This is a genomic window from Streptomyces sp. NPDC007164, assembly GCF_040634135.1.
GTDB lineage: Bacteria > Actinomycetota > Actinomycetes > Streptomycetales > Streptomycetaceae > Streptomyces > Streptomyces sanglieri.
Map to the genome: position 1 here is coordinate 1 of NZ_JBEYFB010000012.1, position 56,552 is coordinate 56,552.

Annotated in this window: 51 protein-coding genes, 1 tRNA gene, 2 pseudogenes and 1 riboswitch (1 of these 55 running past the window's edge); of the genes and pseudogenes, 26 read left to right on the forward strand and 28 right to left on the reverse strand. The window is 67.8% G+C overall.

Translation table 11 applies throughout. The features are described 5' to 3' along the window. Positions 1-363, reverse strand: a 363-nt coding sequence (locus ABZ622_RS17490; RefSeq protein WP_360543982.1) for a hypothetical protein, incomplete at its 3' end; no start/stop codon positions are given. A 244-nt stretch (positions 364-607) separates the two neighbouring features. Between ABZ622_RS17490 and ABZ622_RS17495 the strand changes: the two genes are divergently transcribed. The 5 genes from ABZ622_RS17495 to ABZ622_RS17515 all read left to right on the forward strand — a co-directional run bounded on the left by ABZ622_RS17495 (position 608) and on the right by ABZ622_RS17515 (position 7,563). Next, positions 608-1,102 carry a GNAT family N-acetyltransferase gene (locus tag ABZ622_RS17495; RefSeq protein WP_360543984.1) on the forward strand — a complete coding sequence of 165 codons (495 nt, stop codon included), beginning with the start codon at positions 608-610 and terminating at the stop codon, positions 1,100-1,102. 154 nt (positions 1,103-1,256) lie between these two features. After that, positions 1,257-2,786, forward strand: coding sequence for an ATP-binding protein (locus ABZ622_RS17500; protein WP_360543986.1), 1,530 nt, complete (start codon positions 1,257-1,259; stop codon positions 2,784-2,786). Positions 2,787-2,836: 50 nt separating this feature from the next. After that, positions 2,837-5,746, forward strand: a complete 2,910-nt coding sequence (locus ABZ622_RS17505) for a Z1 domain-containing protein (RefSeq protein WP_360544270.1) — start codon at positions 2,837-2,839, stop codon at positions 5,744-5,746. Positions 5,747-5,760: 14 nt separating this feature from the next. Further along, on the forward strand, positions 5,761-6,213 hold the full coding sequence (locus ABZ622_RS17510) for a very short patch repair endonuclease (RefSeq protein ID WP_360543988.1): 453 nt from the start codon (positions 5,761-5,763) through the stop codon (positions 6,211-6,213). A 162-nt stretch (positions 6,214-6,375) separates the two neighbouring features. Continuing rightward, complete coding sequence (locus ABZ622_RS17515; RefSeq protein ID WP_360543990.1) at positions 6,376-7,563, forward strand: DNA cytosine methyltransferase; 1,188 nt, start codon at positions 6,376-6,378, stop codon at positions 7,561-7,563. Here the strand turns inward: ABZ622_RS17515 and ABZ622_RS17520 are convergent. From ABZ622_RS17520 to ABZ622_RS17535, 4 genes and pseudogenes are all read right to left on the reverse strand, one after another. Beyond that, positions 7,494-8,387, reverse strand: a complete 894-nt coding sequence (locus ABZ622_RS17520; RefSeq protein WP_360543992.1) for a DUF6339 family protein — start codon at positions 8,385-8,387, stop codon at positions 7,494-7,496. The two genes, ABZ622_RS17515 and ABZ622_RS17520, sit on opposite strands and share 70 nt — an antisense overlap. Further along, entirely contained in the window at positions 8,384-9,376 is a 993-nt protein-coding gene (locus ABZ622_RS17525) for a hypothetical protein (protein WP_360543994.1), read from the reverse strand. The genes ABZ622_RS17520 and ABZ622_RS17525 overlap by 4 nt, the downstream gene beginning before the upstream one ends. Beyond that, positions 9,373-11,460 (reverse strand): transcriptional regulator, encoded by a 2,088-nt coding sequence (locus ABZ622_RS17530; protein WP_360544272.1) that lies wholly within the window; start codon positions 11,458-11,460, stop codon positions 9,373-9,375. The genes ABZ622_RS17525 and ABZ622_RS17530 overlap by 4 nt, the downstream gene beginning before the upstream one ends. 246 nt (positions 11,461-11,706) lie before the next feature. Beyond that, positions 11,707-13,065, reverse strand: a pseudogene (locus tag ABZ622_RS17535) (sigma-70 family RNA polymerase sigma factor); the annotation flags it as partial. Between ABZ622_RS17535 and ABZ622_RS17540 the strand changes: the two are divergent. The 4 genes from ABZ622_RS17540 to ABZ622_RS17555 are packed head-to-tail and all read left to right on the forward strand — an operon-like array spanning position 12,953 to position 20,748. Further along, on the forward strand, positions 12,953-14,611 hold the full coding sequence (locus tag ABZ622_RS17540) for an NERD domain-containing protein/DEAD/DEAH box helicase (protein ID WP_360543996.1): 1,659 nt from the start codon (positions 12,953-12,955) through the stop codon (positions 14,609-14,611). The pseudogene ABZ622_RS17535 and the gene ABZ622_RS17540 overlap by 113 nt on opposite strands. Further along, positions 14,608-17,769, forward strand: coding sequence for a helicase-related protein (locus tag ABZ622_RS17545; protein WP_360543998.1), 3,162 nt, complete (start codon positions 14,608-14,610; stop codon positions 17,767-17,769). The genes ABZ622_RS17540 and ABZ622_RS17545 overlap by 4 nt, the downstream gene beginning before the upstream one ends. Positions 17,770-17,773: 4 nt before the next feature. Further along, entirely contained in the window at positions 17,774-19,648 is a 1,875-nt protein-coding gene (locus tag ABZ622_RS17550; RefSeq protein ID WP_360543999.1) for a DUF1998 domain-containing protein, read from the forward strand. Then, entirely contained in the window at positions 19,645-20,748 is a 1,104-nt protein-coding gene (locus ABZ622_RS17555; protein WP_360544001.1) for a hypothetical protein, read from the forward strand. The genes ABZ622_RS17550 and ABZ622_RS17555 overlap by 4 nt, the downstream gene beginning before the upstream one ends. A gap of 236 nt (positions 20,749-20,984) precedes the next feature. Here the strand turns inward: ABZ622_RS17555 and ABZ622_RS17560 are convergent, their stop codons facing one another. Further along, positions 20,985-21,644 carry an ATP-binding protein gene (locus ABZ622_RS17560; RefSeq protein ID WP_360544003.1) on the reverse strand — a complete coding sequence of 220 codons (660 nt, stop codon included), beginning with the start codon at positions 21,642-21,644 and terminating at the stop codon, positions 20,985-20,987. 202 nt (positions 21,645-21,846) lie between these two features. Here ABZ622_RS17560 and ABZ622_RS17565 point away from each other — a divergent pair, with 202 nt between their 5' ends. Together ABZ622_RS17565 and ABZ622_RS17570 are read left to right on the forward strand one after the other, a co-directional pair. After that, positions 21,847-22,695, forward strand: a complete 849-nt coding sequence (locus tag ABZ622_RS17565) for a helix-turn-helix transcriptional regulator (protein WP_360544005.1) — start codon at positions 21,847-21,849, stop codon at positions 22,693-22,695. Next, positions 22,692-22,883, forward strand: coding sequence for a DUF397 domain-containing protein (locus tag ABZ622_RS17570; protein ID WP_360544007.1), 192 nt, complete (start codon positions 22,692-22,694; stop codon positions 22,881-22,883). Before ABZ622_RS17565 ends, ABZ622_RS17570 begins: the two co-directional genes overlap by 4 nt. Before the next feature lie 41 nt (positions 22,884-22,924). On the opposite strand, the gene ABZ622_RS17575 is transcribed toward ABZ622_RS17570, so the two are convergent. The 5 genes and pseudogenes from ABZ622_RS17575 to ABZ622_RS17595 all read right to left on the reverse strand — a co-directional run bounded on the left by ABZ622_RS17575 (position 22,925) and on the right by ABZ622_RS17595 (position 26,674). Continuing rightward, on the reverse strand, positions 22,925-23,479 hold the full coding sequence (locus ABZ622_RS17575) for a DUF5753 domain-containing protein (protein WP_360544273.1): 555 nt from the start codon (positions 23,477-23,479) through the stop codon (positions 22,925-22,927). Positions 23,480-23,578: 99 nt separating this feature from the next. After that, positions 23,579-23,851 (reverse strand): annotated as a pseudogene (locus tag ABZ622_RS17580) (helix-turn-helix transcriptional regulator); the annotation flags it as partial. Then, on the reverse strand, positions 23,794-24,546 hold the full coding sequence (locus ABZ622_RS17585) for a DUF6879 family protein (protein WP_326742160.1): 753 nt from the start codon (positions 24,544-24,546) through the stop codon (positions 23,794-23,796). The pseudogene ABZ622_RS17580 and the gene ABZ622_RS17585, both read right to left, overlap by 58 nt. 609 nt (positions 24,547-25,155) lie before the next feature. Next, positions 25,156-26,136: a hypothetical protein gene (locus tag ABZ622_RS17590; protein ID WP_360544009.1), complete on the reverse strand. Its 981-nt coding sequence runs from the start codon at positions 26,134-26,136 to the stop codon at positions 25,156-25,158. A gap of 190 nt (positions 26,137-26,326) precedes the next feature. Then, positions 26,327-26,674, reverse strand: a complete 348-nt coding sequence (locus ABZ622_RS17595) for a hypothetical protein (protein ID WP_360544013.1) — start codon at positions 26,672-26,674, stop codon at positions 26,327-26,329. A gap of 292 nt (positions 26,675-26,966) precedes the next feature. Between ABZ622_RS17595 and ABZ622_RS17600 the strand changes: the two genes are divergently transcribed. From ABZ622_RS17600 to ABZ622_RS17620, 5 genes are all read left to right on the forward strand, one after another. Next, the gene (locus ABZ622_RS17600) at positions 26,967-27,278 is read left to right on the forward strand and encodes a metalloregulator ArsR/SmtB family transcription factor (protein ID WP_124723327.1); all 312 of its coding nucleotides are present in this window, start codon (positions 26,967-26,969) and stop codon (positions 27,276-27,278) included. A gap of 329 nt (positions 27,279-27,607) precedes the next feature. Further along, on the forward strand, positions 27,608-29,077 hold the full coding sequence (locus tag ABZ622_RS17605) for a DUF4157 domain-containing protein (RefSeq protein WP_360544275.1): 1,470 nt from the start codon (positions 27,608-27,610) through the stop codon (positions 29,075-29,077). A gap of 209 nt (positions 29,078-29,286) precedes the next feature. Next, on the forward strand, positions 29,287-30,513 hold the full coding sequence (locus ABZ622_RS17610; protein ID WP_360544016.1) for an MFS transporter: 1,227 nt from the start codon (positions 29,287-29,289) through the stop codon (positions 30,511-30,513). Positions 30,514-30,891: 378 nt separating this feature from the next. Beyond that, positions 30,892-31,833: a hypothetical protein gene (locus ABZ622_RS17615; protein WP_360544018.1), complete on the forward strand. Its 942-nt coding sequence runs from the start codon at positions 30,892-30,894 to the stop codon at positions 31,831-31,833. A gap of 147 nt (positions 31,834-31,980) precedes the next feature. Continuing rightward, positions 31,981-32,460, forward strand: a complete 480-nt coding sequence (locus tag ABZ622_RS17620) for a GNAT family N-acetyltransferase (RefSeq protein ID WP_360544020.1) — start codon at positions 31,981-31,983, stop codon at positions 32,458-32,460. A 90-nt stretch (positions 32,461-32,550) separates the two neighbouring features. Here ABZ622_RS17620 and cpt read toward each other — a convergent pair whose 3' ends face one another. Then, entirely contained in the window at positions 32,551-33,072 is a 522-nt protein-coding gene (gene cpt, locus ABZ622_RS17625; RefSeq protein WP_360544277.1) for a chloramphenicol phosphotransferase CPT, read from the reverse strand. 213 nt (positions 33,073-33,285) lie between these two features. On the opposite strand from cpt, the gene ABZ622_RS17630 reads away from it, so the two are divergent. Then, on the forward strand, positions 33,286-33,633 hold the full coding sequence (locus tag ABZ622_RS17630; protein WP_360544022.1) for a hypothetical protein: 348 nt from the start codon (positions 33,286-33,288) through the stop codon (positions 33,631-33,633). Positions 33,634-33,804: 171 nt separating this feature from the next. Beyond that, a complete protein-coding gene (locus tag ABZ622_RS17635; protein WP_360544024.1) occupies positions 33,805-34,359 on the forward strand; it encodes an NADPH-dependent FMN reductase in 555 nt (184 codons plus the stop codon). A gap of 157 nt (positions 34,360-34,516) precedes the next feature. Here ABZ622_RS17635 and ABZ622_RS17640 read toward each other — a convergent pair whose 3' ends face one another. Continuing rightward, positions 34,517-35,356, reverse strand: coding sequence for an alpha/beta hydrolase (locus ABZ622_RS17640; protein WP_360544026.1), 840 nt, complete (start codon positions 35,354-35,356; stop codon positions 34,517-34,519). Between the two features lie 148 nt (positions 35,357-35,504). On the opposite strand from ABZ622_RS17640, the gene ABZ622_RS17645 reads away from it, so the two are divergent. After that, entirely contained in the window at positions 35,505-36,113 is a 609-nt protein-coding gene (locus ABZ622_RS17645; protein ID WP_360544028.1) for a MepB family protein, read from the forward strand. Between the two features lie 13 nt (positions 36,114-36,126). On the opposite strand, the gene ABZ622_RS17650 is transcribed toward ABZ622_RS17645, so the two are convergent. From ABZ622_RS17650 to ABZ622_RS17660, 3 genes are all read right to left on the reverse strand, one after another. Beyond that, positions 36,127-36,702, reverse strand: a complete 576-nt coding sequence (locus ABZ622_RS17650) for a hypothetical protein (RefSeq protein ID WP_360544030.1) — start codon at positions 36,700-36,702, stop codon at positions 36,127-36,129. 100 nt (positions 36,703-36,802) lie between these two features. Then, the gene (locus tag ABZ622_RS17655) at positions 36,803-37,480 is read right to left on the reverse strand and encodes a TetR family transcriptional regulator (protein ID WP_360544032.1); all 678 of its coding nucleotides are present in this window, start codon (positions 37,478-37,480) and stop codon (positions 36,803-36,805) included. Further along, positions 37,477-39,054, reverse strand: a complete 1,578-nt coding sequence (locus tag ABZ622_RS17660; protein ID WP_360544034.1) for an MFS transporter — start codon at positions 39,052-39,054, stop codon at positions 37,477-37,479. The genes ABZ622_RS17655 and ABZ622_RS17660 overlap by 4 nt, the downstream gene beginning before the upstream one ends. Positions 39,055-39,290: 236 nt before the next feature. Between ABZ622_RS17660 and ABZ622_RS17665 the strand changes: the two genes are divergently transcribed. After that, the gene (locus ABZ622_RS17665) at positions 39,291-39,593 is read left to right on the forward strand and encodes a hypothetical protein (protein WP_259935065.1); all 303 of its coding nucleotides are present in this window, start codon (positions 39,291-39,293) and stop codon (positions 39,591-39,593) included. A 201-nt stretch (positions 39,594-39,794) separates the two neighbouring features. Here ABZ622_RS17665 and ABZ622_RS17670 read toward each other — a convergent pair whose 3' ends face one another. Beyond that, positions 39,795-41,240, reverse strand: a complete 1,446-nt coding sequence (locus tag ABZ622_RS17670) for a DUF445 domain-containing protein (protein WP_360544036.1) — start codon at positions 41,238-41,240, stop codon at positions 39,795-39,797. A 98-nt stretch (positions 41,241-41,338) separates the two neighbouring features. Here ABZ622_RS17670 and ABZ622_RS17675 point away from each other — a divergent pair, with 98 nt between their 5' ends. Then, on the forward strand, positions 41,339-42,598 hold the full coding sequence (locus ABZ622_RS17675) for an SGNH/GDSL hydrolase family protein (RefSeq protein ID WP_360544038.1): 1,260 nt from the start codon (positions 41,339-41,341) through the stop codon (positions 42,596-42,598). Between the two features lie 48 nt (positions 42,599-42,646). Here the strand turns inward: ABZ622_RS17675 and ABZ622_RS17680 are convergent, their stop codons facing one another. The 4 genes from ABZ622_RS17680 to ABZ622_RS17695 all read right to left on the reverse strand — a co-directional run bounded on the left by ABZ622_RS17680 (position 42,647) and on the right by ABZ622_RS17695 (position 46,190). Next, the gene (locus ABZ622_RS17680) at positions 42,647-43,351 is read right to left on the reverse strand and encodes a DUF1707 domain-containing protein (RefSeq protein ID WP_360544040.1); all 705 of its coding nucleotides are present in this window, start codon (positions 43,349-43,351) and stop codon (positions 42,647-42,649) included. 61 nt (positions 43,352-43,412) lie between these two features. Next, a complete protein-coding gene (locus ABZ622_RS17685; protein WP_360544042.1) occupies positions 43,413-44,453 on the reverse strand; it encodes an ATP-binding cassette domain-containing protein in 1,041 nt (346 codons plus the stop codon). Positions 44,454-44,485: 32 nt separating this feature from the next. Beyond that, entirely contained in the window at positions 44,486-45,310 is an 825-nt protein-coding gene (locus ABZ622_RS17690) for an ABC transporter permease (RefSeq protein WP_360544279.1), read from the reverse strand. 79 nt (positions 45,311-45,389) lie between these two features. Continuing rightward, complete coding sequence (locus ABZ622_RS17695; RefSeq protein WP_360544044.1) at positions 45,390-46,190, reverse strand: ABC-2 family transporter protein; 801 nt, start codon at positions 46,188-46,190, stop codon at positions 45,390-45,392. Between the two features lie 182 nt (positions 46,191-46,372). On the opposite strand from ABZ622_RS17695, the gene ABZ622_RS17700 reads away from it, so the two are divergent. Next, entirely contained in the window at positions 46,373-48,832 is a 2,460-nt protein-coding gene (locus tag ABZ622_RS17700; RefSeq protein WP_360544046.1) for a transglycosylase domain-containing protein, read from the forward strand. Here the strand turns inward: ABZ622_RS17700 and ABZ622_RS17705 are convergent. From ABZ622_RS17705 to ABZ622_RS17715, 3 genes are all read right to left on the reverse strand, one after another. After that, entirely contained in the window at positions 48,826-49,146 is a 321-nt protein-coding gene (locus ABZ622_RS17705) for a multidrug efflux SMR transporter (RefSeq protein ID WP_360544048.1), read from the reverse strand. The two genes, ABZ622_RS17700 and ABZ622_RS17705, sit on opposite strands and share 7 nt — an antisense overlap. 39 nt (positions 49,147-49,185) lie before the next feature. Next, positions 49,186-49,250: riboswitch (guanidine-III (ykkC-III) riboswitch) on the reverse strand. Positions 49,251-49,320: 70 nt separating this feature from the next. Next, on the reverse strand, positions 49,321-49,659 hold the full coding sequence (locus tag ABZ622_RS17710) for a co-chaperone GroES (RefSeq protein WP_030923137.1): 339 nt from the start codon (positions 49,657-49,659) through the stop codon (positions 49,321-49,323). A gap of 60 nt (positions 49,660-49,719) precedes the next feature. Then, positions 49,720-50,040, reverse strand: coding sequence for a DUF3618 domain-containing protein (locus ABZ622_RS17715; RefSeq protein WP_360544051.1), 321 nt, complete (start codon positions 50,038-50,040; stop codon positions 49,720-49,722). A gap of 126 nt (positions 50,041-50,166) precedes the next feature. Here ABZ622_RS17715 and bcp point away from each other — a divergent pair, with 126 nt between their 5' ends. The 3 genes from bcp to ABZ622_RS17730 all read left to right on the forward strand — a co-directional run bounded on the left by bcp (position 50,167) and on the right by ABZ622_RS17730 (position 52,858). Beyond that, the gene (bcp, locus tag ABZ622_RS17720; RefSeq protein ID WP_259935058.1) at positions 50,167-50,634 is read left to right on the forward strand and encodes a thioredoxin-dependent thiol peroxidase; all 468 of its coding nucleotides are present in this window, start codon (positions 50,167-50,169) and stop codon (positions 50,632-50,634) included. 147 nt (positions 50,635-50,781) lie between these two features. Continuing rightward, the gene (gene proP / locus ABZ622_RS17725; protein ID WP_360544053.1) at positions 50,782-52,278 is read left to right on the forward strand and encodes a glycine betaine/L-proline transporter ProP; all 1,497 of its coding nucleotides are present in this window, start codon (positions 50,782-50,784) and stop codon (positions 52,276-52,278) included. A gap of 496 nt (positions 52,279-52,774) precedes the next feature. Further along, positions 52,775-52,858, forward strand: a tRNA-Leu gene (locus ABZ622_RS17730). A 65-nt stretch (positions 52,859-52,923) separates the two neighbouring features. Here ABZ622_RS17730 and rdgB read toward each other — a convergent pair. From rdgB to ABZ622_RS17750, 4 genes are all read right to left on the reverse strand, one after another. Beyond that, positions 52,924-53,526, reverse strand: coding sequence for an RdgB/HAM1 family non-canonical purine NTP pyrophosphatase (gene rdgB, locus ABZ622_RS17735; protein WP_360544055.1), 603 nt, complete (start codon positions 53,524-53,526; stop codon positions 52,924-52,926). Positions 53,527-53,547: 21 nt separating this feature from the next. Next, the gene (locus tag ABZ622_RS17740) at positions 53,548-53,940 is read right to left on the reverse strand and encodes a hypothetical protein (protein ID WP_266915592.1); all 393 of its coding nucleotides are present in this window, start codon (positions 53,938-53,940) and stop codon (positions 53,548-53,550) included. A gap of 190 nt (positions 53,941-54,130) precedes the next feature. Continuing rightward, a complete protein-coding gene (gene rph, locus ABZ622_RS17745) occupies positions 54,131-54,868 on the reverse strand; it encodes a ribonuclease PH (RefSeq protein WP_360544058.1) in 738 nt (245 codons plus the stop codon). Between the two features lie 154 nt (positions 54,869-55,022). Beyond that, positions 55,023-55,256 carry a PTS glucose/sucrose transporter subunit IIB gene (locus ABZ622_RS17750; RefSeq protein ID WP_014156020.1) on the reverse strand — a complete coding sequence of 78 codons (234 nt, stop codon included), beginning with the start codon at positions 55,254-55,256 and terminating at the stop codon, positions 55,023-55,025. A 222-nt stretch (positions 55,257-55,478) separates the two neighbouring features. On the opposite strand from ABZ622_RS17750, the gene ABZ622_RS17755 reads away from it, so the two are divergent. Continuing rightward, a protein-coding gene (locus ABZ622_RS17755) for a PTS transporter subunit EIIC (protein WP_360544060.1) crosses the window boundary here: on the forward strand, positions 55,479-56,552 show its 5' portion. It continues 237 nt past the right edge of the window; only the first 1,074 of its 1,311 coding nucleotides appear in the window; it begins with the start codon at positions 55,479-55,481; its stop codon lies off the right edge, out of view.

Sequence of the window (56,552 nt, forward strand, 5' to 3'; positions counted from 1 at the left end):
CTTGCCCTGGGCCTCCTTGTCGTCGGGGGGTGCGACGGCCGCGTCCTGTGCGGATCTGGACTCGGTGGTGGCGGGGGCGTGGTGGGCCAGGCGGACCTTCTTGGCCGCGACGTCGGACTTGACCTTGCGGAAGCCGGGGGCCTGCGCGGGCGACGGCTTCACCGGGGCCGTGTAGCGCTGCGCGACCAGGCGGGAGACGGCCCTGTTGCCCGCCGCGCGTTGCAGGCGTTGGAGGCTGCGGGGGTCCGGGGCGGGGCGGTCGCCGGGCGGGCGTTCCGGTGCCGGCACCGTTGTGCGGGAGACGTCCGGATTGGCGGGAGAGGGGCGAGCAGCGGTGGCATCCTTCTCCGGAACCGCCTTCATCCGCCCTCCCTCCCGACCGCACACACCCCCGACCGCGCATGGCCATTCCGGCCAACACGCCAACAAGGAACATACGAAGCCGGCAAGGGCCCGAGGAAGAGCAACTCCTCTATCAACTCCGGGATTTACCCCATCGGGCACCATCACTGCACGAACGGGAACACGGCATCAAGCCCCCTTCCCCCCGAGAGCCTCGCCCGCAAAAGAAATCCACCGAGCGCCCCGGAATCCATATGGTTCAGCCATGCCCGAACTCCAGCGCCTCCACCCCGATCACCTCGCCGCCCTGCTCACCTTCGAGCAGGAGAACCGCGCGTACTTCGCCGCATCCGTACCGGACCGGGGCGACGCCTACTTCGCCGACTTCGCCGCCCGCCTCGCCGCCCTGCTCACCGAACAGGCGGAAGGGATCTGCCACTTCCACGTCCTGGTCGACACCAACGGCGAGATCCTGGGCCGCTTCAACCTCATGGACGCCGCGGACGGCTCCGCCGACCTGGGCTTCCGCGTGGCCGAGAAGGCCGCCCGCCGGGGCCTGGCCACGGCCACTGTCCTCCACCTCTGCACCCTGGCGGCCACGGAGTACGGCCTGACCACCCTCCGCGCGGCGGCCGCCCTCGACAACACGGCCTCCCGCACGGTCCTGACCCGCGCGGGTTTCGTCCCGACGGGAGAGGAGGTCCAGCTGAGCGGGCGGCCGGGGCTGTGTTACGTACGCGGCACAGCGCCCCAGGTCTGACGCGGAGCAAGGTCCCCGCCGACCACCGGCAGCTGTTTTGTCAACCGGATTCCCCTCTGTCTCACCTTTGCAATATCATCACATTCCAACTACCCATCTCAGGGCCGCACCTCCCCACGCAGGTTCTCAGCCCCGTGTGCGCGAGGAAGTGTCCATGCCGCCCTACCAGCCCTCGTCCGACTGGCAGTTCGAAGTACCGACCTCCGGCAGCAAGCGGCTCCCACCCGCCGCCCGCTACGTCGAGTCGCTGACGCATCAGGGCTACGGCTTCGAGGCCGCCATCGCGGACCTCGTCGACAACTCCATCGACGCCGGCGCCCGCAACGTCGTGGTCAGCTTCCTCCGGGACGATGACCGGCTCGTCAGCCTCCTCGTCATCGACGACGGCAGCGGCATGGACGACGAGTCCCTGGACACGGCCATGACGGTCGGCGGCCGCGAGGGGTACTCCGAGACGGCTCTCGGTCACTTCGGCGCGGGCCTCAAGGCCGCATCGCTCTCCCACGCCGATTCCCTCACCGTCATCAGCCGGACCAAGCGGAGCCCGTCGGCCGGCCGCCGCTGGCTGACCGCACGCGCCCAGGCCGACTTCACGTGCGACATCGTCGACCCGGGCTACTGCCAGGACCTGGTCGACCGTTACGACGGCCTGATCCAGTGGCACGGCACGATCGTCCGCTGGGACCGGGTCCGCGCCTTCGACACCGTCACCACCGGTCAGGCCGACCGCTTCCTCAACGACGCGATCGAGAAGCTGGAGACCCACCTCGGGCTCCATCTGCACCGCTTCCTGGCCCGTGACGACTTCAACATCGACATCGTCGTCGAGGACGTACGGACCAAGGAGGAGCTGGACCACCGGGGCGTCGAGCCCCTCGACCCCTTCGGCTACCGGGTGCCCGGCCGGTCCGGCTACCCCCGTACGTACACCGCGCCGGTCGAGGGCGCCGGCGAGGTGGCGCTGACCGCCCACATCTGGCCGCCGAAGTCGCCCCTGGTGAGCTTCCGGGGCATCGGTCCGCTCGCCGAGCGCCAGGGCTTCTACATCTACCGCAACGACCGCCTCGTCCAGGCGGGCGGCTGGAACAGCACCCGCAGCGCGGAGGGCCACCTCGCCCTCGCCCGGATCGCCGTCGACCTGCCGAACGAGCCGAACGACGTCTTCAGCCTCACGGTGAAGAAGGACGGCGTGACCGTCACCCCGGCCTTCGCGCGCGGCCTGGAACAGGCCACGGACGGCGCCGGACACACCTTCGCCGCCTACCTCCAGGAGGCGGAGACCACGTACCGGGAGGCCGCCCGGCGCGCCACCGAACCGCAGCGCAAGGCCGTCCTCCCGGCCGGCAAGGGCATCGACCCCAAGCTCAGGCGCACGCTGCGCGACGAGTTGCCGGAGCTCGACGGTGAGGACCCGATCGCCTTCCGCTGGGACACCCTGCCGTCGGACGTGTTCTTCGAACTCGACCGGGAGGAAAGGGAGGTGAAGCTCAACAAGGAGTACCGGCAGGTCTTCAACGGCGGCCGTCGCGGCGGCCTGAACGACGCGCCGGTGGTGAAGAGCCTGCTCTACCTCATGGTCAACGAGATCTTCCAGAAGGAGCGGGTCCGGGCCGTCCACACCGACAACGTCGCGCTGTGGAACAGCGTCCTGGTGACGGCGGCGCGCTGCGAACTCTCGCGCTGACCACCGACCCGCCGCCCTGCGCCCGCCCTCCCGAGGAAGCCACCCCTGCCATGACCGACCACCTGTTCAACCTGCACGGCGACGTCCTGGGCGCGATGCGGCGCGGTCCCAAGCACTTCACCAAGCTGGCCTTCGTCCTCTCCGAGGCCGACGAGCCCGCCGACACGGAGCTGAGCCACTTCCGGGACCGGATCGCCGCCGCCGGTCCCGGCGACGAGCTCACCACACTCTGGCACCGCACCCTGACCTCCTGGGACCTGGCGGAGCAGGCCGACTGGTCCACCGCCCCACCCCGCACGGACGCCCGCCGCACGGACACGTACAACCGCCTCGGCTTCGGCGCCGATCTGCGCAAGGCCCTCGACGGGGCGGTCCCGGTCTTCAAGGAGCCGGGCCCCACCGTCATCAGCAAGAAGTTCACGTCCTGGTACTCGCGTGACACCGCGGCCGCCCGCTCCTTCTACTGGAACTCCTACGAGCAGCTCCTGCGCCGCAAGGGCTGGTCGGACGCCGCGGTCTCCAGCCTCGACGAGGCCAGTCACGCCGTGGTGGAACGCCTCTCCGACCCCACCCGCACCGAGGCGTACGGCGCCCGGGGCCTGGTCGTGGGCTACGTCCAGTCCGGCAAGACCGCCAACTTCACCGGTGTCACGGCGAAGGCCATCGACGCGGGCTACCGCCTGGTCATCGTCCTCGGCGGCACCCTGAACCTGCTGCGGGGCCAGACCCAGCGCCGCCTGGACATGGAGCTGATCGGTCAGGAGAACATCCTGCGTGGAGCCGACCCCTCGGACCCGGACGCCCTGGTCGGCATCGACTACCAGGACGACGAGGACTGGCCGGAGAAGTTCGTCAGCCACGGTCACCGCCCGTTCAACATCGAGCGCCTCACCACCCGGGACAACGACTACCGCCGCCTCTTCCAGGGCATCCGGGCCCTGGAGATCGAAAAGCGCGAACCGCACCTGCCGCTGTACGTCCCCGACAACCTGCACCGCGCGGCCGCCCGCGTCATGGTCGTCAAGAAGAACAAGTCCGTCCTGACGAACCTGGTGAAGGACCTCAGGAAGATCGGCCCGATCCTCCGCGAGATCCCCACCCTGATCATCGACGACGAGTCCGACCAGGCGTCCGTGAACACATCCGACCCGAAGAAATGGGAATCGGGCCAGACCCAGCGCACGGCGATCAACGGTCTGATCTCCGAGCTTCTCGGCCTGCTCCCGCGCGCACAGTACGTCGGCTACACCGCCACCCCGTTCGCGAACGTCTTCGTCGACCCGAGCGACGGCGAGGACATCTTCCCGCGCGACTTCCTCATCTCCCTGCCGCGTCCCGTCGGCTACATGGGCGTGCAGGACTTCCACGACCTGGACGGTACGGGTACGGCCGAGGAGACCCACGTACGCGGCATCCACGACGACACCGGCGACCGCCTCCAGGAGGCGATGGACGCGTTCGTCCTCACCGGCGCCCTGAAGCTGTACCGCGCCGACCGCGGAGTGCCGGCGGGCCCGTTCCGCCACCACACCATGCTGGTGCACGAATCGGTGAGGATGGACGACCACGCGGACCTGGCGCTGCGCATCAACACCCAGTGGCACCAGGCGGGTTACACCTCCCACGAGGGCCACGCCCGCCTGGAGAAGCTGCTCGCCGACGACTTCGCCCACCACGCGGACGCCGGCCTCCCGACCCCGTCCGCCTACGCGGACCTGCGCCCGTACGTCTCCCGCGCCCGTCAGCTCATCAACGCGGGCGGCAACCCGGTCGTGGTCGTCAACGGCGACACGGACCGCTACTTCTCCCAGATCGACTTGGACTTCGACCGCACCCCGAACGTCTGGAAGATCCTGGTCGGCGGCACGAAGCTCTCCCGCGGCTTCACGGTCGAGGGCCTCACCGTCACCTACTACCGCCGCACCACCCGCCAGGCCGACACCCTGATGCAGATGGGCCGCTGGTTCGGCTTCCGCCCCGGCTACCGCGACCTGGTCCGCCTCTACATAGGCCGCGAGGAGCCGCTGACCAAGACACAGACGGTCGACCTGTACGAGGCCTTCGAGGCGATCTGCCGCGACGAGGAGACCTTCCGCTCCCAGCTCTCCCGCTACGCGGAGCTGATCGACGGCGAACCGCAGGTGACTCCTGCCCAGGTCCCGCCCCTGGTCTCCCAGCACCTGCCGTGGATCAAGCCGAGCGGCCGCAACAAGATGTTCAACGCGGAGCTGGTCGAGATCCGGTCACCAGGCCAGTGGGTCGAGCCGACGGCGTACCCGACGGACGGGGCGGACCTGCGGCACAACGCGGGGGTGTGGCTGCCGGTCCTGGACTCGTTGGGCTCCACCCCCGTCACGCTGGCGTGCTCCTCCCTCGATCTCGGTCGCAGCGACAGCTACGAGGCCCTGCTCGGCACGATCAGCCACGACGCACTGCTGAAGATCCTCTGCGACCTCCGCTGGTCCGCTCCCTCACAGTTCTCGCCCCATCTGGAGGCCCTGGTCACAGCCGGCGAGTCCGGCACCGGCATCGACGACTGGTTGGTGATCGCCCCGCAGCAGACCTCCGCCCGCCGCGCGGAGGCGACGATCCTCGGCTCCCGCCCGCTGTCCCTGGCACGCCGCACCCGTCGCCGCGGCGATCTCTTCGGCGCGATCAGCGAGCCGAAGCACCGCGGGGTGGCCCTCCGGGTGGCTGGTGCGCTGAAGGACTCGAGGGATCCGCTGGTCGAGTCCCTCGTGCGCGAGCGACGCGGCGTGCTGGTCCTCTATCCCGTGGTCGAGGCCGACCCCCGGCCGACCGCCGACGGCGCGATCGATCCCCGGCACGTGGTCATGGCCTTCTCCCTGGTCGCTCCGAAGTCGTCGGCGGACCGGGGGACGAGCCTGGTGCGCTTCCGGACCATCGATTCGAGCAAACGGGATTCCGTGATCATCGATCGAACGAGCGGTGGGGCGTAGGAGACTTGGCAGTGATGAGTACTGCGAAACCCTCCTCCCCCGACGTCTCCGCCCGGATGAGCCGACAGGCGAGCCGCGACACCAAGCCGGAGGTCGCCGTCCGGAAGCTGCTGCACGCATCCGGCTACCGCTACCGGCTCAACGAACGGGTGCCGGGAATGCGCCGGCGGACCATCGACATCGCTTTCACCCGGGCAAAGGTCGCGGTGCTGATCGACGGGTGCTTCTGGCACGGCTGCCCTGTTCACGCCACGCAACCCAAGGCCAACGCGGAGTGGTGGCGCGAGAAACTCGAACGGAACATGGCACGGGACCGGGAGACGAACGAGCATCTGGCCGGGGCGGGGTGGACGGTGCTGCGGTTCTGGGAGCACGAGGCCCCCGACGGGGTGGCCGAGCAGGTGGCCGCGGCTGTCGACCGGGCAAGGTTTCGAACAGGGGCACGCCCCGGAAACGAAGTTCGGTGAGCAGAGTCGCACGATGTGGCAACAAGAGCCGACACCGACAGATCGCCCCTACGGCCACTCTCGGCGACAGCACGGTAGCCGAACGAGATCACCTCGGAGGGCTTCGGTCCCCGACAGCGCGCTGATCGGAGGAGCCCTCCTCGCCGGCTACACTTCAACCCCATGACCAACACATCCCAGAAGCCGCTCCGCCCTGCGGATGTGCATGTCATCGATCTTTTCGCGGGGCCGGGTGGACTCGATGTGGCGGCTCACGCACTGGGAGTTGCGTCCCTCGGAATCGAGTGGGACGCGAACGCGTGCCAGACGCGGCAAGCAGCGGGCCTGCCCACCGAGCGGGGGGATGTCCGCGCGTTCGACTCGGCGAAGTTCCCGCAGGCCAACGTCCTGGCGGGCGGTCCGCCGTGCCAGACGTACACGGTGGCCGGAAAGGGTGCTGGTCGGCGGGCACTGGATGAAGTTCTGGCATTCGTCGAACGGCTGGCGGATGGCGAGTCGTGGCCGCGTATAGAAGCGGATCTCGCCGTATTGGAGGACGAGCGCACCGGGCTCGTCCTCCAACCGCTCCACTGGGCCCTGGACGCACTCCAGAACGGTGCGCCGTACCAGGCCATCGTCCTGGAACAGGTTCCCGCAGTCCTTCCTGTGTGGACGGCGTTCCGGGACGTACTCAGGCAGAACGGCTACTCGGCCGAGTGCGGCATCCTCCGGACCGAAGAGTTCGGCGTTCCTCAGACTCGGCGGCGTGCTGTTCTGATCGCTCGATTCGGCGAACAGAGCAGAGTCGCACTGCCGAGTCCAACCCATCAGTCCTACCGCAAAGGCGTGTGGCCGGTGCCCGCACCTGCCCCGGTCGAACCGGCCCTGTGGGCGGAGAACGGCGGCACGGACGACGCACTGTTGCCCTGGATATCGATGGGCGAGGCCCTCGCGAATTACCGCAGCGGGCCGTTCACCGTCATCTCCAATTACGGCACGGGAGGCGACCCCAAGGCGCGCGGTCGCCGGAGCTCCCGCGCGCCCTCCGCGACGGTCACGGGAAAGGTGTCCCGAAACAGAATCGTCGCCGGTGAGAATGGCATCGACCTGCCACGCTTCAGCTTCCGGGAAGCAGGCATGCTCCAGTCCTTCCCGGAGAAGTACCCCTGGTCCGGCAAGGACGTGTCCCAACAGATCGGCAACGCCATTCCCCCACGGCTCGGCTTGCACATCCTAAGTGCGGCCATGGGGCTGGGCAGGCCCTCCGAAGAGGCGATCAAGCGTCTCGAACAGTGGCGGCCTCAGACATCCTCCGACGCTCTTTCCGCACGCCCGCGGACCCTCGCGTCCTCGAATAGTTCCGAGAAATAGTCCACGAGCCGATCCACGGATTCCTCCGGCGCGGGCGCATCGTCCGGGCCCTCCGGAAGAATGTCACGCGTCACGGGGCCGGCCCACTCCGAGGCCTCGATCCACTGTCGCAGCGGCTCACCGTCCCGCTCTGCGTCAGGAGCGATGACGTCATACATCAACGTTGCGGCGGAGGTGTTGACCGCACTTGCCAAGGCGTTGATCTCACGACCAGTCCTGACTGTCCCGCGCTCGATGAGGCGCAGCATCGCCTGAGCCGTCGGCCTGTGGTCGATGGCGTCGAGACGCAGCACGGTGTTGAGCATGTCCTGGTGGGTACAGGCCGTGACCACGGGCCCGTAGTCGGGGCCGTTCCGAAAGAGTTCGGCCGCCCACCACAGCCGGGCGAAGGCCTGGGTGTGGTGGGCGCCTCGAAACCGGTTGGCCGTGACCATCTGAGCCTTCCCGTCCTGCTTGGGCTCAGGCATGTGGCGCCAGGTTACGTAGTCGGGAGCGACTCCGAGGGCAAGGTAGTTCCATCTCCTGCGGTCGGCGGCCTCTCGGCGATCGAGCCGCACGGTGGCATGGAGCCGCGGAGCGAGCCAGGCATCGGCCTTGGTGGGCTTTTCGTCGCGACACCGGTACATCGCCTCCTCAAAGAGGTCGCGTACCGACCCGAGCTCCGCACGCATCTGGTCGCCGGCGAGCGGTTCGGCGACTTTGCTGAGTGCGATGGCCGGTACGTTCTCCTTGCCCGCGAGCAGCCCTTCGGTCAGGTAGGAGGCGGCATTGAGGTCGGAGAGCAGCGCCAGTCGTTCAGGCAGATGAGCAGGCTTGTCGGTCATGCTTCGATCCCCTGGTGAAGTCTGTCCAGGCCACGAATTGCGGTGGCCAGAGCCCTGGGCACCTCGGCCCTGCGGGTGGCGGCGAATTGGATACGTGGCTGGAGGTCGATCCAGCCGAAAGCTCCGGTGCGTCGGCGGTGCACCTCTCGCAGAGCCTCCTCGATCGGGCGCCCGGGGACGACGTCCGGGAGCATCTCGCGGAGCACCTCGCCCCGCCAGTCGTGAGGGAACAGCGGCATGCCGTCGTCCTCGACCTCGAGGTCGCCGATAGCGGTGTGGAACACGGCGGTCCACACATCCGTACACATCTGGGCAAGTAGCAGATCACGAACCAAGCCCTCGGCCGCAGAACCATCGCCGCCCACGAGATCGGTGACGCCCTCGAAGTCGGTGTTCACGTGTACTGCCGGCAGTTCACCGGAGGTGTCGACGATCCAAGGCACGTCCCGGAAGGAGCGCAACCACTCCGGTCCCTCGCGGAAGCCGACCTCTATGACATCGAGTTCACGCTGTCTCAACGGAGCATCGGCGGTCAGATCGACGACCCATCCCGTATCCGACGTGGCGATGACTCGCCCCGGCACCCCGTCAACAGTCGCCACCACATGAACGGACAGAGTGGCACGGTCGAGGTGATCGGCACGCCAGAGCTCGAGGGAGCCGACCCAATCCCGGCCGCTCTCCGACTCGGGCTCCAGATGAACCATGGTCCGCGTGTTGGTCGCCTTCTCGGTCAACACGGCGACAACGGATACCTCGGACCAGTAGCCGTTGGGCTCGGTCGCCTTGGCCGGAACGGTTGCCGACAGCTTGATCCGGGCACTCTCCCAGTCGTCCCGCTCCGCCCGCCCAAGGGCCACCACCTGCTCAACAACGGAGTACGCCTTGGTGTCGAGAGGCTCCCTGCTGTCGCCGGGCCCTTTCAGCCCCACTGCGGTCACGCGCAGCGATACAACCCCGGGGAGTCGCTTGTACGGATAGGCCCTCATCGCTTCACTTCCTTGTCCAAGCGAAGTTCAACGACCAAGCCGGTGAGCGATGCGCGTACCGGGTGTGTGGACGCGTCGGTGACCCCTCGGAAGGTCGCATTCCGCGCTCCGGGCTCAAACCGCAGTACACCGTCCTCCAGTTCACAATTCCGCACAGCAACAAGTTCGGACCAAGCGACCGTCGGCCGGGGGCCGGATCGCACATCCAGTTTGGCCACCGGGATCACGTGCATGACGTCACTGCTGACGGGCACCTTGACCTCTGCAGTGATACACCATGAACCATCCGTGTCGATCCGTGCATCGAGGTCGTCGAGAACCGGCATCGCCGCAGCAGCGGACTTCCGGGTCGCGCCCTTTCCCGATACGGCCAGACGCTTGCGCAAGCGGTCGGTCGCGCCACGCCGCTTCGCCTTCGGTAGCGTGACGAGGTCGCGGACAGCCCTGTTCGTATCGCGAGTCAATGTGGCGATACGCCGGTAGGCGGAGGGCGAGTACCGCATTCGCAGTTCCTCGGTCTGCCCCCACTTGTTGTGCTCCGGTGGCTCCGAGGTACGCAGAAACGCCTCCGCCTCGTCGGCGAAGGGCGCTTCATCACCTGCAGCATGCCCAACGAGAAGCACTGCCTGAAACGGGTTCGTGCCCAGTGCCAGATCAGGGACACGGCTGGTACGAACCGTCATGCGGTTGCCCCGCATCGCCACCACGGTGTTCGGCCGCCCGTCTGCGTCATCGGCCTCGGTCACCAGAAGAACCGCCTTGTGCTCACCGCAGCTTTTCTGCCCCGCAAGGCCCGGCACGCTCAGAGGAACGGTCGACATGGCGACCTGACCTGACTCAGTCAGACGCTCCACGGTCGTACCGTTCAGGAATGCCTGAAGCGCACGGGTACGGGAAGGTTGAGTCACGCGGGGATCGACCCGCTCCTCCTCGATGATCTCGACACCGTTGCGCAGCGTCCGAACAGACGCTTCGAGAAGCGGTTGCCCGCCATCGCCTGCGACCATTGCCGCCCAAAAGTTCCGCCCGAGCGCTTGGCGAAGTCGCTTGTGCATGCGATGCACACTTTCCTCGTCCTCGCCCATGTCGCTCTCGGTCGCAGAATCGGCGTCTGCGAGGCTTGCCACGTCGTGCGCGCCGACAATCAGGAACGAGGTTCCTGATTCGGTGCTCTCCCGTGCGAGATGCAGCCGTTCAACGGTCTCCTCGTCAGCCCACCACGAGCGAGCGACATCCACCCGGTTCGCGTGAGGATCCGGACGACCGAACCAGGCCGGGCCGGCCCAGGGTGTGCCCTCGACCTCGCGCCAAGGTAGATCGAGACGCCCGATCAACCGTCTTTCGGTCTGGCCCTCGTGCGGCTCGGACAACGTGGAATTCATGAGCACCAGGCCCAGACGACTTGTCGCCCAGAGTGTCGCCTTGCCCAACCCGTACGAACCACCGGCGCCGTCAACGGATTTGTGACTGTCCAACTGACGTCGGACAACAGCAGCGAACCGGCCGGTCTCATAGTCATCACCGGTCAGGCCCGAAGCGTTGAAGTCGTCCACACGCAACAGAACAAGCCGGTCACGCTCTCGCATCTCGCGCAGTCCCGCGTCGATGACCCGACCGACCTTCTGGTCCTGGGCAGCCGCAGCCTCGTAGTGCGGCGCGAGCCGGTCCCACTGAATCGCCTCGCGGAATCTGGCCAGAGCATCTCCAGTGAGTTCGTGCAGCGTGTACCGGACGCGGACCGGACGCGCACTGTCGAGGCGCTCGTCGAGGCTGTTCTGCGTGGCTTCACGAGCCAGCACCTCGACATCCGCCTCGAAGGCGAAGGCTGCCGCGTTACCAAAGTCCCGGCCACCGTCGGTGTACGCAGGACGGTGGTACCAAGCGGGGAGACCTGTCAGCTCGGCCAAATCCTCTTCACTCTCTTCAAACACTCCGGGCTCGTGGCGCAGCTCCGGAAGGGATCGGATCTTTTCCCGCATCGCCTCTTCGGGGGTTGATCGACCGTTCACCCACTCCACGACAAGCCCAACCGACACGTCAAGGAGGTCAGCGATTTCGGTATCTTTGATTCCGCTTTCACTCATTCGATCAACCAGCCAGCGACTGAATGAACTCTCGATCGAATTCAACGCTCCCTCTTCCGTTCCCGAACGACTGCCGGCAGCGACGCCGAATTTTCCTGGGGACGGGACCGTCCCAACCGTCGCAACAACTCTCCGGCGAAGCCGGCTCAACTTTTCGCGGCTTCGGGTCAGTCTCTCCGTCACATCTCGCCGCCGTCGCTCGGTCGCAACCACGGGGTCCGATTCCAGATCGAGAGCGATACGGAGATCCTGCATGCCTCGGAGCTCGATCTGACGAATGCGCTCCCGCGTCACCCTGAACCGGTCCCCCAGTGCTTCCAGCGTCCAGGTCTCCCCATCCACGAGCCCATTACGGTACAAGATCACGAGGAGCGTTCGCTCCGGCAGGATGCCCAGCAGCGGGCGGAGTTCCTCCAGAACGAAGTACGATCGCAGGGATTCGTGGGGATCCAGAACACCACTACCCACCCCACTGAACGCTCCCGTCGTTCCGGATGCCTCGAAAAGTCCGTCGAGCGACAGCACTCCGCGCATCAGCTTCAGGTACTCGACGACCTTTCTGTAGTCCATGTCGCACTCTGCCGCGAGGTCAACCTCGTCCGGCACCTGACCCAAGTTCTGGAATTTGCGTTGCGCCTTCCCGATTTTCCTCATTGACTCGCGCACATGGACCGGATACCGAATCACAGACCCACAGTCCGCCACCCCTCGGTCGGCTGATTGCCTGATCCACCACGTGGCATAGGTGGAGAATTTCAGCCCTCTCGTGACATCGAATTTCTCCACCGCACGCATTAGTCCAAATTCTCCGAATTGCACAACTTCCTGACGCTCCAGCCCCTCCGCAGCAAAGAATCCATCTTTTACAATCGAATAAATTAGCCCTTGATTGTGTACCACCAATGCTTCGTAGGCGCGCCGCGCTTCGCTTCTGCCCGGCAAACTGCGCACGTATCCCGCAGGCAGGTCTCCGGTCAGCGGCAGTCCCGACCGCAAGAGCAGGAAGAGGCCCGCCTCCTCGGCGGCGGTCAGGATCCGCTTCTGCGGCCTCCTGTCCCATCTGTCACTGTCCAGGACCCGCCTCGCCGCCGAAATAGCCAAGTCGAGGTCCTTCGACGGTCGATCCTCTTCGGCGGGGTCGGAAACAGTGCCCCGCCCGGCCGACTCGTCGAGAGCCTCCTCCATACCAATGGCTGGGGACTCGGGGTCCTCCCTCGGCGCACCGAGGTCTGCCGGGCCTACCGTCCACCCTTCGGCCTCCATCTCAGAAGTCAGCGCACGTCGGACATCGACACCAAGAAACGCAGCGACAGCCACCTGAGAGACGGCGAGGTCACGATCGACACCCTCGGCCCTGAACCGACGCAGCAGCCGCTCGATCCGATCCAAATCGACCGGATGCATACCCTCAGTGGCTGTAAATCGACGCTCCGCCGCCATAGCTCCTCCCTGCGCACTTGCTCCGTGACTGTTCCCGAGCCATATCGCTATCTTGACCCTGTTGCTGCAACTGCGGGGAGAGTTGATGAGGATCGTTCCGAGCGAAATCTCGAGCAAGACCAGGAGCGCTGCGGAGCGAAGCGTCTTCGCTGCCCTCAAGGCCATCCCCGACAACGAGAGCGTGGCCCTGCACTCCGTTCACCTCCCGGCGCACCGCTACAAGCGTGTCGGCGAGATCGACTTCGTAGTGATCACGCACAAGTTGATCCTGTTCATCGAGGTGAAGGGCGGAGGGGTCGCCTTCCGGGACGGCAAGTGGCACTACGGCGGGGGCGATGGCCACGTGGACACGCGTGATGAAGGCCCATTCGAGCAGGCCAGCAGCGGCATGCACGAATTGGAACGAGAGTTCCGGGGCGCGGTCGACGGCCTCCGCGCTCGCGACGCGGTGGCGGGCTACCTGGTCATCACTCCAGGCGTGGATCTCCCACCGATGACCACGTACGAACCCGAACAGTATCTTGGTCGCACGGCCTACGCCGGTGGACAGGGACTCGAAGCCGCAATTCGACGCGCCGGCCGCTACTGGCCCAGCAAGGGCAAGAACAGGTCTGCCATCTCCCCCATTTCCGCGCAGTTGCGCGGAGACATCGTGAAGGCCGTACGTCCCGACTTCGACCTGGTCCCCAACCTCCAGTCAAGGATCACTGACCTCGAGGCGACCTTCGAGCGTCTGACCAACGAACAGTTGGAGCGCATCGACGAGTTGGAGGAGAACCCCCGGCTCATCTGGACGGGAGGCGCGGGAACTGGCAAGACGTTCCTCGCTGCCGAGGCCGCCCGCCGCAAGTCGGCGACCGGAACCGTCCTCTTCACCTGCGCGAGTCACACTCTGGCAGCACATGTCTCCAACATCTTGTCGGACGAGTCCATCGTCGTGCTCCCCTTCGATCGTCTCGCCGAAACACGAGGGCGCTCCTTCGACCACTTGATCGTGGACGAGGCACAGGACTTGATGAGACTCGAGCACCTGGGAAGGCTCGAGGAACTCGTCGAAGGTGGGCTCGACAGAGGCCGATGGATCTTCATGCTCGACCGGAACAACCAGATCCTCTCTCCCGAGGGCTACGACCCCGAGGCCTGGAAGTACCTGAGCGAACTTGGTGCAACGTCGGCTTCCCTGAAGAGAAACTGTCGCAACACCAAGCAGATCGTGAGACAGGTTCAGCGCTACACGGGTGCCGATCTGGGAACCGCGATGGCGGGACAGGGAGAGCAGGTGACCTTCGCCAAGGTCTCCTCCAGAGAGGACGAAGCGTCAGCTCTGGACAAACATTTGGATCGTCTTCTGGACGACGGCGTTTCCCCCCGGGACATCACTCTCGTGTCGTCATCCGGTGATTGGGCCAGCACTTCTGCCCGGCTCTCCCGACGTTTCTCCAAGATCGATCGCTATGCAGACACGATCGGGTCCGGCCGGTCGAGGAATCGCATCACCTGGTCCTCGGTAGTGGACTTCAAAGGCCTCGAGAACCAGGTCGTATGCCTCATCGACCTCGATGCCGAAGCTCTCGAAGGTCGGCTCGACTCCATCTACGTCGCATGGACCCGGGCTCGAGCACACCTGTGGATCGCCACCCTGCCCGGCGTCAGCCGCGTACTGAGAGACATGGGCACTGCCGCGCTCGAGAGAGAAGGTGCGACGGGATGACTGCCTCGGAACCGGACCTCGCCACGTATCGCGATGAATTCGTCAAGTACCTGCGCAGACAGCTCGTCGGTCCGGAGCCTGATGCGGAGGAAGTGCTCGTCGATCCCCCGGACCGGCGCTACCTCATGGGCACTCTCTATCCACGCGGCACAGAATTCCACGACCGTACGTCGGCCGCCGGCGAACAGGAACTGTCCGAGGATGCCGCAGGTGTCGGTGAGGAGGACGGCTTCGCCGACGATCCCGTGGCCGAGGCGAATGCCTGGATGCCCTCGTCACTCGGGTTCTCGTTCTTCACCAACGCTGCGGCTATCACGGTAACTTGCTCCGCTACACGCTACGAGACGCAGCGCAAGGGGGGACGCAGGATCTGGGTCAGGCTTCCCAGCCGCGCCCAGACGGTCCGGTTCGACCGGGCGTCGATGGGCGGCGAGCGAGTACTGGAAGGCCACGCGCGCCTCTACGTCCGCTGGCGACGCCACGGCTTGGGCCACCTCGTCACCTGCGTACTCACGAACGCCCACCACGAGGACGAGGACCCCCGGAATTCCTGGAACCTCATGCTCTTCCAGGCAGGACTCGAGGTATCGACCGTCGGCGGAAGGGTCCTCGAATACCCGAGTACGCGACTCAACAGTCGGGATCCCGAGGAGGAGGAACTCCGGGTTCAGTACCGACACATCGTGACGCGGGCCATCGGGCACGGCTGTGCCGTCGAGTGGAAGGAGTCGGACGAGGAAGTCACCACTCTCCGCGCGGAAGTCATGCCGCGCCAAGTTGTCGAGCACGTCCGCCCCGACGGCCCGGCAAACCTGCAAGTGCTCAATCTCTCGCACCTGTACCGACGGGACCTTCCTGTCGAGACGTTGCGCGCCGATCTCGAATTGTTCGTCGCGGGCTATCGCGCGTGGTACGAAGCACGCGTGGCCGAGGTGTCGGCGAACCTCCCGCAATGGGCTCAGGAACCCGCTCGGCGCATCCTCACGCGTGTCGAATCCGCAGTGCAGCGTATGGAGTCCGGGGTCGGGGTCCTCACCGGGGCAAACGCTGCCGGAGAGCACGCCCGAGAGGCATTTCGGCTGGCGAACCGAGCCATGGCGCTGCAGATGCTGCACAGCCGAAGTGAGTTGGCGGGCTCACGACGCCGCAGGAACGACAACATCGTCGAAATTTCCGAACCGGATGCCGAAGCTGCTTGGCACCCCTTCCAGCTCGCCTTCTTCCTGCTCGTCGTCGAAGGGCTCGTGAACCCCGGACACGACGACCGCGACACAGTCGACCTCATCTGGTTCCCCACAGGCGGTGGCAAGACCGAGGCGTATCTGCTCACAGCATGCTTCGAGATCGCATGGCGTCGGTTGCACCACGGGCCCGCGGGCGGCGGTACTGCTGTCATCAGCCGATACACGCTCAGCCTCCTCACCACCCAGCAGTTCCAACGGACGGCGACGGCCATCTGCGCGCTGGAGTACATGCGCCTCGGGCACGATGGTCCCGAGGCGTCTGCGCTGGGAGACGAACCGATCACCGTGGGCCTCTGGGTCGGCAGGGATACGACGCCGAACTCTTACGCCGAGGCAGAGACAGCCTTCCGCGAACTCAAGCAGATGAACGAGCCCGACGACAGGTTTCTCCTGGAACGCTGCCCCTGGTGCGGAACCGAGATCGTCCCGCAGCGTCACACCCGCGACCGTGACTTCGGGATCCTGGCAGACTCCGTCAGCTTCGCCTTCCGCTGTCCTCGGGAGACTTGTGTATTCCGCGATCTGCTACCGATCTCCGTGGTCGACCAGCACATCTACGACCAACCTCCCACCTTCCTGCTGGGCACCGTGGACAAGTTCGCGCGACTGGCCTGGGAGCGGGACGCCGGTCACATCTTCGGTGGGCAGGGCAAGCGGAGACCGTCACTGGTCATTCAGGACGAACTCCATCTGTTGGCCGGTCCGCTGGGCACGACGGTCGGTCTTTACGAGGCAGCAGTCCTGGAGCTGTGCGCGTGGGACGGCATCAGGCCGAAAGTAATCGCTTCGACGGCAACGATCCGCCGGTCGCAGGAACAGATCCAAAGCCTCTACGGTCGCCGAACACAGCTCTTCCCACCGGCCGGAACCGATGCCCGCTACTCATATTTTGCCTCCCCCGACCACAAACGCCCAGGGCGGCTCTACGTCGGCGTCATGGCTCAGGGGCACACGGCTTCCACCGGAACAGTCCATGTCGGTGCCGCGGCCCTCCAGGCACCCAACGACATACGCGACACCGACGAGTTGCGCGACTCCTACTGGACTCTGGTCGCCTATCACAACAGTCTTCGCGAACTCGGGCGCACCGTCACGATCGCAAGGGACGACATCCCGGCCAGGCTGGAACATCTGACACGCGACGAATCGACCCGCCGCGAACTCCCTGACCACTCGGTTGTCGAACTCACGAGCAACATCCCCCGTGCGTCGCAGCCCAGACTGCTCGATCGTCTCGGCCGGGCGTTCACGGACAACGACAGCGTCTCCTTTCTCGCGACAACCAACATGCTGTCCGTCGGGGTTGACGTACCACGCTTGGGTCTGATGCTCATGAACGGTCAGCCAAAGACAACCTCCGAATACATTCAGGCAACCAGCCGAGTAGGCCGCCGCAACGTTCCTGGGCTGATCGTCACCCTTTTCCGGTCGAGCAAGCCTCGCGACCGATCTCACTACGAGTCCTTCGGGGTCTATCACTCCTCGCTCTACCGACACGTGGAGCCCACGAGTGTCACACCGTGGTCGCCGCCTTCCCGGCTTCGAGCTCTCCACGCGGCACTTACCATCCTCGTACGTCATGGCATAGGGCTGAGCTCCGAGGACAGTGCGGGAGACGCGCTCGATCACAAGGAAGAGGTGCAGCAGGTGCGGGATCGCATCGTGGCTCACGTGCAGAGCTCCGATCCCGACGAGAGCGAGGCGGCACGGAAGCAATTGGACGAGCTGATCGAGGAGTGGCTGCAGGAGGCTGCCATCGCCCGAGGAGGGGGAAGCCGTCTCTACTACCGGCCGCAGGGACTCGGGCACACGTCGCTGTTGACCGACTTCGGGAAGCAGCAAGGGCTTTGGGAGACCGCCCAGTCCATGAGGAATGTCGACCGGGAATGTCTGGTCGCGGTCAGGGGGGCGTGACGAGATGAAGGACATCAGGCGGAAGGTCCGAAGGACACAGACAATCACTCCGTTCGGTGTCGGTGGGATCATCGACCTGCAGGGAGAGTCATTCGTCGCTGCTGATATACGCAGTTGGGGAAACCAGGGCGATCCGGTGGAATCTCCCCGACTGGCCCGGAAATTGAGAGTGAGAGGTTTTCGCTCGGCAGCAGTAATCCCCTCAGGGAAGGCCCAGTACGTATCTCGCCGCGGCCCAGTTTATGTGCGCTTTCCTCGCTGGCTGTTCTGCCCGAAGTGCAGGGTCATGACCCTGTGGCGACACGAGGCCGAGCAGAGGGATAAGCCGCCCAGATGCGGCCGGTGCCCGAACTCGCCCCAGCAGGCCCCCATGCGTTTCATCCAGGTTTGCAGAGACGGGCACCTGGGCGATATCGATTGGCAACGATGGGCGCATTCGCGCGCCGAAGGCCACGATCAACGGCAATGCCGGGTGAGAAGCCTCAAGTTCGTCGCGACGCCGGATTCCTCCGGCCTCGATGCCCTGAAGGTGATGTGCATCGTTTGTGGCGCGTATCGAACTCTCGAAGGAATCAGCCAGAAGCACGTACTGAAGCAGATCGGCGTGCGCTGCTCGGGGAGTCAGCCCTGGCAAACCTCCGACGACGAGAAAATCGATTGCGAGGAGACGCCCCGTGCGGCCCAGCGCGGCGCTTCCAACGTCTACTTCCCGCTGGTCCATTCCGCCATCGAGATCCCCAACCCATCAGACCTCGATACGGATGACGAGGCGGCCCAGAGGGTCATGACCCACAGCATGTGGGAAGAACTCATCGAGACCGGTGACGCACCCATCACAGATGTAATCGTCAATCACATTGCGAAGAAGTGCGGCGTCTCTGCGGAGTTCGTCGAAAGTTTGCGGCGAGCCCACACAGCCGATACATCAGCGAAACCAGAGGTCAATTCCGCGATTGAGGACCTCAGCATTGCCGAATGGGCAGCATTCACTTCCTCCGAATCCGAGAAGGATTCCACAGACGACTTCGCCGTCAGGCAGGTGGGCCTGGGTACGCACACGGACGATCCTCTCTCCCTCCAATTGCTCCACCACCGCGTCGGGCTGGTTGTGGTGGCCGACCGAATCCGCGAGGTCAGGGCGCTCGAAGGGTTTTCCCGATACGAGTCAGAGGGTCGCGAGCGTCTCGTATCTGTCAATCCCGTGGCCCGCGCCCAGTGGTTGCCCGCCGTGGAGTCGTACGGAGAAGGCATCTTCATCTCGTTCAACGAGGATGCGCTCGAGGAGTGGGAATCCTCACCAGCCGTTCTGCGCTGGGTCGAGGGGATCGAGGGAAACCTTGAGGCCTCCTTCCAGATCGAGAGACTCCGAGAAAAGACAGGCCCCCGGCTGCTGCCAAGATTCGTCATGCTGCACACACTGGCGCACCAGTTCATCCGCCAACTCTCCTACGACAGTGGCTACAACGCGGCATCTCTGCGCGAACGTGTCTACGCCAGAAGCCATCCAGTTGGGAGCCAGGACCCCCAGCAGGCCGGCATTTTCATCTACACTGCGGCCGGAGATTCGGAGGGGACGCTTGGTGGCCTGGTCCGCCAAGGCATGCCCCCTCATCTCATGGACACGATGATTCGCCTCCTTGAGGCGGCCCAGTGGTGCTCTCAGGACCCGCTGTGCGCCGACTCCACAGGGCGTTCTCTGGCGAACCTCAACAGGGCGGCCTGTCATGCGTGCACGCTGCTCCCCGAAACGTGTTGCGAGATCGGAAACACGCTGCTCGACCGCATCCTTCTGATTGGCGATGGCCGGGTGGAAGGCTTCTTTCGGCCGGTCATTCAGGCTGCTTTCGAAGAGTCCGCCGCTGCCGTCGATGCGCCATGAAACTTCCCAGCCTCCTCGATTTGACGCCGGATCAGTATGCGGTAATCGATCTTCCTTTTGGGGGTCGACATCTGATCACAGGACCCCAAGGTTCCGGCAAGACCGTTATGGCCATCTACAGGGCCTGGATGCAGGCCACAGCAGGGCACCCCGTCACCCTGATCACTCGTTCTAATCTCCTCAGCCAATACACCGATCATTCCTCCAACCGCCTATCCGAAGGATTCCGCGTCGCCACATTCCATCGCTGGCTGCGCGAATTCTGGAACAAAAATTTCCAAGACGAACCACCGACAGACGGTACGGACGAATGGAGTTACAACTGGTCCCGGATGCAAATTGAGTGCCTTCGACGCCAGCCAGAACTTCCGGGTGACTTGGTCATCGACGAGGGACAGAACTTGCCACAACAGTTCTACGAACTCTGCAGCATCCTCGAAAATCATGTCACTGTTTTCGCGGACGGATTCCGAAGTCTTGAAGAGGATCAAGCGACACTTGCCGACATCAGCAAGGGACTAGAGGTGGAGGCAGAGGCTATTTCGTTGCGGAATAATCACCGCACTACGCGCGAGATCGCCCTCCTGGCGGACCATTTTCGAGTGGGCGATGACCTCATGGATGTCAGCCTCCCCGAGCGAACCGGCGATATCCCACACTTGATGCACTGTTCCTCGGGACGGCCATTTGTAGTACAGCTCGCCCAATACATTTCCAGTCGCCCCGAGTGCACCGTAGGAATCATCTGCAGGACCGTTGAAATTCAGCGTGAAATTCATCGCCAGCTCGCGGGTCAAGGTCTCCAATCCTCGGTCCAGTCTTACATATCGGGCGATAGAAATCGGTCGATAGTCGATTTCGCCACGCACAGAATCCACATCGTGAACGCCGTGAGCATGAAAGGGCTCGAATTCGATATCGTCTTCGTTCCGGATCTGGACAGCTATGCCGAAGACCCCACCGGCGCAACCGCGCGTGAACGATTCCACGTCCTGTGCATGCGGGCGCGGCAGGAGTTGAACCTCGTGCACTACAGCGCTCGAGAACCTGAGATCGTCGCGAACGTACCTACGTCCCTGCTGGGGCGGCGAACCATCTGAGCTCGCCACCCGCGCGTTGGCCCACGACACCTACCGCACCCTTCACCTTTCTTTCGCCGTCCAGAAGCTGTGAACCGGTTTGATCAATGCGTGCTTCCGCACATAGCACCCTCGACGACACCTCGGAGCAGGCAAACCGTCTTGCGCGAGGAGACACCAGCAGCACAGCCCGCCTCGGCCGACGCACGGTGCGCCTGCCGGGGTCTCCAGGGGGCCCATCCCATCTGGCCGCCCGGTCATCCGCCCGATCCGAGCTCGGCCTCGAAGTGTGTCTGGGCGCGGTCCAGCGCCTCGTCGGGGTCGTGGCCATGCGCGCGTAGCCAGTGGAGGAGGTCGGCGATCAGATCGATCGCCGCCTCCTCCTGGAACACGACGCCCATTCGCCGGGCTCCAGCGTGCTCGCCGTCCCGGCCGCCCGCGTAGAGCGTCAGGCACGCCTCGCTCTTGGCGACCCTCGGATCGTCGATGTGACCGCCGGACGAGACCAAGGGCGTCGCCAGGTCGCACCAGACAAGTTTGGACTCCGCGCCGAGAATCACGCCCCACCGTTCCGACACGGCGTCCAGCATCGCGAGGCCACGCCCCGACTCGTCGTCCGGGCCGGCGGACAGAAGTGTGGGAAGGGCGCGGGTTTCAGGATCGCGGAGCGCGACCCGCAGACGCGTGCCCTTCATCTCGACCACGAGCGTGCTGGGCGTCCCCACACCGACGTGCCTGATCACATTCGCCACCAGTTCACTCATGCAGATCTCGGCAGCATCAGCCACATCCGACAGCCCCCACAGCCGAAAACGCAACCGCATCACGCGCCTCAACGCAGCAACCGCTTCGGGTTCCGCCAGGAAGGACAGCTCCCAGGGCTTCCGCGCCATGCAGCCGTCGAGTCCGTACGCCATGAGCACACGCCTTTCGCTACGACGAGACCTCCACGTCTTCACCCTGCGTGAAGAACGATGACTCGCAGTTGGTCCATGTCAGAGAATGCCAACCTCACATCCCGATATGCAATGTGCACGGCAGGATTCCCTCCTTAGGGTGATTGGCGATCGCCGCCACTTCCGATGAGATGTAACTTCCGCTACTGGAAGAGGTATTGAAGTGGCCGGCTCACCCACTGCTCGCCGTCGACGCCTGGCGATCGAGCTGAAGAAGCTGCGCGAGGAGAGTGGCCTGACCTGCAATCAAGTCGGCAAGGAACTCGACTGGAGCGGCTCCAAGGTCAACAGGCTGGAGACGGGTCAGGGGCGCGTCCAGCCCTCGGACGTGGACGCCCTCTGTCGCTTCTACGGAACGGACGACACGCTGCGCGAACTGCTGAAGTCCCTGGCAAAGGAATCGAAGACCAAGGGCTGGTGGCATGCCCACGGCGACGCGGTGCCGTCGTGGTTCTCGGTATACGTGGGCCTGGAACAGGCAGCCTCCAACCTCCGCAGCTACCAGGGGGAGTTCATCCCGGGCCTGCTCCAGACTGCGGAGTACGCAACCGAACTGAGCCGCGCCTCGGCCGACCTGGCGGACGACGAGATTCAGCGCCTGGTCGACGTACGCATGCGTCGGCAGCAGCTTCTGACCACCGAAACCCCTCCGGATCTCTGGGCCGTGATCCACGAGAGCACCCTCAGACATGTCGTGGGAGATCGATCCGTCATGGCGGGGCAGCTCGGGCGAATCCTGGAGATCACGACGCTCAGGAACGTGACCGTGCAGGTCCTGCCGTACGACGCCGGGGCCTACCCCGTCACCGGCCCGTTCACGGTGCTCGGCTTTCCGGAGCAGGAGGATCCGGACGTCGTGTACCGGGAAGGCCTGACCGACTCGGTCTACCTCGAAGGCGCTGTGGATGTCAGCCTGTACGTGAAGGCATTCGACCACCTCCGGGCACTGGCTCTCAGCCCCGAGCGTTCGAGCTCGCTGATTCGTAGAACCCTGAAGGAGCACTCTCCGTGAACCAACCTGCCATCGCCCCGAAATGGCGGAAGAGCAGCTACAGCAACGGCACGGGCGGCGAGTGTGTCGAGGTCGCCGACCTGCAATCGACAGTCGGCGTAAGGGATTCCAAGCAGCTCTCCGGACCTCACATATCCGTACGTCACAGCGCATGGACACGGTTCGTCGCTTCTCTGCGAACTGCGTAGGCCGGGTCCGATCGAGCTCGGCGCCCGGCCGTCAGCGACCGTCAGCGACCGTCGATGCTCCGGCGGGCCTGAGCGATCGTGTGTTGTGCCTCGGCTCCGAACACCGCGGATTCGCTCAGGGCCTGCCACACCCGCTGGTACGTGGTGATGGTGTCGGTGTCGTCCAGCCACAGTTCGGCGTGCCAGTCCTCGGTGACCACGAGGCGGCCGTCGAAGCACCAGAAGCCATTGGACGGAGGGACCTTCACCGTTGCGTGGAAGGGGACGATTCCGAGGTGGACGGTGTCCATGCCGATGACGCCGACCAGGCGGTCCAGCTGGGCGGCGAGTACGCGGGGAGGGCAGATCAAGGTGTGCAGCGTGGCTTCCCACAGAAGGACGTGGAGCCGCTTGCCCGGGCGGTACAGCCACTCCTGCCGTTTCATTCGGGAGCGGACAGCTTCTTCCGTGTCCCGGACAGAGTTCTGAAGCTCCGCGTACCTGAGGAAGACATGGCGCGCGTAGTCGGCTGTCTGGAGCATGCCCGACACCATGGTCGGTTCCCACTCGTGGATGGTCGTGGCACCGGTGACCAGCTCGTTCCAGGTGTCCTGCACAGGGCGGTGGCCGGAGGCGAGTTGCCGTCGCCATGAGCGTACGTGCGACTCGAAACCGCGTAACCGGGCGTGCAGTTCCTCGTACACGTCTGGGCGGCCGGTGGCGACAGCCCACAGCTGTAGGTCTTCGGGGGATGCGGTTTGCCGGCCGTTCTCAAGCTTGCTGATCTTGGACTGCGCCCATCCGAGGCGTGCGGCCAATTCCGAGCCGGTGAGCGGCCCACCTGGGCACGTGGCACGGAGCTCCCGGAGCCTGGCGCCCAGGGCTGCCCGTGCCTGTTGATAGTCCGTACTCACCGGTTCAGCGCATGCCTTCAGCCGAGCCGGCTGATACCGGCCGCGAACATCTCGTGCGGGAGTGCGTGGTGCCATGCCGCGTCACGGGTCAGGGAGCAGCGCACCACTTCTGCCGGCTCCGTGATGAGTTCGACGTCCACGAGTTGATCGTCGGGGTCGAAGTTCAACCATGCCACGATTCGCGAGTCGAAGATCCAGAAGTCCTCTTCCGGCAGGCCGAGCCGTGCCGCGTCGGCCCTCCGCAGACTTCTGATGTCCTCGCCGATGACGGTGTTCCGCTTCGCGTTGTCGAGGAGGTAAAGCTGGCCGGGGGTCGGCGGGTCGTCGGCGATACGGACTCGTTCGACCCGCTTTCCCTGCTCCGTCTGAGCTCGGATCATGGCGCAGTACGGGTCTTCGAGGTCCCAGTCGACGCTGCCGGTCTCGGCGAACTGGCGGTATGTGTCTGTGATTTCGTCGCTTGCGTAGCGCCGCCGGGTCTCCAGCCGCCATGCCGTGTGCTTGAACGTCCTGAACAGGTTCTCGAACTCGTCCAGGTCGATGATCCTCGCCGCGCGGGTGACGTCCCTGGGCGCATAGTCGACCAGGAGTTCGCGCGGCACAACGACGGCTACTTCGCCTTCCGACAGGTGCTGCAGCTGGGCCACGTCCTCTGGATCGCTGAGCGGCGGCCCGTGAACGATGACTTCGCGGCTTTCGAGATCCTCGTGGAGCGACGGGCATCCCGTGCCGCCGCTCCCCGTGCCGTTGAACCGCAGTCTGCGTGCCATGCCGACCCGCCTCTCGCTCGGAAACACTCCGGGTTGAAGGATCTCCGCCGCCGGCCGGGAATGTCGATGCATGGCTGGAGCCGACGCGGGAATATTCGAGAATACCGCCTCGCCCCTCCGGCTGCGCCTGCATAGCTTTCCCCTCGTGAGCAATCCCAGGACGACGATGGCTGCGCCAGTTCACGTGGTGAACCCCCTCGCGGCACCCGAACCCACCCCCGGATGCGATGTATGCAGAGCGCTCGCGCGGGAACGCCAGGAGGCCGCCGGATCGGGTAACTGGTCAGCGGTCGCCGACTGCAATGTTGAACTTCGGCGACACCACAGGGAGCATCCGTGACAGCACTCCGTCCGCACGCTGCGTACCGCTACGTGCCGCATCGCATCGCCGAGCACCCCGACACTGACACCACATTCGAAGCCGAATGTCTCTGGTGCAACTGGGCCACGGCACCTTCGACGGGAGACTCCGCGAGCGTCGATGTGGAATGCATGCGCCACACCGGGCTCAGCGGACACAAGAGCTTCCGGCGCGTTCGCACGTCGTTCGCTGTGGTTGTGCGCGTGTGAGGTCTCGGTCGGTTCCGGCCCGATGCGGCCAGTGCGCGATCAGCCCACGGCCGGCGCAGCCGCCGGTGTTGTGTTGATCCGCGCGAAGCGTTCTCGCCACGGCAGGGGTTCGGGCTCCGGTGAGGGGGTTTCGGCGTAGCTGGCGTTTGCTGTGGCCAGGCGGCAGGGGGTGCATTCCGTCTCGTCCAGCAGGGGGCGGAAGGTGTGTTGCTCGCCCGGGCCCTGGCATTCGATGAGTTCGCGGGGGCGTGCTGGTTCGCAGGACCGGGAGGCCGTGTGGGGTTCGGGGAGCTTTTGGGCGAGGCGGTAGCGGAGAAAGCCGACCGCCGAGCGCACACCCTCGTTGGGGCGTTCGGCGAGCAGGGCTTGACGCAGGTCGGATTCGCTCAGGCCGCGCTCCAGCCACTTGACCGCCTCGACGGCCAGCTTCGCGGCCTCGCGTACGCCCAGGTGCAGTTCGCGGCGGGAGTGGCGCAGGGAGAGCAGGACCCGTTCGGCTCGGGCCAGCAAGGTCGGGTCCGCCGTCGGAGCCGTTGTCGAGGCCGGGCGCTTCGGTTCGGAGGGTGGGTGGGGAGTGGTTTTATCGCTGTGGTCTTCTACCGGTTCATAGTCACCGGCCGTCCGGGCAGTCGGTACGCCGACCGTCGGAGAGTGCGTACTCGGTGGCGGGGAGAGGGGCGTCGTGGCCGACGAGGCAGTTCGTAAGCGGCCCGCCCGCTCACTCGTCAGGGGGTTGTTCGCGACCAGTTGCTCGGTGAGCCAGCGGCCCCCGTCGCCCTGGCTGCGCCACTCGTGTACGTAACCGTGCTCGACGAGCTGTTGCTTCGCCTTCTGGTACGCGCGGCCTTTGATGCCCAGCTTCTGGGCCAGCTCGCTCAAGGGCTTGAAGGTGGTGTTGTCGGGGAGGCTCTGCACGTACAGCAGCATGATCTTCGCGTCACTGCTCAGACGTGGGTGGCGGATGACATCGTTCGATGCCTTCGTGTAGCGCGCGGACGGCGCGATAGCATGGCGCAGCATTTCCGGTGGTCCTGTTCCACTGGTGGTGTAGGCCCTCGGATTTGGTGTTGGCGCACCGCCGGGGGCCGCTCCATGCGCGCGTGAGCACACGGAGTGTGATGACATCGTCACCGTACAGCACTGATTCCATCTCCCGCCACGGGTGCGGGACTTCACGCCTCTGCCGAGGCCCGGAGGGCAGCGACCCCGGTCAGGCCTGCCAGAGGGCGCCGTGTCGGTGCTTCGGCGGGGGGATGTCGATTGCGTCTGCGGATTCGAGGGCGAGTGCACTGGTGGGAGTGTTCAGCAGGCGTCGGAGGATGCCTGTCTGGGCGCGGAGGCGTTGGCGGGATCGGCGTTCTTCCAGAGTGGAGGCGCGGGAGATGCCTCGGTCGCGGTTGTGGCGGGGGAAGCGGTAGACGTCGACCCGGCGGCGGATGATCTGCGGGACGGGCCTGCGGGCCTGGAACGTTGCCTCGGTGAGGCTTCGGGTGCTGTACCGGAGGTCGCCCAGGGTCACCGAATGCCAGGGGAGGTTCGGGCCGTCGGCGTAGGTCATTGTGGCCCGCGAAGGTGGGACGTGGTGCGCGGTGCGTGTCACGGGGCTCCGTCTGCGGCAGCCGGCGGGGAATTCTGGTCGGCCGTGTGAAGCCCGTGGGGCCTGTCGCGCGGCTGTGTGTCGCCTGAGACCTGAGCAACCCTAGTCGCGGGCCGGCGCCTGGGACAGGGGTTTCTGCCCCAGGGCCTCCGGTCGGCCGGCGCCTCCGTGGCCGACCTGGTGGGGGTCTCTCGACTTGACTTGGCGCTACATATCGCGAAAACTAGATGCATCACTTCGGAGAGGCGAACCAATGGACCCCCTGGCCGTGCACAAGGCGCTCGCCAATCCCGCGCGGCTGCAGTTCATGCAGTGGCTGAGGGAGCCGGAGAAGTTCTTCGACGAGGACTCCTACCGGCAGCAGGGGCTCGGATTCCACATCGGGGTGTGTGTCGGTGACATCCAGAAGCGGGCCGGGCTGGCGCAGTCGGTGGTCTCGGGGTATCTGCAGACGCTGAAGGACGCGGGGCTGCTCGTCTCGGAGCGCATCGGCAAGTGGACGTACTACCGGCGCAACGAGCCGGTGATCGCCGAGTTCGCCGCGTACGTTCGTGACGAGTTGTAGGCCGCGCGATCCCCTTCCGGCTCGGGCCGTGACTGCCCGGTGCGGGAAGGGGGCACGAGGAATGCCCCCAGGTCTTCCCTCCCGGGTCTGTCGGCGCGGCCGGGTGGGCTGACATTCTGGGCGGGCGGTGTTGTGCCGTGTCCCTGCCGATGCGCTCCCCCGCCACCGCCCGCACCTTGTAACGCTGTCGACGAGAACTGCCGGAAGGAGCGAACTTGCGAGCCCGTGTCTCGGCCTCGGACATCGAGAGCCGGAAGAACGAAAGCCGGAAGTCCGAGAGCCGGAAGGACGAGCTGTCCGCTCGGGAAGGCGCATCCGCGGCGCCGTCGATGCGCGTCGACGGTGCGCAGGCTCCGTCGCTCTCCCCTCTGCAGCGGAGCGTCGGCAACGCGGTCGTCCTGCGGATGCTCCGGCAGCGGGAGGGGCAGGGGCAGGAGGGCGAGGCGTCCGTCCAGCGCTCCTCGGTCCATGATGTTCTGCGCAGGCCCGGCAGGCCCTTGGACGGGGCGGTGCGGCAGGAGATGGAGAGCCGGCTCGGGGCCGACTTCGGCGACGTACGTGTGCACACGGACAGCGCCGCCCGCGCGTCCGCCGCGGAGGTGGGCGCCCATGCGTACACCTCGGGCAGTCACATCGTGCTCGGTGCCGGCGGTGGCGATCGGCACACCCTGGCCCACGAGCTGACCCATGTGATCCAGCAGCGCCAGGGGCCGGTCCCGGGCACCGACAACGGGGCCGGGCTCCGGATCTCCGACCCCGGTGATCGCTTCGAGCGCGAGGCCGAAGCGAACGCCTCCCGTGCGCTCGCGGGGCCGGTGCAGTCCGTCGAGCATGCCTCGGAACAGCCGGCGGGCAGGGCACACGTCGGCGGTGACGCCGAGTTGCAGCGTCGCATCGTGAAGATCAAGGAAGGCACTCCGGGCACAGCCGAAACGGCCCTGTTCGAGGGCTTCTTCGGCGCCGTGGACAGGGCGGTGGAGTGGGCCTACAACTACGTCACCACCGCCCCGCAGCTGGGTCCGCTCAGCGACTACGACGGCTACACGAAGCGTTGGGTCGAGGTCTGGCAGGACTTCCATGCCAACGGCCGGAGCGGGGGCATCTCCAAGGAGTTCGGTTACGCGATCGAATCCGTCGCCCAGGCCCGACTGGAAGGCGCCGGACAGCCCACGCTCCCCGCGGGGACGTACTTCGCCACGCAGGTGACGTTCGGCTCCACCCGGCCGGACTACGTCCTGTACTCCCAGGGCAACCCCATCGGGGCCGTGGACATCACCGCCACCGCCAGCGAGGGCCACGTCCTGAACAAGACCAGCTGGGACGCCCTGTTCCCGCAGTTCGGCGAGTCCGTCTACCTGTCGCTCGACCCCACCGTCATCGCCGGAATGAAACTGGCCAACGGCAATGCCGCGCCCCTCACACAGCAGCAGGCCGACCAGCTGAAGCAGCAGGCCGCGGCGAACCGCGCCATGTGGGAGGGGAACTGGCAGCAGATGGGCGTCTCCTTCAAGGAGGACATGCAGCGCGCGGGAATCGTGAACGCTGCGGGCCGGGTGAAGGGCGGCGGCGACGCGGTCGTCCGCGAGGAGCAGCGCCGCAACGCCGTCTTCACCTGGATGATGGAGAAGCTGGGCGTCGACGCGGCCACCGCGCAGAGCAACGCCACGGTCATGCTGCTCAAGTTCAACCCGAGTTGGCCCGACTCGTTCTCCTGCAACTACTCCACCGGGAGTGTGTCCCGGGGCGAGGCGTTCCTGACCTCGGTGTTCCCGAGGTGGCAACAGAGCCAGGGGAATTGACGACGTACGGACTGACCGACCGACCGACCGCCCATTGATCACGGCCTCTGTGTTGCGTCACGTGTCCATCGATACGTGACGCCTGGCCGAGGGCTGGGCCCGGCCGGGTGCCCCATCCCCACGATGCACCCCATCCCCACGATGCACCCCATCCCCACGATGCGATGCATCTACTTTTCTAGATTTATTGAAAGGTTCTGATCGTTCCGATGAGAAAGACCCCCCTCACCGTCCTCGTACTCGCCCTCGGCGTGTTCGGGATCATCACCACCGAGATGGGCATGGTCGGTGTGCTCCCGCAGGTGTCGGCCGAGCTCGGCGTCACCCCGTCCACCGCCGGCTGGCTCGTCGGGGTGTTCGCCCTGGTCATCGCGGTGTCCGGGCCGTTCACCACGCTGCTCGCCTCCGGCATCGACCGCAAGAAGGTGCTCGCCGCCGCGATCGCGGTGTTCGCCGTCTCCAACGCCGTCTACGCGCTCACCACCCAGTACGAGGTGATGCTCGCCTTCCGTATCGTCCCGGCCCTCTTCCATCCCGTGTTCTTCGCGGTCGCGCTCGCCACCTCCGCGCGGCTGGTACCGGAAAAGGACGCGACCCGGGCCACGACGACCGTGTTCGCCGGTGTCACCGTCGGCTTCGCGTTCGGTGTGCCGTTGACCTCGTACCTCGCCGAACATCTGTCCCTGTCGTCGGCCTTCTGGTTCGGAGCGCTCGTCAACCTGATCGCCTTCCTCGGCATTCTGCGGTTCGTGCCGTCGATGCCGGCCGGGCAAGGCGGGCGGACCTCGTACGGTGCGCAGTTGAGCGTTCTCAAGCGGCCCCGGATGTGGCTGACCATCGTGTCGGTCGTGCTCATCTTCGCGGCGATGTTCTCGGTCTACGGCTACTTCGCGGAGTACCTGGGTCAGGTCACGCACATGGGCGGCACGTGGGTCAGCGCCATGCTGATGGCGTTCGGCATCGTGATGATCCTCGGGAACTTCGCCTTCGGCAGCCTGCTGCGACGCAGCGTCATCCGCACCGTGGTCGCCTACCCGGTCCTGTGCCTGCTGGTCTACGTCCTCCTCTACGCGGTCGGCCCGCTGTTCGCCCCGATGGTTCCGGCGGTCCTGGTCTGGGGCGCCGTGCATTCCGGCGGCCTCATCGTGAGCCAGAGCTGGATGGGGCGTGACGCGAGCGATGCGCCCGAGTTCGGCAACAGCCTCTTCATCTCGTTCTCCAACCTCGGCATCACCGTGGGCACCGGAGTCGGAGGGTGGGTCCTGGCAACGCACGGTGCCCGTCAACTGCCTTGGGCCGGAGCCGGGTTCGCGATCGCCGCGTTGCTCGTCATGGGCTTGCGGCTGAGACTGGAGCGCGGCGGGGAGCCGCGTGCGGCGAAGGCCGACCGGTCGGAGCCTGCTGATGCCGCGAGTGCCGGGGAGGTCCGGGCCTGAACGGCCGGGCCGCAGTCGGGCCCGAAGGGACCGACTGGACCGAACTGGCCGAACTGGCCGAACTGGCCGAGCTGACCGAGCTGACCGAACGTCCCCCGACTCCTCGCCCGGAGTCGGGGGACGCGTCCGTTCCCGTTCCTTGTGTGCGGTGAAGTCGGGCGGAGGATGCGATTGCCGCGCGGTGGCGGATGCCGCCAAACGAGTGCCTCCCACGCCATCTGCTGGGCACGGGGCCAGGACTTTCGGGAGACTGACGGCCAGTGCGCTGATGCCCCTTGAACAGTTCGTATCGAGAGGCGATTTCCGGCCACAACACAACACCCCTTACCCTGCGATACATCGGTCACCAACGGTCGGCCGGGACAGAAGGGCGACAACATGACCTCCGAGACCAGCACCTTGGTCACCATCGATGCCACAACTACCCTGCTGGAGGCGGAACTTCCCCGACTTGAGCAGCACCAGCAGAGCCTTGAGAAGGAACTCGCGACCGTCACCGAGCGCCTGGAGTCGGTGCGTGCCGCGCTGACCGCACTGCGCGCCCTGTCGGCCTCCCCTGCCACCGCCCCCGCCGTGAGTGCCGACGCGGCCGAGGACGTCAAGGCCGAGGACGACGAGAGCGCGGCTGCCGCCGAAGCCGGAGCGGCGAGCGTTCCCGCTGCCCGGATTCCGCAGCAGGCGCAGGATTCCGTGGACTCCGTCGTCCAGGCGGAGGCCCCGCAGGACCCGCAGGAGAAGGCGGCGACCACCCCCGCGCGCCGCACCGCCCGCAAGGCGTCCGCCGCACCCAAGGGCCGCAAGCAGGCCGCAGCCAAGCCGAGGGCTCAGCGCGGCCAGGCCAAGAAGGCCGTCGCCAAGGCCGTCGCCAAGCCCGTCGAGGAGGTCAAGGACGCCAAGGGCGGCAAGGGCGCCGAGGACGCGGAGGCCGCCGCACCCGCCAAGGCGACCAAGGCGACCCGGACGGTCAAGGACACCAAGTCCGCCGCACCGGCCAAGGAAGCCAAGACGACCAAGGCCGCCAAGCCCGCGAAGGCCAGCGCGCCGAAGAAGGCCGCGACCGCCGCGACCGCCGCAGCCGCCCCGGCCGCGTCGACCCCCGCACCGGCCGTCGACGACAGCGGCAGCCTCACCGAGCTGACCATGAAGGTGCTCGCCGAGGCCGGCAACAAGCCGGTCCGCGCCCGTGACGTGACGAAGGCCCTGGGGCGCGAGCTCACCCCCAACGGCATCAACACCGTTCGCAGCACCCTGGACCGGCTCGTCGCCACCTCCCGGGCCCACCGCGCCGGCCGGGGCCTCTACCAGGCCCCCGCGAACTGACCTCCGTACAAGAGGAGTTCGCTGGATGCCCGGTACCGCCACCCCGGCGGCACCGGGCATCCCGGCGTTGTGGACCGTGAGGCGGCAGCGACGGCGAGGGCGGATATCCGTTCGATGCGGCGGCGCATCCGCCCATAGGTTGCGCGCATGCCTTCATCACTGCGACTCGAAAAGGTCACGGCGGACAACGTCGAGGCCGCCTGCCGACTGAAAGTACGCCCCGACCAGGACGGACTCGTGAAGCCGGTCGCCTGGTCACTCGCCCAGGCCTACGCGACACCCGATACCGCCTGGCCCCGGCTGATCTTCGACGGAGAGCAGCTCGTCGGCTTCGTCATGGCCTTCTTCGACATCCGGTTCTACCCGGACGACCCGAACGCCAACAGGCCGCGCTCCGGACTCTGGCGACTGAACATCGCCGCCGGCCAACAGAGCCGGGGATACGGCCGTTTCGCCGTGGAAGCGGTGTGCGAGGAGATCCGGCGGCGGGGGCAGACACGTGCGACCGTGACCTGGGTTCCCGGTGAGCACGGGCCCGAACAGTTCTACTTCAAGCTCGGGTTCCGGCTGACCGGGGAGACGAGCGGGGACCAGGTCGTCGGTGAGCTGGAGCTCGGCGACGCGTAGTGCTGCGATGCGTGGCGATGCGATGCGTGGCGCTGCGATGCGCCGTGCTGTGGCCGGAAATGATCAGTGGAGGTGGTGGGCCGCGCTCCGTCACACGATGTGAGCTGCGATGATCCGCGCACACTCGATGGGCTCGCTCCGCGTCGTGTCCACTTCCAGGTCGTAGGTCACGCCCCGGTGGACCGACTCCGCCTGTGCTGCCGCCATGCCGGATACGCGATCGCCCCGCGCGATCTCACGGGCAGCGGCGACGGCGCTCCCGCACCGGACTCCGACCCACAGCGCTCCGAGTCCGCCGAGCGCCTTCTGCCACCGCTGCTGGGACTCCGCGCCGCCGAGGAACACCTCGTCCACGATGATCCCGGCGCCGGCCCGGGCCATCGCGGTGACGCCCTCGATCCATGCCGTCTCCAACGTACGGAACCCGGTGCCGACGGCCACCGCGCCGTCCGGGGCGAACTCGATGCCCGCGTCCGACTCACTCATGGACGCGGGCATCGCCTCGATCAGTGTGTCGACCCCGAACGTCAGCCATGGATCCGGCAACACCGTCTGAAGACACCGGGCGATGCTGGACTTCCCGGAGCTGGAGCCGCCGTTGAGCACGATCATCTGTGTCTTCACCGAGCCACAGTAGAACCTGGCAGCGTGGGCAGTCGGGCACCTCGGTCAACACAGTGGGACCGGTACATGACCCGCATGGCCGTCGGCAGAACCGATTCAGCAGCTCACGTCCGGGTGACGGGACCCCATGTGGGGTCGTAATCGCAGGTCAACGGCTCAGACTTGGGCCGTTTCCGACCCTCCGCACAAGGAGTTCCCCCCATGCGTCTTCGTTCCACCGTTGCTGCCGCCTTCGGCGCGCTCGCGCTGCTCGTCGCCGTGCCGACCTCGGCCGGCGCGGCCACCGGGGACTTCTCGTACACGTACACCGGTCTCGACGGCTCGCCGCAGGTGGGCTTCCTCTTCGACCCGCCGAGCCGGATGTGCATCACGCTGCCCGAGGTCGCCGACCCCAACTCGTCGTACCCCGCCCACACCCCGCAGAACTTCACCGACTCCAGCGCGACCGTCTTCACCGGTCCCGACTGCGAGGGCGACCACTTCACCCTCCGGCCCAACGGTGGCCACGCCAGCAGTCGGCTGAAGCTCCGCTCGGTCGTCTTCAGCTGATCCCGCCGCACCACAACCGCGTACTTCACGCGACCACCACCCCGGTACGAGCCGCCCCGCGCCCGTGCCGGGGTGGTGTCGTACCGGGGCAGGGTGGGGTGAGGTCGTGTCGGGGCCGTGTACGGGGGCGGGGTATGGGAATGGTGTCCGGACTTCGGACGTTGAGCGGGTATGCCGACACCACCCGTGATCCTTCTGCTGTCCGGAAGCCTGCGCAGCGGTTCTTCCAACGAGACCGTGCTGCGCACCGCGCAGGCCGTGGCTCCCTCGGAGGTACGGACCGTTCTCTACGGCGGCCTCGCGGCGCTCCCGCACTTCAACCCCGACGACGACACGGATCCGTTGCCGGGTCCGGTGGCGGAGCTGCGTGCGGCCATCGACGGGGCGGATGCCGTCCTGGTCTGCACGCCGGAGTACGCGGGGACCTTGCCGGGGGCGTTCAAGAACCTGCTGGACTGGACGGTAGGCGGCACCGAGATCTGCGACAAGCCGACCGCCTGGGTGAACGCCGCGGCACCCGGGCGCGGCCAGGGCGCTGAGGCCACGCTGCGTACGGTGCTGGGCTACACCGGCGCGGACATCGTGGAGCCTGCCTGCGTACGGATCTCCGTGGGCCGCGACGCGGTCGGGCCGGACGGGGTCATCACCGATCCGGGCGCCCGCGAGCAGCTGGGGCAGGTGCTCGGGCTGCTGACGGGGCGCGCCGCGGAGGTCGAGCGGGGGTAGGCGGGCCGGTTCCGGGACCGCCCCACCGTCCCCGCGCCGTCATCCCCTCGCCACCATCCGCGCGCCGTCATCCCCGCGGCGTCGTTCCCGCGCCGCTTGCCCCGCCCGGCGCCCGGCTGCCTCCCGCCCCCTCCGTCCTCGTCCCGTTGTCCCGTTCTCAGCTCGTCAGTGTGTTTCGCAGTGCATCGGCGAAGCCCTTCGGGTCACCCAGGAAACCGGCGTGGTCGCCCGGGAACTCGACCGGGCGGGTGCCGAGCAGTTCCGCCAGGACGGTGGACGTCCGGTACGTGATCAGGCCCTGCGACTCGGCGCCGACGCCGACCAGGACCCGGGTCGGTGCGGCCGTCAGAGCGGCGATGTCGGGTACGTAGCGGGCGGTGCCCCGAAGGTCGTGGCCGAAGAAGCGGGCGCCGTTGGCGAGGTCCTGTTCCGTGGGCTCGCCGAACGGCCCGTCGGGGGCACTCTCGCCGCTTTCCGCGCCTTCCGCGCTCTCTCCGTCCTCGGTCACGAATCCGGCGACGGCCATGAACTTCATCCATGCCGCGCCCTGGCCCTCCTCGTGGAAGGCCTTGATGATCTCCTCGGTCATGGCGCGCTGTTCGGCCGCGTCGGGAAGGATCTCCATGATGGGCGGCTCGTGCGCGACCAGCGTCCGTACCCGGTCGGGGTGGCGGGCGACGAGTGCCAGCCCGGTCACCGCGCCGCCGCTGCTCCCGAACACATCGGCCGAATCGGCCCCGAGCGCGTCCAGGATCGCTGCCACGTCGTCCGCCCGCCGGTCGGGAAGGGTGTCCTCGTCGGGGTCGTCGAGGGTGCTGCCGGAAATTCCCCTCGGGTCGTGGGTGACGACGGTGTGGTCGCTCGCGAGCGCGTCCGCCAGCGGTGCGAATGCCTCGGCCTCCATGGGTGACCCCATGACCAGCAGGAGCGGTCCCGCGCCGCGTACCTCGTAGTGCAGGTGCGCGCCGGGAACTCGGAGGGTGTGGGTGGCGGGCATGCCGGTGGTCCTTCCTCGGTCGGCGCCCCGCGGTCAAGGCGCCGTTGTGGTGACAGTGGTAGGACTCCGGCCGCCGGGGAAACTCATCGCCCGCCCCGCTGTCCGCCCGGGGCACGACGATCGGGCAGGCGCTGACAGAATGGGTGAAATGGCAGCACACTCCGCACCCCCGCCCGATGCCCGGCCTCCCGAGCCCTGGCCGGACGGCGCGCGCCTTCACCCCGACCTCCTCGCCGCGAAGGCGCTCGTCTACGACCCGAGCGGGCTCGTGTGCTCGCGGCCGGTGCCCGAGGCCGAGAGCGCCGAGTACGGGGCGCACGGGTTCACCGTGGACGGCTCCGCCGTCAGGTTCCGGGTGGCCCGGACCACCCCGACCAAGGTCGGCCAGTTCGTGACGGTGTGGAAGCGGTCCGCCGACGGTGGGCCGATCCGGCCCTACGACTCCGGGGATCCCGTCGACCTCTTCGTCATCAGCACCCGCGACACCGGTGACGGCGTCGGCGACGACAGCGGTGGCACCGGCGGTTCCGGCGGTTCCGGGCAGTTCGTGTTTCCGCGGGCCGTGCTCCGCGAGCGGGACATCGTGTCGACGGACGGCGTCGGCGGGAAGCGCGGGTTCCGTGTCTATCCGCCGTGGGTGACGACGACCAACCGCCAGGCCGGCCGTACGCAGAAGTGGCAGGTGGAGTACTTCCTGCCGGTCCCGGACGGCGAGCCGGCCGACCCGGACCGGTGCCGGGCGCTCTACCGTCCGTGACGTTGCCGGGCGGTCAGCGGTAGTCCTCCGGGTGGCCCTGCATCCAGGTGTTGATGCGGTCGCGGGTGCCGATCAGTTCGGAGCGGTGCTTCCCCAGGTTGTCCGTGGAGGTGTCGCCGTTCAGCGTTTTGCGCAGGGCGGCGATCTCGGCGATCGGCTGCTTGAAGTGGCCGGGGCCCTGGGCGTCCGCCTTCATGGCCTTGTCCAGGCGGACCAGTTCGTCGTGGACCCGGCCGAGGAAGTAGGCGCAGTTCGGCGACCCCGGGGTGCAGTTGTCGTTCAGTGTGGCCTGGAGTCCCGCGAAGGCGTCGCGTACGGCCTCCGGTCTGTTGCGCGCCGCCTCGGCCGCCTCGGACGCCTCCGCCTCCGCACTGGCCTCGTCTGCGGCGTCCTGCGCCGCGACGGCCTCGTCGGCGGCCTTGGACGCGGCTGCGGCGTTCACCGACGGCGCCACGTAGGGAACGTCGTCGCCCAGTCCCTGTGAAGTCCCGGCGTCCGAGCAGCCCACCAGGAACGCGCCGAGAACCACCGCCGTGACCACGTCCGTTGCCACGCCGCGCGCACCTGTACGGATGGAACGGATGGACATGAGGCCCCCCTCGTCCGGTTGGCCCAGACCATACATGTCCGGCGAGCCCGCCCACCAGGATGGAACACATGGAACACAACGGGCCCGCGTCAACCGTCGTTCAGGGACTGCCGATCAGCGACTGCACCGCGGGCGCGTACAGATCCGCGATGTGTTCGGTGGTGGCGTCCGCGCCGGCGCCTTCGCGGTGGAGGCTGAGGGTGACGCCGAGGCCGAGGAGGTGGCCGGCGATCAGTTCGGCGCGCAGGGCGCGTTCGCGGCCGGGGAGGCGGGCGGTCAGTGCGTCGGTGACCTGCTCGTGGAAGCGGTCGCGCAGCAGGGAGCGTTCGTCCTGGTTGCCCAGTGAGAAGACGACGCGCAGCAGCGGGTCCGCCTGCAGTTCGCGGCGGTGGTTCACCAGTGTCACCACCATGTGGCGGCCCAGGGCTCCGAGCGGAGCGTCGAAGAGTTCGGCGGCGGCGGGGCCGAAGTCGGCGACGGTGTTGAAGAGTTCTTCCTTGCGGCCGAAGTGCTTGACCACCAGGGACGGGCTCACGCCGGCGTCGGCCGCGATCCCCCTGATGGTGACCTCGGCGTACGGGCGCTGTGTGAACGCCCGGCGGGCGGCGCGCAGGATCGCGTACTTGCCGCTGCCCGGATCGGCGGCGGACCGGGCCGAGGCCGAAGACGAGCCCGCGGCCGGAGAAGAGCCCGCGGCCGAGGCCGGAGAAGGGCCCGGGCCCGGGCCCGGGGCCGAGGCCGGAGAAGAGCCCGGTGCGGTGGCCTGGCCGCTGATCATGCGCCCTCCTGGATCGGCATCGTCCGCACACCGTCCTTCCGGTCGCCCGGGACGTCGCGGTTCCCTCCGACCGTACCCGCCCCGGCGGTCCTGCCCGCCTCCGTGGTCCCGCCCGTCTCGCCCGTCCCGCCCGTCTCGCCCTTCGCTCCCGTCACGGGGGTACGGCCGCCCGGCAGGCACAGGGTGACCAGCAGCGCCGCCAGTGCCGCGCCCGCCGCGATCAGGAAGACCAGCTGGTACGCGTGGAGCGTCGGGGCCGTTCTGCCACCCACCCGGAACGTGATGTTGGCGAGGACCGCCGCCACCGTCGCGCTGCAGAACGCCTGCCCGATCGACCGCATCAGTGTGTTGAGGCCGTTGGCCGCGCCGGTCTCGCTCACCGGAACGCCGCGCATGACCAGCGCCGGGAGTGCCGAGTACGCGATGGCCGTGCCCGAGGCGACGACCGTCGCGCCCGCGATGATCAGCCAGAGGTTGTGGCTGGTGAAGTACCGCACCACGTAGCCGGAGCCGATCACCCCGGCCGCCAGCGCCAGGCTGACCTTCGGGCCGTACTTCGCGGAGATCCGCGCCGAGACCGGCGAGAGCACGACCATCATCACGCCGCCCGGCAGCAGACAGAGACCGCTGACGACGAGCGAGGCGCCCAGCCCGTAGCCCGTCTCCTTCGGCTCCTGCACCATCTGCGCGGTGACCAGGGAGTTCGCGTAGAAGGCGAAGCCGATCAGCAGGGCGGCGACATTGGTGAGCAGGACCGCGGGGCGGGCCGAGATCCGCAGGTCGACCATGGGCGAGACCACCCGGAGCTCGTACGCGCCCCAGATCAGCGCCACGACGACGGCCGCCGCCAGCAGACCGACCGTCCGGGCCGAGGTCCAGCCCCAGTCGGCGCCCTGGGTGACCGCGAGCAGCAGACAGACCAGGGCCCCGGACAGCCCCAGCGCGCCGAGGGCGTCGAAGCGGCCACGGGTGCGCACCGGCGACTCCGGTACGCACCACAGCACCAGCACGATGTCGATGACGCCGATCGCACCCGAGACCCAGAACATGGTGTGCCAGTCGAAGTTCTCCACGACGAGGGCGGCGACCGGCAGCCCGATCGCCGCGCCGATGCCGAGCGTCGAACTCATCAGCGCCACGGCGGACAGCACTCGCTCGGGCGGGAGTTCGTCGCGCAGGATGCTGATGCCCAGCGGCAGGACGGCGAGCGCCGCACCCTGGAGGGCGCGGCCGGTGATCAGTACGCCGATGTGCGAACTGACCGCGCACAGCACCGAACCCACCACCAGCACCAGCAGCGAGGCGACGAGCACCCGGCGCTTGCCGTACATGTCGCCGACCCGGCCCAGGACAGGTGTGAAGACGGCGCCGGTGAGCAGCGTGACGGTGACCAGCCAGCTCGCGGCGGCCGGGGTCGCGCCGGTGAGGGCCGGGATGTGTGGGAGCAGCGGGACGACGATCGTCTGCATCACCGCGACCACGACACCGCAGAACGCCAGCACACCGACGGCGAAGCGGGGATGCGGCGCCCCGGCGGCGGTGGTGGTGGTCGGGGCGGGTATGTCCGCTGGCATGGCTCTCCGTACGGTGCTCGGCTGCTGGGGCGTCGTGCGAGGGCGGCGTGCGGGAGGGGGCGCGACGGTGCGCCGGGCGGGCGGCTCAGGGCAGGAAACGGAGGTGCACGCGTGTTCACCCCCAGGGTAAACGCTTGTGCACCCCCTCGGCGACCGGAATCCCGGGACTCGCGTTAGCCTCGGAGACCCGGGCTCAGGGCCCGGACTACACGGACGAGAAGGCGAAGGTGGCTGCGATGGCGAAGGTTCCGGCAGCGGCGGTGGCGGCGAGCGGGCTGGTCGGCGGGTACGCCGTCGCGCGGTGGACCAGGAAGCGGCCGCTGGGCGGGGTCGCCCTCGCCGCCGCGGGCACTGTCGCCGCGTACGAGTGGAACCGGCAGGCCGGCCCGCGCGCGGCCGTCGGGCTGACCACGGCGTACGTCGCCGCGTTCGCCGGTTCGCACCCGCTGGCCAAGAAGGTCGGCGCCTGGCCCGCCGTCTTCGCCGTGGCGGGCAGCATGGCCGCCGCGTCGTGGGCGGTCACCCGCCGGGCCGCCTGAGAGCCTGGCAAGCACAGGCGTACAGGAAAGGGGCGGGGCTCCCAAGCCCCGCCCCTTTCCTGCTCGCGGCGGCTTTCCCGTACGCGGCGACTTCCCCGTGCGCAACAGCCTTCCCGTACGCGACAGCCTTCCCGTAAGAGGCAGCCTCCCCGTACGCGGCAGCTTTCCGTTACGCGACAGCTTTCCGTTACACGGCAGCGCTCAGGCCCCCAGCGCCCACGACACCGTATAGATCAGCAGCCCCGCCAGCGCACCCACCACCGTGCCGTTGATCCGGATGAACTGGAGGTCGCGGCCGATGTGCGCCTCGATCTTCTTCGACGTCTGGTCCGCGTCCCAGCTCGCGACCGTGTCGCTGATCAGCGAGGTGATCTCCGCGCGGTAGGTCGTGACGACATAGACCGCCGCGTCCTCCAGCCAGCCGTCCAGCTTCGCCTGGAGCCGGTCGTCGGTCGCCAGCCGCGCCCCCAGCGCCATCAGCGAGGCCCGCGCCCGCAGCCGCAGCTCGCTCTGCTCGTCCTCCGCCGCCGCGATGATCATCGTGCGTACGGACGACCAGGCCGAGGCGATGACGTCCTGGACCTCGGCGCGTCCCAGGATCTCCGACTTCAGCCGCTCCACCCGGGCCCGGGTGTCCGAGTCCGTCTGGAGGTCGGCCGCGAAGTCCGTCAGGAACGTGTCGATCGAGGCACGCGCCGGGTGCCCCGGCATGTCCCGCATCTCCGTGACGAACCGCAGCAGCTCCTTGTAGACCCGCTCCCCGATCCGCTTGTCGACGAACCGCGGCGTCCAGCCCGGGGCCCCGCCCTGCACCGCGTCCATCACCGAATCGCCGTGCAGCACCAGCCAGTCGTGCGCGCGTACGCAGATCAGGTCCACCACCCTGCGGTGGCCCCCGTCGGAGACGATCTTGTCCAGCATCTTGCCGAGGCCGGGCCCGATCTCCACCGTGTCGGCCCGCCGGGTGATCGCCTCGCCCACCACGGCCTGCACATCCGAATCCCGCAGCACCTTCAGCGCCCCGCGCAACGCGGTCGACAGCTCGGCGGTGACCCGGTCCGCGTGCTCCGGCTCGGCCAGCCAGGCACCGACGCGGCGGCCGACCCCGAGCGCGTGGATCCGGCCCCGTACGACATCACCGGAGAGAAAATTCTCGCCGACGAAGGAACCCAGGGACGCGCCCAGCTGGTCCTTCTTGGTGGGGATAATGGCGGTGTGCGGGATCGGCAGGCCGAGCGGACGCTTGAACAGCGCCGTGACGGCGAACCAGTCGGCCAGCGCACCGACCATCCCCGCCTCGGCGGCCGCGGCGACGAAGCCCGGCCAGCCGCCCACACCCGCGTTCTTCGCCCAGGTGGCGAGTACGTACACGAGCGCGACCAGCAGAAGGAGGCCCGTCGCCGTGGTCTTCATCCGGCGCACACCGCGCCGCTTCTCCTCGTCGGCCGCGGTGTACGCGAACGAGGCGAGGGGAGCGGGCCGGCCGCCGGGCGCCCGCCCCCCGGCACGCTCCTGCTGCCGTGCGGCCTCTCCCCCGGCTCCGGCCCTGGCCTCGGCTCCGGCTCCGGCTCCGGCTCCGGTCCGATCGTTCCGTTCCATCCGCTCCACCCGTCCGCGTACGCCTCGCCCCCGGTGTCCCGTACGCATTGTCCCTGCCTGACCTACTCCCGGGCCGCACGTCGAGTTCCCGAGGCCCTGACCCATCATGGGATCAGTCCGATTGATCATGAGGAGACACACCGCCCATGCCCAGGCGCCAGGGGTACGCCCTGCTCATCGCCCTCGTGGCGGGCACCGCCGTGCTCGCCGCCGCCGTGGCGTTCGCCGGCTCCCTGCTGTTCTCCGGCTCCGGCGCCCGGCCGAAGCAGATCGCCGTACCCGACCCGCGCTCCGTGGCCCGTACGCCCGCCGCCCCCGCGCACTCCACCGGCCTCTGGGCCGCGACCTGGACCGCGGCCCCGGCCACCGGGGTCGTCGACTCGTACAACAGCAGCGCGCTCAACCGACGCACCATCCGTAACGTCGTGCACACCAGCATCGGCGGCGACGCGGCCCGCATCACCCTCTCCAACACCTTCGGCACCCGCCCGCTGATCATGGACCGCGTCACCGTGAACACCCGCCCGGTGACGTTCGCGGGCGCCCGCACAGTGACCGTGGCGGCCGGCGGGCAGGTCGTCAGCGACCCGGTCACGGTCCCGGTCGCCGCCGGCTCCGACCTGGTGGTCACCCTGCGCACCCCCACCGCCCGGGGGCCCGTCACCGTCCACGAGCGCAGCCACCAGACGTCGTACGTGGACACCGTGTGGGGCACCCGGCGGACCGACGGCTGGCGCTACCTCACCGCCGTCGACGTGCACACCACGACCGCCACCGGAACGATCGCCGTGATCGGCGACTCGCTCACCGCGGGCACCGGTTCCTCCCTCGACACGAACAGCCGCTGGCCCGATGTCCTCGCCGACCGGCTGGGCGGCCGGTACGGGGTGGCCAACGCGGGTATCGCGGGCAACCGCATCCTGCGCGACGGACTCGGCGGACTCGGCGTACGGGCGAGCGCCCGCTTCGACCGCGACGTGCTGGACGTCGCCGGGGTGAAGGCCGTCGTCATCGCCCTCGGCATCAACGACGTGCAGCAGTCCCCGCAGGAGACCGACCCGCAGCGCATCGCCGACGGTCTGCGCGCCATGGCCCTGCGCGCCCACGCGCAGGACCTGCGGGTCGTCGGAGCGACGCTGATGCCGTACGAGGGGTTCGCCACCTGGACGCCCAGGAGCAACGACGTACGGGAACGGGTCAACGCGCTGATCCGGGCGGGCGGGATCTTCGACTCCGTCATCGACTTCGACGCGGCGACCCGCGACCCCCACCGCCCGACGCGGCTCCTGCCGGCCTACGACAGCGGCGACCATCTGCACCTGAACGACGCGGGCTACCGGCTGCTGGGCTCGACGGTGGACCTGACGACCCTCGTGCGCGAGCGGCCCACCTCCGACCTGCTCTGAGGTCGACTTCGCCGGGCGGCGCCCCAGGCTCACCGTACGGCCACCGTACTAGCGGCCGTCCTGCTCACCCTTCTCCAGCCGCCCCCGCCCGCTCCCGCGCTCCCCGTCCAGCTCCCGCTGCCGGTCCAGCTCCGCATCCCGCAGCCGCTGCCTCTCCGCCTTGCTCCGCTTGCGCTCCACACCGACGCCGCCCATCAGCGCAAGCCCGGTGATCCGCACCCGCGGGGCGTCCGGCGACGGGACCCCGTCGTCCTTCGAGCGCTCCCCGAAACCGCCCATGATGCCGATGCCCCGGACCTCCACATTCAGCTCCGGCGGAACCGTCACCTGCATACCGCCCATGATCGTGAAACAGCGGATGACGACCTCGCGGTCCTCGAAGTTCGCCTCGCGCAGATCGATCTCACCGCCGCCCCACATCGCGAACGCGGTGAACTTCCGGCCCACCGTCCAGTTCCCCCGGCGCCCGAAACCGCCCCAGAACGCGAACGCGCCGCCCGATGTGGCGGGCTTGCCGATCCGGTCCGCCCACCGCTTCTGCGATCCGGTCCGCGCCGGAGCAGCCCCCACCGGGGCCACCGCCACGCCCGGCGCGGGAAGATCCCGTACCAGCGGCTCCAACTCCCCGTGCGTACGCGCCTTGTAGGTCGCTTCGAGCCGCTGCTCGAACTCGTCCATCTCCAGCCGGCCCTCGGCAACCGCCTCGCGCAGGGTCTCGGCGACACGCTCGCGCTCGGAATCGGAAGCACGCATTTCCGGAAGGTCACTTGTCATACCGTGCAGCCTATTGAACGTCCGTACGTCCGTCCCAGCCCTACATGCCGGTGGCCGACTCATACATCTTCGCGATCACCGCCTCGATGTCCGGCTCCCGCACCGAGAGATCGACCAGCGGGTAGTCCGCGGCGATCCGGGCAACCAGCGGAGCGGCCGACTCCGAGGCCGGGAAGGCCAGCCACTGCCGCGGCCCCTCCACCTTCACCGTACGGACCGAGGGCATCGACTCCAGCCGGATCGGCGGCAGTTGACGCTCAAGATCGACCACCAGCGTCCGCTCGCTCTCCCCCACCTCATGCAGACCGGCGAGAGCGCCGTCGTACATCAGGCGGCCGTGGTCGATCACCATCACACGCTTGCAGAGCTGCTCGATGTCCGTCAGATCATGGGTGGTGAGCAGCACCGTCGTACCGCGCTCGGCATTCAGATCCCGCAGGAAACCACGGACCTTGGACTTGGAGACGACGTCCAGACCGATCGTCGGCTCGTCCAGATACAGCACCTCGGGATCGTGCAGCAGCGCCGCCGCGATGTCACCACGCATCCGCTGCCCCAACGACAACTGCCGCACCGGAACGTCCAACAGCTCGCCCAGATCGAGGAGTTCGACACAGCGGTCCAGGTTCTCCCGGTACCGCGCATCGGGAATCCGGTACATCCGGTGCATCAGCCGGTACGAGTCGCGCAGCGGCAGATCCCACCAGAGCGTGGTGCGCTGGCCGAACACCACACCGATCCGGTGCGCCAGCCTCGTACGCTCCCGCGAAGGGTCGATGCCCGCCACCCGCAGCCGGCCGCCGCTCGGGGTGAGGATGCCGGTCAGCATCTTGATCGTGGTCGACTTGCCCGCGCCGTTCGGGCCGATGTAGCCGACCATCTCGCCGCGTGCGACGCGGAAGCTGATCGAGTCGACCGCCCGCACCTCGCGGCGTTCACTGCGCATGAAACCGGTCTTGCGACGCACGTCGAAGACCTTTTCCACATTGTCGAGCTCGATGAAGCCGGTGCCGACCCCAGCACCGGCTCGGGTTCCGGTTCCGGTTCGGGTTCCGGTTCCGGTCCGGGTCTCTGCGTCCATGTCCGATGCCCTGCCTCGTCCGTTGTCGTGGATCAACTTCCTGTGCTGCGGTACGCGCGCAGCCCCGCGCGCCAGCCCAGCCCGGCCGGCAGCCAGCACAGACCCGCCACCACCGGGGGCAGGAACGCCACCCAGCCCGGCAGACCCAACGGGTACTCCCGGCCCAGCACATACAGCGCGGGCAGCCAGTTCACGAAGGCCAGCGGCACCACGAACGTCACGCCGCGCACCAGGTCCTTCGCGAAGACCGACGGCGGGTACTGGAGCAATGTGTTCCCGCCGTACGTGAAGGCGTTCTGCACCTGGGAGGCGTCCTGCGCGACGAACTGGAACGCCGCCCCCGCCACGAACAGCGCCCCGAAGACCGCCGCCCCGCTCAGCAGCATCATCGGCATCATGGCCACCTTCAGCGGCGTCCACTCGATGTCCAGCGTCACCAGTGCGTACCCCAGCACCAGCACCCCCTGAAGCACCCGCCCCAGCCTGCGCAGCGCGAACCGGTCCGCCGCCACCTGGGCGAGCACCGGGGCCGGCCGCACCAGCAACGTGTCCAGCGTGCCGTCGCGCACCCGCGCGCCCAGCCGGTCCATCGAGCCCAGCAACAGGTCGGCGAGACCGAACGCGGTGCCCGACACCCCGTACAGCAGGGCGATCTCGGGCAGTGTGTAGCCGCCCAGCCGGTCCACGTGCGAGAACATCAGCATGATCGTGACGAAGTCGAAGGCGGTCGCCGCGAAGTTCCCGAACGCCGTCATGGCGAACGAGGCGCGGTACGCCATCGTCGAGCGCAGCCACATCATCGCGATCAGCCCGTACGCCCTGACGCCCTCGAAGAACCGGGGCCGCTCGGGGAACACCGCCTCGGGCCAGTCCGCGGGGCCCGCCCCGGGCCGGGCCCCGTCCGCCGTCCCGGCCACCTCCACCGCACCCGTCGTGTCAGCCACCCTGGACCACCACCCTCCTCGTCGCCACCGACTGCACCATCCGCCCCACCAGCAGCAGCGCCAGTGCCCAGCCGGCCTGGAAGGCGTACGCCCCCACCAGCTCCCGGCCCGGGTACTTGCCGAGGAACACATCGGCCGGCACCTGGAGCAGCGCCGACCACGGCAACGCCCGCGCGACGTCCCCCAGCGCCCCGGGGAACAGCGTCAGCGGAAGCAGCATCCCGGAGAAGAACATCCCCGCCAGCCAGGACATCTGCGCCACCCCCGCCCCGTCCAGCAGCCAGAACGTGGAGAGCGCCACCAGATAGCGGATCGCGAAACTGACCACGACGCCGAGCCCCACCGAGACCAGGAAGGCCACCCAGATCCCGGGCGAGGAAGGCAGCGCCAGGTCGAAGGCGAGCGCTCCCGCCAGCATCGGCACGATGCCCCGCCCCAGCAGGTGGAACGCGGCCCGGCCCAGATCGCCCGCCAGCCACCAGAGTTGGAGGTCGACGGGCCGGTAGAGATCGACCGCCACGTCGCCGGTCCGGATCCGCTCGATCAGCTCGTCCTCGAAGCCGCCGCCCATCATGGAACAGGTCATCAGCAGCGCCTGCCCCAGCCAGACGTAGCTGAGCGCCTGGGACATGTCGTAACCACCGAGCTGCGGCCGCTCGTCCCACAACGCCACATAGGTGTACGCGAGGATGAACCCGAAGACGGTGTTGGTGAAGACTCCGGCCGCCGTGGCGGTCCGGTAGGTGGCGTAGCGCCGGAACTGTCCCGCCGCCACCACCGCGTAAAGCCGCACCGCACACACCCCCCATCGCCGGGTGCCCAACGGCTTTGGACACCAAAGCGCAAGACCTTAGTCCAGCGGGTACGGCCGCCGCGACCGCTTTTCGGGGGGACGATTCGGGGTCGATCCGGCGCTTATTCCATAGAAAAGGGCACTATGGGGGAACTGACCGCGGCCGAGGAGTCTGCACGGACATGAGCGACGACCCACAGCAGCCGAGCGGGGAGAGCGAACCCCGGGGCTGGGCCCCCAGGGACCCGGCTGCCCACGGCACCGCCGGAGCGTCCGGCGGACCGGGCGGTGGGCCGGGCGGAGGACCGGGTGGCCGAGGCGGCGATCCCGACGGGCCCGGGCAACCCAAGCGGACCAAGCAGACCAAACGCCCCAAGCGCACCGGATGGCGCCGCGCCATCCCCACCTGGCGAATGGTCCTCGGCGCCGTCCTCCTCGTCGCCCTGTTCCTGATCGGCGGCTTCATCGCCGGATACGAACTCGTCGACATCCCGCCCGCCAACACCAGCGCCACCGCGCAGTCCAACGTCTACCTCTACAAGGACGGCAGCGTCATCGCCCGCTCCGGCGAGGTCAACCGGGAGAACGTCAAGCTCGCCCAGGTCCCGCTCACCGTCCAGCGCGCCGTCCTCGCCGCAGAGGACCGCGACTTCTACTCCGAACGGGCCGTCGACCTCAAGGCCATGGCCCGCGCCGCCTTCAACACCCTCACCGGCAAGGGCAAACAGGGCGGCTCGACGATCACCCAGCAGTACGTCAAGAACTACTACCTGGGCCAGGAACAGACCCTCGTCCGCAAGGCCAAGGAGTTCTTCATCGCGGTCAAGCTCAACCGCGAGGAATCCAAGGACCAGATCTTCGAGGGCTACCTCAACACCAGCTACTTCGGCCGCAACGCCTACGGCATCCAGGCCGCCGCCCAGGCCTACTACTCCAAGGACATCGGCGAGATCACCACCGCCGAAGGGGCCTACCTCGCCTCCCTGCTCAACGCCCCCAGCGCGTACGACATCGTCGTCCACCCCCAGAACAAGGCCGCCGCCCTCGCACGCTGGAACTACGTACTCGACGGCATGGTCAAGGAGAAGTGGCTCGGCGCGGCCGAACGCGCCACCATGAAATTCCCCGTACCCGGCAAGGTCAAGCCGTCCACCGGGCTCTCCGGACAGCGCGGCTACATCGTCCAGGCCGTCGACGACTACCTCACCGGCAACGACGTCATCGACGAGGACACCCTCGCCACCGGCGGCTACCGGATCACCACCACCCTGGAGAAGAAGAAGCAGGACGCACTCGTCGACGCCGTCGACGACAACGTCATGTCCCACACCAGCCCCGACCGCAAGGCCGACCGCAACGTGCGCGTCGGCGGCGCCTCCATCGACCCCGGCAGCGGCCGTGTCGTCGCCATGTACGGCGGCGTCGACTACACCAAGCAGTACGTGAACAACGCGACCCGCCGCGACTACCAGGTCGGCTCCACCTTCAAGCCCTTCGTCTTCACCTCCGCCGTCGCCAACCGCTCCACCACCCAGGACGGCCGGCCCATCACCCCCAACACCATCTACGACGGCACCAACAAACGCATGGTCCAGGGCCCCGACGGACCCACCGGATACGCCCCCGCCAACGAGGACGACATCAGCTACGGGCCCATCACCGTCTCCACCGCCACCGACAAGTCCGTCAACGCCGTCTACGCCCAGATGGCCGAGGACGTCGGCCCCGGCAGGGTCAAGCAGACCGCCATCGACCTCGGCCTCCCCAAGAACACCCCCGACCTCACCGCGTACCCGTCCAACGCCCTCGGTGTCGCCACCGCCAGCGTCCTCGACATGACCGAGGCGTACGCCACCCTCGCCAACCACGGCCGGCACGGCGCGTACACCCTCGTCGACCGGATCACCAAGGGCGGCGAGGACCTCGAACTCCCCGACAGCGGCCACACCGAACAGGCGGTCGGCCGAGAAGCCGCCGACACCACGACCTCGATCCTCCGGAGCGTCGTCGAGAGCGGCACCGGCACCGCCGCCCTGGCCGCGGGCCGCCCCGCCGCGGGCAAGACCGGCACCGCCGAGGAGGACAAGGCGGCCTGGTTCGCCGGCTACACCCCCGACCTCACCACCGTCATCGCCGTCATGGGCCAGGACCCCGAGACCGGCGTGCAGAAGCCGCTGTACGGGGCGCTCGGACTCGCCCGCATCAACGGCGGCGGCGCACCCGCCCAGACCTGGGCCCAGTACACCGAGGCCGCCCTGCGCTCCACCCCGGCCGAGGACTTCGACCTCGAACTCGAAAGCGGCGCCGAGGAACCCGCCCCGCCCACCGACGAGGAATCCAGCCCCGAGGACACCGGAACCCCCTCCGAGAACACCTCCAGCACCCCGCCCAGCACCCCCGGCTCCACCCCGCCCAGCAGCCCGACGACCCCCGGCAGCAGCGAACCGGCGACCGGCGGCACCGACACCGGCAGCCCGAGCGACGGCACGACGGACAACGGCGGCGCGCAGAACGGCGGCGGTGACAACGGCGGCCCGCAGGGCGGCGAGAACGGCGGCGAGGGGCCGGGCGGAAACAACGGCGCCGGAGAAGGCAACGGCTTCCTCCCCGGCCCCCGGGGCACACCGGCCCCGCGTCAGTGACCCGAGGTCGTCTTCAGCCCGACGACGGCGACCAGCAGCAGACAGACGAAGAAGATCCGGGCGGCGGTCACCGGCTCGTTCAGCACGACCATGCCCAGCACCGCCGCACCGGCCGCACCGATACCGACCCACACGCCGTACGCCGTACCGATCGGCAGCGTCTTGGCCGCATGGGACAGCAACACCATGCTCGCCACGATCCCGAAGCCCGTGAACACACTCGGCCACAGCCGGGTGAACCCCTCGGTGAACTTCATCCCGATCGACCAGCCCACTTCCAGCAGACCGGCGACAACAAGCAGAACCCAGGCCATGACGGCACCTCCGACGAGACAGAACACGCGAACAACACGGGTGCGTCGTCTTTTCGAAGCCCGGTACGGCGCGTCTCGTCGGGGTCCCACCACAGTAGCAAAGAACAAGCAAAGGGCCTGGTGACCGCGGTCACCAGGGCCCCCCACCACTGCTGTTGCTGCCGCTGCTGCCGACTACAGATAGAGCCCGGTCGAATCCACCGACCCCTCGAACCGGTCCGCCGCCACCGCATGCAGGTCCCGCTCGCGCATCAGCACGTACGCCACCCCGCGCACCTCGACCTCCGCACGGTCCTCGGGGTCGTACAGCACCCGGTCGCCCGGTTCCACCGTCCGCACGTTCTGGCCCACCGCGACCACCACGGCCCAGGCCAGCCGGCGGCCGACCGCCGCCGTCGCCGGAATCAGAATCCCGCCACCGGAACGCCGCTCGCCCTCGGGCGTATCGGACCGGACCAGCACACGGTCGTGCAGCATGCGGATGGGCAGTTTGTCGTCGGTGTTCTCGCTCACGCCCCGCAACCTACCTGCCCGCAGCGCCCGCGCACCCCTCCGGGGTGCACGGACCACGCATCAGCTCTTCCGACGCCGCTTCGACGCCACGACCAGCCCCACGACACCCACCGCGAGCAGCGCCGCCGGGATCACCCGCTCCAGGCGCGGAGCCCCGTCCTCGGACACGAACTGCGCCTTCACGTCCGACACCGTCCGGTTCACCGCGACGAACGCCCGCCCGGCCGTCCGGTCGACGGCCTCGGCGGCCTTCGCCTTCACATCACCCATGATCGTCTGCGGGTGCACGCGCACCCCGATCTCATCGAGCACCACCGCGAGCTGCTCACGCCTGGTGATGATGTCCGCCTCGATCTGCGCAGGGGTCCTGGCATCCGACACTGCGCCGCCTCCGTGGTCGTCGTCATAAACCTTCATCGACAGTCTGTCAGCTCGACCGCCCACGCACCCGGCGGCACCCCTATTACGCTCGGTCCCGTACACCCCACGTGCCACCCGAGGAGAACCATGAGCGAGCGACTCCAGCCCGGCGACACCGCCCCCGCCTTCACCCTGCCCGACGCCGACGGCAACGAGATCTCGCTCGCCGACCACAAGGGCCGCAAGGTCATCGTCTACTTCTACCCGGCCGCCCTCACCCCCGGCTGCACCAAGCAGGCCTGCGACTTCACCGACAACCTGGAGCTGCTCACCGGTGCCGGCTACGACGTCATCGGCGTCTCCCCCGACAAGCCCGAGAAGCTCGCCAAGTTCCGCGAGAAGGAGAACCTCAAGGTCACGCTGGTCGGCGACCCGTCCAAGGAGACCCTTGAGGCGTACGGCGCCTTCGGCGAGAAGAAGCTCTATGGCAAGACGGTGACGGGCGTCATCCGCTCGACGATCGTCGTGGACGAGGAGGGCAAGGTCGAGCGCGCCCTCTACAACGTCAAGGCCACCGGTCACGTCGCCAAGATCATCAGGGACCTCGGCATCTGACCCACCGCCGACCGCCCCGGAAGAACCCGGCGGAAACATGTGACCGGAACATGTGACGGACATCCCAATCGGCCGTCCTTCCGGTTTGCGGCCGCCATGACCGCGCAGAAGCCTGTCCTGGAACACTCGTCCAGGAAAGGACCGGCCATGGCGGCTTCCGACCCCCACCTGGCGGCCGACCCTGAAGCGGTCAAACGCCACCCCACCCTCTTCCGGGCCATCCGGCAGCGGAGGAATCCCAGACTGCGCAGGTCGGACATCACCGTCACCGACGACCGGGCGGTCAAGCGGGCGGTGAAGGCGGCCTCGCTCGGCAACGCCATGGAGTGGTTCGACTTCGGGATCTACTCCTACCTGGCCGTCACCCTGGGCCATGTCTTCTTCCCGTCCGGGAACGACACGACCCAGCTCCTCTCCTCGTTCGCGACCTTCGCCGTGGCCTTTCTCGTACGGCCCCTCGGCGGAATGGTCTTCGGGCCGATGGGCGACAAGATCGGCCGCAAGAAGGTCCTCGCCCTCACCATGATCCTGATGGCGGTCGGCACCTTCGCCATCGGCGTCATCCCCTCCCACGACGCCATCGGCCTCTGGGCCCCCGCCCTGCTGATCTTCTTCCGCCTGGTCCAGGGCTTCTCCACCGGCGGCGAGTACGGCGGCGCGTCCACCTTCATCGCCGAATACGCCCCCGACAAGCGCCGCGGCTACTTCGGCAGCTTCCTCGAATTCGGCACCCTGGCCGGCTACGTCGGCGCCGCCGGACTCGTCACCGCGCTGACCGCGGTCCTGGACACCGGCCAGATGGAGTCCTGGGGCTGGCGCATCCCGTTCCTCGTCGCGGGCCCCCTCGGCCTGGTCGGCCTCTATCTGCGGCTGCGCCTGGACGAGACCCCCGCCTTCCAGAAGCTGGAGGGCGGCACCGTCCACGCGTCGGAGGCCGCCGACCACGTCGAGACCACCGCCAAGGGCGACCTCGCCAGGATCTTCCGGCAGTACTGGCCGACGCTGATCCTCTGCATCTGCCTGGTCGGCGCGTACAACATCACCGACTACATGCTGCTGTCGTACATGCCGACCTACCTCTCCGACGAACTCGGCTACAGCGAGACCCACGGCCTGCTCATCCTGCTCGCCGTCATGGTCTTCCTGATGCTGATCATCAGCCAGGTCGGCAAGCTCTCCGACCGCTTCGGCCGCAAGCCGCTCCTGATGACCGGCATGCTGGGCTTCTTCTTCCTCTCCCTCCCCGCCTTCCTGCTCATCCGCCAGGGCGGCATCCCCGCCATCACGATCGGCATGCTGATGCTGGGCCTCTCCCTGGTCTGCATGCTCGGCACGATGTCCGCCGCCCTCCCGGCCCTCTTCCCGACCCCGGTCCGCTACGGCTCCCTCTCCGTGGGCTACAACCTCTCCGCCTCCCTCTTCGGGGGCACGACCCCACTGGTGATCACGGCGCTGATCAGCTGGAGCGGCACCAACCTGATGCCGGCCTTCTACGCGATGGCGGCGGCCCTGGTCGGCGTGATCGCGGTGGCCTGCATGAAGGAGACCGCCCGGAGGCCCCTGGCCGGCTCGCCGCCGTCGGTGGAGACGGAGGAGGAGGCGGCAGAACTGTGCGCGGCCCAGACGCCCGAGCCGAAGTTCTGACCGACGCTCCGGGGGAACGGCTCGTTGATCCGTACGAGGCTGCGAATGTGCGGCCGGATGCGGAGGAGAAGCATGGGGGCAAGTCCGTACACGAGGGAGCGGCTCGCCGCTGCGGTCGCCGAGTCAAAGAACTGGGCAGACCTGATGCGTCGGCTCGGGCTCAAGAAGAGCGGCGGCCAGCGACGCGTACTTCAAGAGAAGGTGGCCGGACACGGCTTGGACATAACCCACTTCAGGCAGCGCAGTCCATGGCGAAAGTATCCGGACGCGGCCATCGCGGCAGCCGGAATCGACGTCAGCCACTTCCCCGGGATGAACCGCCCTCAACTGGGCCTGTTGTTCACCGCCGACGAACTCAAGGCTGCACCGCGCCCTTCGCGAGATCGCAACTGCCTTTCCCTCACTGACACTTGGTGCCGGAACCGGCGACCTGCCAAATCAGTCACTGTATAACCCTTCGGGTCTGCACAGCCTCTCCTTGTAGACTGCCAGAGACGCGCGAGTGCTGGAATTGGTTAGACAGGCTGGTTTTAGGTACCAGTGCCCTAGCGGCGTGAGGGTTCGAGTCCCTCCTCGCGTACCTCCAGTGACAGGCCCGGCCCGCTTCCGTAGCGGGCCGGGCCTGTCACGTTCACGGAGACGTCGTCACCCCAACAGCTCCCGCACCACCGGCACCAACGCCCGGAACGCCTTGCCCCGGTGGCTGATCGCGTTCTTCTCCGCCGGGGTCAGTTCCGCGCAGGTGCGGGTTTCGCCCTCGGGCTGGAGGATCGGGTCGTAGCCGAAGCCGTTCGTTCCGGACGGGGTGTGGCGCAGGGTGCCCGTCAGGCGGCCCTCGACCACGCGTTCCGTGCCGTCGGGGAGGGCGAGGGCGGCCGCGCAGGCGAAGTGGGCGGCGCGGTGGGCCTCGTCGATGTCGGAGAGCTGGGCCAGGAGCAGGTCCAGGTTGGCCTTGTCGTCGCCGTGGGTGCCGGCCCAGCGGGCGGAGAAGATGCCAGGGGCGCCGCCGAGCACGTCCACGCAGAGGCCGGAGTCGTCGGCGACGGCCGGAAGGCCGGTGGCCCTGGCGAGGGCGTGGGCCTTGAGCAGGGCGTTCTCGGCGAAGGTGACGCCGGTTTCCTTGACGTCGGGGATGTGGGGGTACGCGTCCGCGCCGACGAGCTCATGGGTGAGGCCGGCGTCGGCGAGGATCGCGTGGAGTTCGGTGATCTTCCCGGCGTTGCGGGTGGCGAGGATGAGGCGGGTCATGTCACCCAGTATCGGGGGTGATCAGGAGGTGCAGACCTTGCCGATCTCCGCGGCGGCGTCGGTGACCGGGGTGATGTCGGGGGTGGCGTCGCCCTTCTCGATGGAGTCGCGGACGTTGCCGACGCCCGCCTGAAGGTTGTCGACGGCCTTGCCGAGGTCGGCGTTGTCGGTCTTGTCGCCGAGGTTGCCGAGTTCCTTCTCGATCTCGTCGAGGGCTTCGGAGGCCTGCGTGGGGTCGCTGGTGGCGTTGGAGACGGCCTGCTGGAGGTTGTCGACGCTGGTGGCGATGGCATCGGCGGTGCGGACGCAGTCCAGTGCCTTGTCGACGGCACCGCAGCCGGAGGCGGCGGTGAGGGCGAGGGCGGTCAGGGTCAGCGCGACAGTGATGCGGCGGTGGCGGGCGGCCTTGGCCATGGTGCGGTTCCTCCCCGGATGCGGATACGCGGACGGGCGCACGGTTCGACCCGTGCGCCCGTGTTCGTAACGACGCGCTGTGGTGCGTATTTGGTTGCTTCTTTACTCGCCCGGAGTGGCGGGTCTACTCGCCCGGAGTGGCGGGGCTACTCGCCCGGAGTGGCGGGGCTACTCGCCCGGAGTGGCGGGGCTACTCGCCCAGGGTGCGGGCGAGGGCGTCGTTCTGGAAGACGGTGAGGTCCGCGCAGCCCGCGGTGGCTAGGTCGAGGAGGGCGCCGAGTTCCTTGCGGTCGAAGGGGGTTGCCTCGGCGGTGCCCTGGACCTCGACGAAGCGGCCGTCGCCGGTGCAGACGACGTTCATGTCGGTCTCGGCGCGGACGTCCTCCTCATAGCAGAGGTCGAGGAGGGGGGTGCCGTCGACGATGCCGACGCTGACCGCGGAGACGGTGTCGGTCAGCGGCTTGCGGCCGTGCTTGACGATCTTCTTGTGCTGGGCCCAGCCGATGGCGTCGGCGAGGGCGACGTAGGCGCCGGTGATGGCGGCGGTGCGGGTGCCGCCGTCGGCCTGGAGGACGTCGCAGTCCAGGACGATGGTGTTCTCACCGAGGGCCTTGTAGTCGATGACGGCGCGCAGGGAACGGCCGATGAGCCGGCTGATCTCGTGGGTGCGGCCGCCGATCTTGCCGCGTACGGATTCGCGGTCGCCGCGGGTGTTGGTGGAGCGGGGCAGCATGGAGTACTCGGCGGTGACCCAGCCTTCGCCGCTGCCCTTGCGCCAGCGCGGGACGCCTTCGGTGACGGAGGCGGTGCAGAAGACCTTGGTGTCGCCGAAGGAGATGAGTACGGATCCTTCGGCGTGCTTGCTCCATCCGCGTTCGATGGTGACGGGGCGGAGCTGTTCGGGGGTGCGGCCGTCGATACGAGACATGGCGTCGACTTTATCGGGTGCGGGGGCGGCGCCCGTTCGGGTGCGGGGCGGTCCCGGCCGGCCGCCGTCCGGGTGCGCGACAGACCCCGTCCGGGCGGGCGGGGCCTGTGCGGAGCCGAGCGGCCGGCTCAGCGAAGGGCTGGGCGGTGGCCGGTCACATCATGTCTTCGATGTCGGCGGCGATGGGGTCGGCGTCGGTGCCGATGACGACCTGGATCGCGGTGCCCATCTTGACGACGCCGTGCGCCCCGGCGGCCTTGAGCGCGGCTTCGTCGACCTTGCTGGGGTCGTGGACCTCGGTGCGGAGGCGGGTGATGCAGCCTTCGATCTCGTCGATGTTCTCGATACCGCCGAGCCCGGCGACGATCTTCTCAGCCTTGCTGGCCATGGCCTTCTCCCTGGTTCTTCACATGCGTGCGACGGCCCACCCTGGGTCCGTTTCGTCACCGTAACGCACGTTTGGCCCAGCTTCGCGAGCGGGTGGCTGGACCGTCCCCAATGATGACGATCACCGGTGCCCTGTCTTCCAGGCGGGTTACGCACCGTACCTCAACTGGTCTACACCAGTCTGCAACGACCGCCGAACGCGCCTTGTTCCGGGAGGACGCCGATGAGTTCGAGCAGCGCCGCAGTGCCACAGAAGACGTGGTGGAACGGCCTCTTCCAAGGTCTCCAGAAGATGGGGCGCAGCCTCCAGCTGCCGATCGCCGTTCTGCCCGCGGCCGGCATTCTGAACCGGTTGGGCCAGCCGGACGTATTCGGCGACGAGGGCCTGGGCTGGAACAACATCGCCAGGGTGTTCGCGGCGGCGGGCGGTGCGCTGCTCGACTCGGGGCTCGGCCTTCCGCTGCTGTTCTGCGTCGGTGTCGCGATCGGTATGGCGAAGAAGTCGGACGGTTCGACCGCGCTCGCCGCGGTGGCCGGCTTCCTCGTCTATTACGCGGTGCTGCACGCCTTCCCGGTGGACTGCGCCCCGGGTTCGACGTTCACCTCGGGCGGCACGTGGTTCGGCACCTGTGTGACCGGCGACGCCAAGGTCACGGCGGCCGAGTACCAGAACCCGGGGGTGTTCGGCGGCATTGTGATGGGGCTGCTGTCCGCCTGGTTCTGGCAGCGGTACCACCGGGTCAAGCTGGTGGACTGGCTGGGCTTCTTCAACGGCCGCCGTCTCGTCCCGATCATCATGGCCTTCGTCGGGCTGCTCTTCGCGGGCCTGTGCGCCTGGCTGTGGCAGCCGATCGGTGACGGTCTGACCAGCTTCTCCAAGTGGCTGGTGGACCTGGACTGGGTGGGCTCCGGCATCTTCGGTCTCGCCAACCGCGCGCTGCTGGTCATCGGCCTCCACCAGTTCCTGAACACCTTCGTCTGGTTCCAGTTCGGCGACTTCACCAAGCCGGACGGCACGGTCGTGCACGGTGACATCAACCGGTTCCTGGCGGGCGACCCGACGGCCGGACAGTTCACCTCGGGCTTCTTCCCGATCATGATGTTCGCCCTCCCCGCGGCGGCGCTGGCGATCTATCACTGCGCCAAGCCGCATCGCCGGAAGGCGGTCGGCGGCATGATGCTCTCGGTCGGCCTGACGTCGTTCGTGACGGGCATCACCGAGCCGATCGAGTACTCGTTCCTCTTCGTCGCACCGCTGCTGTACGGGATCCACGCGGTGCTCACCGGTGTCTCGATG

Bases quoted from the DNA above. Each gene is read 5' to 3' on its own strand.
- ABZ622_RS17670 (WP_360544036.1), bottom strand. From the start codon at position 41,240: ATGCGTACGGGACACCGGGGGCGAGGCGTACGCGGACGGGTGGAGCGG.
- ABZ622_RS17640 (WP_360544026.1), bottom strand. From the start codon at position 35,356: ATGCCCGCCACCCACACCCTCCGAGTTCCCGGCGCGCACCTGCACTAC.
- ABZ622_RS17700 (WP_360544046.1), top strand. From the start codon at position 46,373: ATGAGCGACGACCCACAGCAGCCGAGCGGGGAGAGCGAACCCCGGGGC.
- ABZ622_RS17645 (WP_360544028.1), top strand. From the start codon at position 35,505: ATGGCAGCACACTCCGCACCCCCGCCCGATGCCCGGCCTCCCGAGCCC.
- ABZ622_RS17595 (WP_360544013.1), bottom strand. From the start codon at position 26,674: ATGACCTACGCCGACGGCCCGAACCTCCCCTGGCATTCGGTGACCCTG.
- ABZ622_RS17605 (WP_360544275.1), top strand. From the start codon at position 27,608: ATGCGCGTCGACGGTGCGCAGGCTCCGTCGCTCTCCCCTCTGCAGCGG.
- ABZ622_RS17590 (WP_360544009.1), bottom strand. From the start codon at position 26,136: ATGCTGCGCCATGCTATCGCGCCGTCCGCGCGCTACACGAAGGCATCG.
- rph (WP_360544058.1), bottom strand. From the start codon at position 54,868: ATGTCTCGTATCGACGGCCGCACCCCCGAACAGCTCCGCCCCGTCACC.
- ABZ622_RS17530 (WP_360544272.1), bottom strand. From the start codon at position 11,460: ATGAGTGAAAGCGGAATCAAAGATACCGAAATCGCTGACCTCCTTGAC.
- rdgB (WP_360544055.1), bottom strand. From the start codon at position 53,526: ATGACCCGCCTCATCCTCGCCACCCGCAACGCCGGGAAGATCACCGAA.
- ABZ622_RS17650 (WP_360544030.1), bottom strand. From the start codon at position 36,702: ATGTCCATCCGTTCCATCCGTACAGGTGCGCGCGGCGTGGCAACGGAC.
- proP (WP_360544053.1), top strand. From the start codon at position 50,782: ATGGCGGCTTCCGACCCCCACCTGGCGGCCGACCCTGAAGCGGTCAAA.
- ABZ622_RS17585 (WP_326742160.1), bottom strand. From the start codon at position 24,546: ATGGCACGCAGACTGCGGTTCAACGGCACGGGGAGCGGCGGCACGGGA.
- ABZ622_RS17500 (WP_360543986.1), top strand. From the start codon at position 1,257: ATGCCGCCCTACCAGCCCTCGTCCGACTGGCAGTTCGAAGTACCGACC.
- ABZ622_RS17550 (WP_360543999.1), top strand. From the start codon at position 17,774: ATGAAGGACATCAGGCGGAAGGTCCGAAGGACACAGACAATCACTCCG.
- ABZ622_RS17615 (WP_360544018.1), top strand. From the start codon at position 30,892: ATGACCTCCGAGACCAGCACCTTGGTCACCATCGATGCCACAACTACC.
- ABZ622_RS17705 (WP_360544048.1), bottom strand. From the start codon at position 49,146: ATGGCCTGGGTTCTGCTTGTTGTCGCCGGTCTGCTGGAAGTGGGCTGG.
- ABZ622_RS17560 (WP_360544003.1), bottom strand. From the start codon at position 21,644: ATGGCGTACGGACTCGACGGCTGCATGGCGCGGAAGCCCTGGGAGCTG.
- ABZ622_RS17525 (WP_360543994.1), bottom strand. From the start codon at position 9,376: ATGAGGGCCTATCCGTACAAGCGACTCCCCGGGGTTGTATCGCTGCGC.
- bcp (WP_259935058.1), top strand. From the start codon at position 50,167: ATGAGCGAGCGACTCCAGCCCGGCGACACCGCCCCCGCCTTCACCCTG.
- ABZ622_RS17655 (WP_360544032.1), bottom strand. From the start codon at position 37,480: ATGATCAGCGGCCAGGCCACCGCACCGGGCTCTTCTCCGGCCTCGGCC.
- ABZ622_RS17505 (WP_360544270.1), top strand. From the start codon at position 2,837: ATGACCGACCACCTGTTCAACCTGCACGGCGACGTCCTGGGCGCGATG.
- ABZ622_RS17665 (WP_259935065.1), top strand. From the start codon at position 39,291: ATGGCGAAGGTTCCGGCAGCGGCGGTGGCGGCGAGCGGGCTGGTCGGC.
- ABZ622_RS17520 (WP_360543992.1), bottom strand. From the start codon at position 8,387: ATGACCGACAAGCCTGCTCATCTGCCTGAACGACTGGCGCTGCTCTCC.
- ABZ622_RS17620 (WP_360544020.1), top strand. From the start codon at position 31,981: ATGCCTTCATCACTGCGACTCGAAAAGGTCACGGCGGACAACGTCGAG.
- ABZ622_RS17610 (WP_360544016.1), top strand. From the start codon at position 29,287: ATGAGAAAGACCCCCCTCACCGTCCTCGTACTCGCCCTCGGCGTGTTC.
- ABZ622_RS17515 (WP_360543990.1), top strand. From the start codon at position 6,376: ATGACCAACACATCCCAGAAGCCGCTCCGCCCTGCGGATGTGCATGTC.
- ABZ622_RS17685 (WP_360544042.1), bottom strand. From the start codon at position 44,453: ATGGACGCAGAGACCCGGACCGGAACCGGAACCCGAACCGGAACCGGA.
- ABZ622_RS17510 (WP_360543988.1), top strand. From the start codon at position 5,761: ATGAGTACTGCGAAACCCTCCTCCCCCGACGTCTCCGCCCGGATGAGC.
- ABZ622_RS17660 (WP_360544034.1), bottom strand. From the start codon at position 39,054: ATGCCAGCGGACATACCCGCCCCGACCACCACCACCGCCGCCGGGGCG.
- ABZ622_RS17635 (WP_360544024.1), top strand. From the start codon at position 33,805: ATGCCGACACCACCCGTGATCCTTCTGCTGTCCGGAAGCCTGCGCAGC.
- ABZ622_RS17600 (WP_124723327.1), top strand. From the start codon at position 26,967: ATGGACCCCCTGGCCGTGCACAAGGCGCTCGCCAATCCCGCGCGGCTG.
- ABZ622_RS17630 (WP_360544022.1), top strand. From the start codon at position 33,286: ATGCGTCTTCGTTCCACCGTTGCTGCCGCCTTCGGCGCGCTCGCGCTG.
- ABZ622_RS17680 (WP_360544040.1), bottom strand. From the start codon at position 43,351: ATGCGTGCTTCCGATTCCGAGCGCGAGCGTGTCGCCGAGACCCTGCGC.
- ABZ622_RS17495 (WP_360543984.1), top strand. From the start codon at position 608: ATGCCCGAACTCCAGCGCCTCCACCCCGATCACCTCGCCGCCCTGCTC.
- ABZ622_RS17555 (WP_360544001.1), top strand. From the start codon at position 19,645: ATGAAACTTCCCAGCCTCCTCGATTTGACGCCGGATCAGTATGCGGTA.
- ABZ622_RS17750 (WP_014156020.1), bottom strand. From the start codon at position 55,256: ATGGCCAGCAAGGCTGAGAAGATCGTCGCCGGGCTCGGCGGTATCGAG.
- ABZ622_RS17675 (WP_360544038.1), top strand. From the start codon at position 41,339: ATGCCCAGGCGCCAGGGGTACGCCCTGCTCATCGCCCTCGTGGCGGGC.
- ABZ622_RS17740 (WP_266915592.1), bottom strand. From the start codon at position 53,940: ATGGCCAAGGCCGCCCGCCACCGCCGCATCACTGTCGCGCTGACCCTG.
- ABZ622_RS17545 (WP_360543998.1), top strand. From the start codon at position 14,608: ATGACTGCCTCGGAACCGGACCTCGCCACGTATCGCGATGAATTCGTC.
- cpt (WP_360544277.1), bottom strand. From the start codon at position 33,072: ATGATCGTGCTCAACGGCGGCTCCAGCTCCGGGAAGTCCAGCATCGCC.